Here is a 56,288-nt window from a genome sequence, read left to right on the forward strand (position 1 = left end):
GTCCTGCGGCCTGCGCAGCGCGGTGGCGAACAGCCAGTAGATGGGGAACACGCACACCAGCGCCGTCCCGGCGAGCAGCAGGTGGCTGCCCGCCTGGCGGAGACGATCAATCATCATGAACGGCAACCTTTTCCGAGATCCAGACCAGCACGGCCGCCAGCGCGCCGAACCCGACGAACAACAGCACACCCGCCGCCGCGCTCAGGCCGGCGTCGAAGCTGTGGAACGCGTAGTCCCAGAGCAGGTAGTAGATGTTGGTCGTGGCCTGCGACGGCCCGCCCTGGGTCATCGAGTCGATGAGCGGGAACGACAGCGTCGGGCTGAGCAGCACGGTCGTGAGCACCAGGAACAGCAGCGTCGGCGACAGCAGCGGCAGGGTGATCCAGCGCCGGATCTGTCCCGGCGTCGCGCCGTCGACCTGCGCGGCCTCGCTGTAGTCGCCACTGATGCCCGCCAGACCGGCCCACACCACCAGCACCGCGAAACCGAGCAGCTGCCAGGCGGTGATCAGCACGATCACCGCCTGCGCGGTGGACGCGTCGTAGACCCAGTTGCGGCCGGAATCGACCAGCTGATCGACGAATCCGGACCCGGGATGCAGCAGCCAGCGCCACACCGCCGCCGCCGCGACCGGCGCGACGAGGAACGGCGCGAAGACCAGCGCCTGATAGACGGTGCGGGCCCGGCCCTGCACCTTCCGGCTGGCCAGCGCGATCAGCACCGGCAGCACCACCGTGAACGGCAGCAGGCCCAGGATCAGCGTCGCGGTCCGGCCCAGCGAGCCCCAGAACGTCGGAAGATCCAGCAGCCGGGAGTAATTGGCGGTGCCGACCGCCTTCATCGGAGCGGTCGGCAGCAGGTTCCACGACACCGTGGACAGCTGCACCGCCTGCACCAGCGGCTGGTAGGTGAACACCACCAGCAGCACCACCGCGGGCGCCAGATACAGATAGGGCGCGATCAGGCGCAGCGCCTTGCGCCGGGTGAACCGGCGCGGACCCGCCGCAGGGGCGATGATCGCCGACTGCGCCGGGTCCTGCCTGTCGTCGATGACGAACATGTCACCGCGTCCGCGCGGCGATCGCCGCGAGCTGCTCGAGCACCTCGGCCTCCGGCCGGTCGTAGACCGCGGTGGCCGGGGTCGCCTCGATCGCGGTGGCCAGCACCGTCGTGCCGACCACATCGATCCGGCTGAAGCCGAATCCGGTGAATCCGCGGTGCCTGCCCGCCGGGGGCATCGGATCGATCCGGTACGACAGCGCGGGCCCGATCCACACCGGGATGCCCGCGACCGACGCGGCGGCCGTCAGATGGTTGTGCCCGCACAGGATCATCCGGACATCGGACCCCTCGAGCACCTCCGCCAGCCGGTCGGCGTCCTCGAGCTTGAGGAAGTCGGCGGTGGCGACGGGGGAGGGCAGCGGCGGATGGTGCAGCACCAGCACGGTGCCCCGGGGGGCGGGCGTGCGGAGCTGAACGCTCAGCCAGGCCAGCTGCTCGAGCTCGAGCCTGCCCTCGTGCCGCATCGGCGTGGTGCTGTCCAGCGCGATGATGCGCAGGCCGGCGACCTCGACGGTGCGATCGTGCGGCAGCGAGGTGTCCACCGAGCCGGGAGCCAGATCCAGCAGCTCCTCGCCGAAGGCGGCGCGTTCGTCGTGATTGCCCATGACGTACACGATCTCGGCGCCGATCTCGGCCGCGACCGGCTCGACGGCCGCCCGCAGCCGCCGGTACGCCTCGGGTGACCCGTTGTCGGACAGGTCACCCGAGAGCACCAGGGCGTCGACGTGCTGCCCGGCCTCGCGCAGGTGGGTGAGCACCCGGGTGAGGTTCGCGTCGGTGTCGACGACACCGTGGACGAGCTCACCGGCCGGGCGCAGGTGGGTATCGGTGAGCTGGACGATGGTCAGATCGCTCATGCGACCGGCAGGAGTTTGGTGCCCTCTGCCTGCGCAGCGGTCAGCGTGGACTGCGGGTCCTTGCCCTGGAACACGACGGCCTCGACGGCGTCCATCATGCCGTCGCGCATCTGCAGGTAGTTGTTGCCGGGCATGGAGACCCAGGGCTCCATGCTGCCCAGCTGGGCGACGTTCGGCTTCAGCAGCGGGTTCTTGGCGGCCCAGTCCTTGAGACCGTCGGGCTGGTCGAGCAGTCCGGTGCGCAGCGGCAGGTAGCCGATGTTCTGCGAGATCTTGATGTAGGACTCCTCGCTGGTGAGGAACTTGATCAGCTCCCAGGAGGCGCGCTGCTTGGCCGGATCGTTGGACAGGATGTGCAGGCCCGCACCGGAATTCGTGGGCACGGTGGGCTTGCCTGCGAAGGACGGCATCGGCGCCGACTGCAGGTCCCACTTGTCCTTGGCGCCGGTGACGAAGGTGCCCTGGATGGCGCTGGTCTCGAGGATCATGCCGATCTCGCCGCGCGCGAACGCCTCGTAGCCCTGCTTCTGGTTCAGCTTGGGCATGCTGCCCGTGGTCACCAGGTCCTGCGCCATCTTGGTCACCTCGACGACCGGGGCGGCCGCGTAGGTGAGGGTGCGGCGATCCTCGGAGATGACCCGGCCGCCGTTGGACCGCACCAGCGACTGGAAGCACCAGTCCTTGGCGGTCTTGGTGAGGCAGTCGATGTACACGCCGCCCTTCCCGGTGCGGTCGACGATCTGCTTCGACGCGGTCGCGACGTCGGCCCAGGTGGCGGGCGGCTTGGCCGGATCCAGCCCGGCCTCGGTGAACAGCGACGCGTTCAGGTACAGCACGGGGGTGGAGAAGACGAAGGGCACGCCGTAGGTGTGGCCGTCCCAGTCGTCGAGTACGCGGGCGCGCGGGGCGTAGGCGTGCTTGCCGTCGAAGTTGCGGGCCACCTCCTGCTTGCCGACCAGGGTGTCGAGCGGCTTGGCCTGCAGCTGGTGCACGGTGAAGTCCAGGTCGGAGAAGCCGAGCTGGGCCACGTCGGGCGGGGTGCCCGCGACCATCTGGTTCTGGATGCTGGAGATGGTGTCGGTGGCCGGGTTCGGGCTGTTGCCCTGCGGCTTCTGCGCGGTGACCTTGATGTTGGGGTACTTCTTGCCGAAGTCGGCGATCAGCGCGTTGAACGTGTCGGTCCAGGCGCCGGCGAGCCCGTAGTTGTAGGACTCGAACACGATCGAGACCTGCTGGTCGGGCGTCAGCTCCGGAATCTGCGCGGTCGTCGTGGTGTCCGAGGACACGGTGCCGCCCAGACCGCAGCCGCTCAGGGCGACGGCGGTGGTGAACACCACGCCCAGGATGGGCAGGGTGCGTTTCATGGTGGTTCTCCTCATCAACGGTTCGTGCGGTGACTCAGGGGACGGGCACGGCAGCCGCGTCCTGGTTGGGGATCGACTCCGGTTGCGGCGCTTGCCAGGTCAGGCGCAGGCCGGTGTCGGGATCGAACAGGTGGATGTCGGCGGGGTCGACCCGCACGGCGATGTCCTCGCCGACGCGCACCCCGGCCGGGCGCGGCGCGCGCACGCACAGGCTGGTCGTGCCCGCGTCGAGGTGCACCAGCTCCTCGCTGCCGAGGTTCTCGACCATCCGCACCCGGCCGCGCACCGCGCCCGCCGTGGCGTCGATGCGCAGGCGCTCGGGGCGGATGCCGGCGATCACGGCGGTGGCGGTGTCGAGTTCGTCGGTGATGCCGAGCGCGGCGTCGACACCGTCGGCCGTCACCCGCAGGGCACCGCCGCGCGATGAGACGACCGCGGGGAACAGGTTCATCGGCGGTGATCCGAGGAATCCGGCGACGAAGGTGGAGCGAGGCTGGTCGTAGAGCTCGGCGGGAGTGCCGCACTGTTCGACCCGGCCCTCGTTGAGCAGCGCGATGCGCGAGGCCATCGTCATCGCCTCGACCTGGTCGTGGGTGACGTAGAGGAACGTCGCGCCCAGTCGCTGGTGCAGGGCGATCAGTTCGGCGCGGGTCGCGCTGCGCAGCTTGGCGTCCAGGTTCGACAGCGGCTCGTCCATCAGGAACGCGCCGGGGTCGCGCACCATCGCGCGGGCCAGGGCCACGCGCTGGCGCTGGCCGCCGGAGAGCGCGACCGGTTTGCGGTCGAGCAGCGCGGACAACTCCAGGGTGGCCGACACCTCGGCGACCCGCTGGGCGATCTCGGCGCGCGGCGTGCGCCGGGCCCGCAGCGGGAACCCGATGTTCTTGGCGACCGACAGGTGCGGGTAGAGCGCGTAGCTCTGGAACACCATCGCCAGGTCGCGACGCTGCGGCGCCGCGTCGGTGACATCGTTGCCGCCGACCAGGATCCGGCCCTCGCTCGGCTCCTCCAGCCCGGCGATCATCCGCAGCAGGGTGGACTTGCCGCAGCCGCTGGGACCGAGCAGGACCATGAATTCGCCGTCGGCGATGTCGAGGCTCACCTCGCGCACCGCGTAGTCGGTGTCGAACTTCTTCGACACCGCTTCGATCTGCAGTCGTGCCACGTCTCTCCTTCAGGCCGGCGCGGTGCCGGCGGTGATCCACTGCGACACGCCGGCCGCGATCGCGGGCGCGTCCTTGAGCCAGGTGAAGTGGTCCAGGTGCGCGACCGCGGAGTTCTCGTCGAGGTGCCACTGGGTGACCGCGGCGGACGGCATCCGCGAGACCAGGAAGTCGACATTGGACTTGGGGCCGAGCACGTCCTGCGACAGCGAGATCGCCAGCACCGGCAGGGTCATGTTCGCCAGCAGCGTGTTGTAGCGGCGCTTGCTGCCGCTGGGGCGGTAGTAGCTGGTGAGCGAGTGGATCGACCAGTCGACCATCACCCCGCCCGGCATCGGCGCCGGGATCAGCACGCCACCGGGCCAGTGCCCCTTCACCCGCGAGACCAGGCCGATCCACTGGATCTGGCTCAGCGCCTCGAACCAGCGGCGCGGGCCGAACGCCCACCAGAACACGGTGCCGGTGCCGATCACGGTGACCCCGGCGACGCGCTCGGGTTCGGCGGCGGCGAACAGCAGCGCGAGCTGACCGCCCAGGCTGTGCCCGAACAGGTGCAGCGGCGCCTGCGGGAACCGCCCGTTGACCGCGGAAACGATGGCGGGCAGGTCGATTTCGAGCATTTCGCGGTAGCCGAAGTCGGTGTGGTCACCGAGCGCGGGCTCGGCCTCGCCGTGCGCGCGCAGATCGCAGGTCGCCACCGAGAGGCCGGTGGCGTGCAGGGCCTTGGCCAGCGACTGGTAGTTGCGCGCCTTCATCGCCATGGCGGGCAGGATCAGCACCACCGGCGCGGTGGGGTCGTCGGCGGCCAGCCAGCGCACGGTGAAGCGGACCCCGTCGGCGGTCTCGATCGTGGTGGCGTCGGGCGTGGTCGTGGTCATGACGCGTCCGTTCCGGCGATGTGCACATCGCACACGTAGTCGAAGGTGAATTCGGCGGTGAGCACGTCGTTGTCGTCGAGCAGCTCGGCGCGGCCGGACAGCTCGAACCGGGTGGACTCGGTCGCGGCCAGGACAGCGGCCAGGCCGTCGGCGTCGACGGTGGCGACGGCGCGGATGCGGCCACGGGCGGGTTTGCGGTAGGCGGCGGTGCCGCCGCGCAGGACCAGCCGGTCGACGGTGAACAGCCGGTGCGCCGCCGCGCCGACGAAGGCCGCGGCGCCCGCGATGTCGGCGGCGGTGAACAGCGCGCCGGCGTGCACGGTGCCCATGTGGTTGCACATCACCGGTTCGGCCGGGATCTCGACGACCGACCGGGCGGGGGAGATCTCGGTGATCCTGGTGCCGACGTGCGCGCCGAACGGCACCAGGGCCTGCGAGGCGTCGCGCAGGTAGCCGTAGTCGACGGCGTCGAAGTCGAGGGCGGGGTAGGCGGCGCCGAATCCGGCGATGCTGCGGGTGGTCATGGAGGTGTCCTCTCAGCGCGGTCCGCGCAGGACGCGCCGCGCGATCGACCCGCGCAGCACCTCCGACGGACCCTCGTAGATGCGGAAGGCCCTGGCTTCCACCAGGAATCGGGCCACCAGGTGGTCCTCGCAGACACCGAGACCGCCGTGCAGCTGCACCGCGCGGTCGAGCACCCGCCAGACCGCCTCGGAGACGAAGGTCTTGGTGATCGAGGCCTCGTGCCGGGCCTGCGCGGAGGCGGCGCCGTGCTCGTCGATGGTGGCGGCGGTGGACCGGATCAGGCTGCGGGAGGCGGCGATGTCGATCTCGTTGTCGGCGATGAGGCCCTGGGCCAGACCGTGGTCGGCGATCGGCACCCCGAACGAGTACCGGCCGCTGATGTGCTCGGCGGTGAGCTGCTGGGCGCGCACGGCCAGGCCGAGCCAGTTCATGCAGAACACCAGCCGCGAGGGCGCCAGCCGGACCGCGGCCAGGTCCAGGCCGCGGCCGACCGCGCCCAGGATCGCGGACTCCGGGACCTCGCAGTCGGCGAACTCGATCTCGCAGTGCCCGCCCGGCGCGCTGGTGTGGTCCAGCGTGGGCATCCGGCGGCCGATCTTCAGGCCGGGATTGTCCTGGTCGACCAGGAACATGGTCGGGCCGTCGGTGGTGGCGGCGACACAGATGGTGAACGCCGCGCCCTGCGCGCCGGTGGTGAAGTGCTTGCGGCCGTTGATGACCCAGCCGGAATCGGTCTCCTCGGCGACGGTCGCCAGCATCCGCGGGTCCGAGCCTGCGCCCGGCGCCGGCTCGGTCATGGCGATGGCGGAGCGGACCTCGCCGGAGGCCAGCGGGGCCAGGTACCGTTCGCGCTGTTCGGGGTTCGCGACCTCGGCGAGCAGGTGGATGTTGCCGTCGTCGGGCGCCCAGGCGTTGACCGCGAGCGGGCCGAGCAGGCTGGCGCCCGCCGCCTCGAGCACCTCGGCCTGGGCCCTGGTGTCCAGGCCGAGGCCGCCGTAGGCGGGATCGGAGAGCGGGCCGAAGACGCCGGCCTCCTTGGCCTTCTTCTGCAGGTCGAGGCGCAGGGCGTCGTCGGTGACCCGGCCACCGACGACGACCTCGCGTTCCACCGGGATGACGTGGTCTTGCACGAACTGCCTGGTCTTGGCGACCAGTTCCACCACTGGAGTCATGCCGTCAGTGTCGGGCGGCCCACCGGTGCGGCGGCGGGGCGATAGTGAATGTCGATCGGTCCAATCGACTCGCCGCGCCCCTCGGGCGACCGTGCCGGATCTCACGCACGGTGAGACTCGACAACCATGCGGGCGAGGGGATGGCCATGACCGACGTGAGCGTGCGGGTGATCGAGCGCACCGACGAAGCCGACGCGGTATTCGCCCTGGTGCTGGCCGCGGTCGACGGCGGGGAACTGCCCGCGTGGGCGCCGGGCGCGCACATCGACGTGGCGGCGGGGGCGGCCGGTGTCCGCCAGTACTCGCTGTGCGGTGACCCCGCCGAACGGGACCGGTGGCGGATCGCGATCCTGCACGAACCGAACGGCCGCGGCGGTTCGGCGCACCTGTTCCGGACGGCGGTGCCCGGCACCACCCTGTCGGTCTCGGCGCCCCGCAACAACTTCGAGCTGGCCGAGGCCACCGAGTACACCTTCGTCGCCGGTGGCATCGGGATCACCCCGATCCTGCCGATGATCGCCGCCGCCGAGCGCGCCGGTGCGCGCTGGACGCTGCACTACGGCGCGCGCTCGCGCACCCACATGGCCTTCGCCGAGGCGCTCACCGCGCGGTATCCGGCGGTGCGGCTGCTGCCCCAGGACGAGTCCGGCCTGCTGCCGGTGGCCGACATCGTGGCCGAGCGGCCCGGCGCGACCGTGTACTGCTGCGGCCCGGAGCCGCTGCTCGCCGCGGTCGAGGCCGAGGGGCAACGACAGAGCGTCACGGTACGGACGGAACGCTTCGTCCCCCGCGCGGTCGAGTCCACCGGCCCCGACCGGGCCTTCGAGATCCAGCTGGCCCAGTCCGGGCGGACGCTGCGGGTCGCCGCCGACCGCTCCATCGTCGACGTCCTGGAATCGGCGGGCGTCGCGGTCATCACCTCGTGCCGCGAAGGAACCTGCGGCAGCTGCGAGACTCCCGTCCTCGACGGCGAAGTGGAGCACCGCGACTCCCTGCTCACCGCCGAAGAACGCGAAAGCGGCAAGACGATGATGCTGTGCGTCTCCCGCGCCGCCTCCGACGTGCTGGTCCTCGACCTCTGAGTTCACGTCCTCGGCCGATCCCGCGTTTGTCGTCCGGTCGGCGGAACGCTCTGCGCGTTCAGTAGATTCGACCGATGACCGCGATCTCCACCGCCCTCTATTGCGGGACGCACTGGGACGAGCAGGGCCGGTGGTTCTACGAGCTGATCCGCGAGGACGGCGGCACCGAGCTGCTGCCCGGGATCGGGACCCGGTTGGCCTTCCGGCTCACCGGCGGCGGTCGGTTCTGTCTCGGATACCACGGGTTCGGCGCCGGGCGCCGGGGGCGGCAGGCGTGTCCGAGCCGGGCTCGGGTGGACAGCGGCAAGCAGTGTGCGCAGTGCCGGATCACCGAGGGCTGGTCGGTGGTGCACAGTCATCGGGGGCCGCTCACGGACCTGCCCGAGCAGGTGCGCGGGTATGTCGCGCAACCCCATCACCTCTACATCGCCTACTTCGGTGACGGGATGACCAAAGTGGGGACCGCGTCGGCGGTGCGGCGGCAGCGGCGGCTCTTCGAGCAGGGCGCGCTGGTGGCTCGCTTCATCACCGACTCCCCGGACGGCCTGCACGTGCGCGAGCTGGAGCGGGTCGTCTCGGAGCGGGCGGGGCTGCGGCAGGCGGTCGCCGGTGTCACCAAAACCCGCATCCTCACCAAACCGCTGCGCCCGTGGTCGGCGCTGGAAGCCGCCGTCGCCGACGCGGCCGCGCACGCGGCGAGCACCCTGCCCGACGACATCACCCGCACCGACACCGCGTGGTCCGGTGGCCGGGACTTCTACGCCACGATCCTCGCGCGCGGCCGCTACGCGGACGCCGTCGAGTTCACCGAGGACTCGGGCGAATACGTCCTCGACGCCGTCACCGCCCACGGCCACACCATCGCCTGCGCCGACGACGCGGGGGACGGCGAACTGGTCCTGGTCAACGACTCCCGGCTCATCGGCCGCCGCATCGAACTCGACCCCACCATCACCGCCGTGACCGCACCGGCCCAGACCAGCCTGTTCTGACCGGGGCGGTCGTTCAGCGCACGCGAACGGGGAGTTCGAGGAGGCCGCGGATGAGGGTGCTGGTCTGCCAGTGGCCGGTGGCGGCGGCATCGGCCAGCCGCAGGTCCGGGAAGCGGCGGAGCAGGGCGGTGTAGGCGATCTCGGCTTCGAGGCGGGCCAGGGGCGCGCCGACACAGAAGTGGATGCCGTGGCCGAAGGCCAGGTGGCCGGTGGGTTGGCCGTCGACGGCGAGGGTGTCGGCATCGGCGAAGCGGGCGGGGTCGCGATTGGCGGCGGCCAGCGCCACATAGACGAGTTCGCCGGCCGGAATCTCGGTGCCGCCCAGGGTGATCGGTTCGGCGGTGTAGCGGACGGTGGCCATGTCGACCGGGCCGTCGAAGCGCAGGAACTCCTCGATCGCGGCGGGCACCCCCGCCGGGTCGGCGCACAGGGCCCGCCACTGCTCGGGGCGGCGCAGCAGGGCGTTGACGCCGTTGCCGATGAGATTGACGGTGGTCTCGTGGCCGGCGACCAGGAGCAGGAACGCCATCGACACCAGTTCGCGATCGGTGAGGCGGTCGCCGTCGTCGTCGGCCAGGACCAGCTGCGAGAGCAGGTCGTCGGCGGGCTCGGTCTGCTTGGCACGCACCAGGTTCGCCAGGTAGGCGACCATCGCCGCCGAGGCCGCCGGGCGTTCGTCGTCCTCGCCTTCGCCGGCGACGGTGACCAGCGCCCTGGTCCAGGTCTGGAAGTCGTCGCGGTCGGCGTAGGGGACCCCGAGCAGCTCGCAGATCACCGTGACCGGCAGCGGATTGGCGAACTCGTCCATCAGATCGACCTGGTCGCGCTCGGCCATCGCGTCCAGCAGCGACGCGGTGATCTGCTCGATCCGTGGCCGCAGCGCGGCGACCCGCTTGGCGGTGAACGCCTTGTTGACCAGTTTGCGCAGCCGCGTGTGCGCGGGCGGATCGGTGCTCAGCATATGGCTCAGCAGCGCGACCACATTCGGATCACTCGGGGTCGACCCCCGCTTGGCGTGCACGATCCCGTCGATGTGGGCGATGTCCTTGCGCAACCGCGGATCGGCCAGGGCCACCCGGGCCTCGGCGTAGCCGATCACCACCCAGCGCACGACGTCGTCGGGGAAGCGGACCCGATGGACCGGGCCGTCGGCGCGCCAGCGCCGGTAGTGCGCGTGCGGGTCGGCGAAGAAGTCGGCCTCGATGGACTCGACGCGGGCGGCAGCGGTGGTGTCGGCCATCTGCCCGACGGTACGCGCGGCCCGACGACGGCGCATCGGCCGCGCGTGATCCCGATCAGCCGATCGGAGCTCGAAATGGAATGTCGTGTGGCAAGACGGAATTCACCGGGCGCTGATCGAATGGCGGAGGAATCGTCCGCAGGGAGGAAAACCATGACCACCACCGAAATCGACGCGACCGCCGAACGGCGGGTCGCCGAATTGACCGCGGTATTCGAGCGCGGGCTGCAGGAGAAACTGGGCGTCGGCGATTCGCTGGGAATTCGGCTGGAGAGCGCGTCGAAGGGTCGTACCCGGTACTACCTGGACCCGAATCCGGCGACCATCAACGCGATGTTCACGGTGCACGGCGGCGTGCTGGCCACGCTGATGGACACCGCCATGGGCAGCGCGGTGTTCACCGAACTCGGTGACGGCGTCGCCTACACCACGCTCGAGCTGAAGGTGAACTTCATCCGCGCGGTGACCCTCGACGGCAGCAGGCTGACCTGCGACGCCACCGCCGTGCACGTCGGCAGGCGCACCGCGACCGCCGAAGGCCGCATCACCGACGCGGCGGGCAAGCTGATCGCCCACGGCACCACCACGATTCTCGTGCTGGCCCAGGGCAACTGAGCCGACGACACCGGCCCCCGCTCCGTGGCCATCGGGAGCGGGGGCCGGTGACGTCGTGGGTCAGGCCAGGGTGCGGCAGCCCTCGACGAAGGCGATGAGCTCGTCGACCGGCTCGGTGCGGGCGTCGACCGCGCGGTCGATCACCTTCACCAGGTGTTCGTAGGCGGCGGTGTGGTCGTAGTCGGCGACATCGGCGATCCGCAGCGCCCACCGCCAGTAGCCGCGCAGCGTATCCGACAGCGGCATCCGGAAATTCGCGACGACATCGCGGATCGGCGCCACCACCGCGTCGCCGTCGTGGCGCAGATACCGGGTCACCATGTCGGCCATGAAGCTGAAATGCCGCGCCTCGTCGCGCGCCAAGCGGGTGAGCACCGCGGCCAGCACCGGGTCGGCGACCACGTCGCGCAGCTGCTGGTAGTACATCTGCGTCGCCTTCTCCTGCACCAGGGCGTAGGCGAAGAACTGGACCGGATGGTCATAGGGCAGATCGAACGGCTTGTGGCCCTCGATCGCCAGGTCCGACCGCAGGGTGTCGCGGTCGGCGATGCCCGCCGCCTCCTGATAGCGGGCCAGCGCCCTGGCGTGGGTGTCCTCCTCGAGCGCCCAGCGCACGGTGAAGTGGTACAGCTCCCGATTGTGTTCGAAGGTCGGCAGATCCACGGTGTCGTCGACCGGGAAATGCCGGTGGTAGACGTCGAAGTAGCCGGGCAGATGGTCCTCGATCAGCGTGACGAACTGGACCGCGGAGCGCTGTCCCTCGGTGAGCCTGCCCGCGTCGGCGGCGGCCCAGTCGAAGGCGGTCTCCACATCCCAGGCCCGGGTCGCCGGGGAGGCGGCCAGAAAGCCGTCCACCGCGGCGACCAGGTCCCGCACGGGCAACAGTCCCGGTGTGGTGCTCATGTCCTACCTGGCATTCCGGCAGACCAGCGCGTAGTGCTTGGTGGTGTAACCCCAGCCCGCGTTGGCGATCTCGAGATAATGGCGCAGCTTGGCGGCCAGGCCGGGGCCGTGCGCGTCGATGCGCTCGGCGGCGGCGTCGACATTGCCGATCCAGTCCTCGATGGTGCGCCGGTAGTGGTCGGTCAGATCGTCGACCGAGATCACCGAGAAGCCGGCGTTCTCGGCGGCGGCGATCAGTTCCGACAGCGGCCGCAGCTCGCCGAAGCCGAAGATGTCCTCGCGGACGAAGCCGGTGCCGTCGCGATCGTCGAAAGCGCTGCGGGTGGCCACATTACGGAAGCAGCTCTCCGACACGTACAGCGTGCCGCCGCGCCGCAGCACGCCCCGCGCGCGGCGGAACACCTCGTCGGGGTCGGGCATGTGCACGATCGATCCCAGCAGCGTCACGGCGTCGAAGCCACGGGCGGGCAGGTCCAGCTGCTCGAAGTGCCCGACCCGGGTGCTCACCAGATCGGCGACGCCGCGCGCCGCCGCCTGCTCGGCGATGTAGTCGTGCTGACGCGGCGCCGGGCTGATCCCGAGCGTCCGGCAGCCCAGCTCGCTCGCCATGTACAGGATCAGCGAACCCCAGCCGCAGCCAACATCGAGCAGCTGCTCACCGCCGCGCAGCCCGAGCCGCTCGGCGACGAAACGCAACTTGTTGCGCTGCGCCAGTTCCAGTGTGTCACTGTCGGATGCGTACAGCGCCGAGCTGTACTTGCGCAGCGGATCGAGGAACTGCCCGAAGATGTCCGGGTCGAGATCGTAGTGCTGATTGGTATCGGCGACGACGATCATGCTGCATCCTCCTGCGCATGACCGCGGGGCACTACGTGGTTACGCGTGCTGCCGCCTCCGTGCCCTGACGCGATCATGCGGACGCCTCGGCCACGGACCGTTCGACGACCGCGGTGACCTCGGCCAGGGTCGACATCCCGAAGACGTCGGCGTCCTCGAGTTCGATGTCGAAGGTGCGCTCGATGCGGGCGATCATTCGCAGCACCCGCACCGAGTCCACGCCCGCCATGGCGCGCAGGTCGGCGTCGGGGGTGAGGTCGGCGGCGCTCAGGCCGGTCTCGGCGATCGCGATCTCGGTGACCGTGCGCAGGATGGTGTCGGCAGAGGTGGTGGTCATGGCCGGGCTCCGTTCGGGGAGAGGGTGTTCGACGTGGACAGGGCGTGGTCGAGCAGGGTGACTTCGTCGTCGTCGAGGGTGAGCTGGTCGCGGACGGCGTGCAGGTTGAACGGCTGGTAGGTGGCCGTCGACGTCGCGCACACCGCGTCGTTCGCGTCGAGGATCTCGGCGTGCGCGGGGATCGGCCCGTCGGCCCGCTCGGGCGGCAGCGTCGCCACACAGCGGTATTCGCGGTCGATCAGCAGGGGCGTGAGGAAACGGGTGCGCTGGGAGACGGTGAAGGCGGGGACGTGGCGGGCCAGCACTATCAGATTGCCCATCACCTCGTCGCACACGACGCCGATCAGGCCGCCGTGCACCACCCCGGGATAGGACTCGAACGCGCGCCCGAGCCGGAACGTGGCCACCAGCGCGCCGTCCGCGCGCGGGGTGAAGGTCAGGCGCAACCCGGTCGCGTTGTGCGGGGAACAGCCGAAGCAGTGGTAGTCGGGGATCACCGACCACGGCACCTCGACCGCGCCGGGCCGCTCGCCGCCGGTCATCAGGCGATGGCGTCGGCGAGGGCGCGGCGCACCTTCGCGTTGCTGGACAGGTCGAGGCCGGTGATGCCGGCGAAGGTCCGGCGCACCTTGTCGTGCAGCACCTCCAGCTCGCCCTCGGCGGCGACCTGTTCGAGGAACAGCTCGAAACCGGTGTCGATGGTCTCGTGGTCGCCGAGCTCGGCGATCCCCGCCTTGAAGGTGCTCACCGGGTGCTTGATCTTGGCCTCGGAGCTGTAGACGTAGAGCGTCTCGAGCACCGAGGGCAGCTCCTCGGGCCGCTTCTTCAGCCGCTCGGTGGTGTAGTGGATGAACTCGCGCGCGTGCCCGGCCTCGTCGCGACTGGCGTTGAGCAGCAGCGTCTTCAGCACCGGCTCGGCCACCCAGCTCGATACCGCGCGGTACACGTGGTTGACGGTGAGCTCGGAGATGATGTTGGTGGCCAGCGTCGCCGAGGGCGTGCTGCCCGGCGCGTACGGCTCACGCATCGCGTCGACCGCGCGGTCCTCGACGTCCTCACCGATGGCGCCCAGCCAGGAGCGGAAGGCGTAGTGGTGCTGCACTTCCTGGTAGCCCCACACCACCGCGAAGGTGGAGAAGTCGTAGTCGTCGACGAACTCGTTCAGGAAACCGTGCACGGCCGCGATGACATTGGACTCGCCCATCGCCGCGCTCTTGGCGAGGGTGATGTACTCCGGGCGGACCAGGGTCGGGTCGACGGCGGCCAGGTCGAGGTCGCTCAGTTTCCAGTGCAGACGTTCGTAGTGGCGGAAGATGTCGAAGCTGTGCACTAGGCACTCCCATTCGATCGCAGGGGTGAGCGGCGCGGCGTCATCGGCGGCCGATCAGGTCGCGGGCGGCCAGCCGCTGGAGCTTGCCGCTGCTGGTCCGGGGGATGCTGCGCGGCGCGACGAGATGCACCTGCACGGCGGAGAGCCCGAGCTGGGCGGTGACGGCGGCGGCGATGGCCGTGGCGAGCGCGTTGGCCTCGGCGCCGGTGCGTTCGGTCTCGGCGATCAGGGCGATCACGTCGTCACCGTCGGGGTCGACGGCCGCGGTGCAGCGGCCCTTGTGGATGCCGTCGAGATCGCGCACGGCGGCCTCGACGTCCTGGGCGTAGTAGTTCACGCCGCGCACGGTGATCATGTCCTTGCAGCGTCCGGTGACGAACAGTTCGCCGTCGCGGCGGTAGCCGAGATCGCCGGTGCGCAACCAGCCGTCGGCGAAGCGGTCGGCGACCGCGTCCGGATCGACGGTGAGATAGCCGCCGGTGACCGGCGCGCCCTGGATCAGGATCTCGCCGACGCGGCCGTCGGGCAGGTCGGCGCCGGTGCCGAGATCGACGATCCGGATCGCGATCCCCTCGACCGCGGAGCCGACCGAGGCGACCGCCCGCGCGCCGTCCCCGGTGCGCGAGACCGGTTCGGCGACAGCGGCATCGGCGAGCCGGGCGCGGTCGACCCACTCGAAGCGCGGGGCGCGCAGCAGCGGCGGGAACGCGACGGCGAGGGTGGCCTCGGCCATGCCGTACACCCCGAACATCGTCGACGGCGCGAAGCCGGCGGGCGCGAACCGCTCGCAGAACGCGCTGACCACCGATTCCGCGATCGGTTCGGCGCCGTTGAACGCGATCCGCCAGTGGCTCAGGTCGTAGTCGGTGACCTGCTCGGGGGCGATGGCGCCGAGCAGTGCCTCGTAGCCGAAGTTCGGCATGGCGGTGATCGTGGTCGCGGTCGAGGCGAACTCGCTCAGCCAGCGCGCCGGGTCCTTGACGAACGCCAATGGCGACCATACGTGGGCGGGAATCCCGCGCAGCACCGCCGACAAGGTGCCGAACAGGCCCATGTCGTGGAACAGCGGTAGCCAGAAGCCACCCTGGTCGTCGAGGCTCAGGTCGATGCCGGTGCGGATCGCGGCCAACCCGCTCACCACATTGGCGTGGGTGAGCAGCACGCCCTTGGGGAGCGCGGTGCTGCCGGAGGTGAACTGCACGATCGCCAGGTCGTCGGGGCCGTGGTCGGGCAGCGCGTCCGGGTCGGCGACGACCTCGGTGACCAGATCGGTGGTGTCGACGAACTCGACGCCGATGTCGCCGATCAACGGGATCATCGAGGCGAACCGCGGCGACACCAGCACGGTGCGCATCCCGGCGGCCGCGGTGATCGCCGCGAGCTTGGCCGGGTAGGCGGCCGTGGCACGGGCGCCTGCGGGTAGCGGCAGTGGTGTGGCCGCCCCACCCGCCGCGGCGATACCGAAGAGCGAGACCAGGAATTCCGGCGCGTTGGGGCACAGCACGCCGACCGGCTCGCCGTGCCCGATCCCGCGCCGGACCAGTGCCGTCGCCGCGGTCTGCGCGCGCAGCAGCAGCTCGGCGTAGTCGACCCGTTCCGACACCGACCAGAATGTCGCGGGCACCCGCGGATGCGCGGCGGCGACGCCGGCCAGCAGCGTGGTGAGCGTTTCGCCCGAACGCGAGGAATTCATGCCGGAAACGACAACAGTGCCATATGAAATCGCGTTGAACGAATACCGAAATACGCGCGCCGATAATCACCGTCGATCGGCCAATTGCGCTGCCCGATAAAGATATTCGGCTATCGCCCGATCGGAGCAGGCAATAGCGCACGAATTCGCGGCGGCCCGGCGGTGACGATGAGCGGCGAAATCCCCGCACACAGACGCGTAGGAGCTGCCGGTGACTTCCGATCATGTCGCGGTCGACGACCCGACCCCGGTGCAGATCGCGGTGCTGGAGAGCGTCGCCCCGCACTGCCGCCACGACCCGTATCGCAGTTATACGACGCTGCGGGCCGCGGGTCCGTTCGTCCCCGGCCCGCACGAGGTCCACTTCGTCCCCCGGCACGCCGAGGCCCAGGCCATCCTGAGCGACCCGCGCTGGAGTCACGCGGAGGAGCCGCAGCTGCTGCACGGTGACAGCGAGGTGGAACTGCCCGGCTCCTTCCTGTGGATGGAGCCGCCGGACCACACCCGGCTGCGCGGCCTGGTCGGCAAGGCGTTCACCGCGCGCACCGTGGCGGGGCTGCACGAGCGGGCCGAGCGCCTGGTCGACGGGCTGCTGACCGCGATGCTGGCCGAGGGTGAGACCGACGCCCTGGAAGCGCTGGCCTATCCGGTGCCGCTGACGCTGATCTGCGAATTGCTCGGCGTCCCCGCCGAATCGCACGCCCACATCCGCGAGATCTCCGCGCACATCGCCCGCGGCCTCGACCCGGACACCCTGCTCAGCCCGGCCGAACTGGCCGCCCGCACCTCCGCCGTGCACGCGTTCACCGACTTCTTCGGCGACCTGATCGCCCAGCGCCGCCGCGACCCGCGCGACGACCTGATCACCGCCCTCGTGCAGGCCGAGGACGCCGGGGTGCGGCTGACCCGCACCGAACTGATCGGCACCCTGCTGATCCTCGTGGTGGCCGGGCACGAGACCACCGTGAACCTGATCGGCAACGGCCTGCTCGCCCTGATCCGCCACCCCGACCAGTTCCAGCGGCTGCGCGCGGACCCGGCGCTGTGCGGGCCCGCGGTCGACGAGATCCTGCGCTACGACCCGCCCGTGCACCTGACCACCCGGACCGCGCGGCACGAGATCGAGCTCGCCGGACGGACTTTCGCGCCCGGTGACGCGGTGATCGTGCTGATCGGGTCGGCGGCGCGCGATCCCGAGGCCTTCCCGGACGCCGACCGGTTCGACGTCGGCCGCTACCGGCCCGGTCAGCGGCCCGAGCGTCATCTCTCGTTCGGTCTCGGCCTGCACTACTGCCTCGGCGCGCCGCTGGCCCGCCTGGAGATGCAGGCCGTGCTGCGCGCCGTGTCCACCCGGGTCGAGCGGATGCGTCTGCTGGCCGAACCGCCGTACCGCCCGAACGTGGTCGTGCGCGGCATGTCCGAACTGCGAATCAGCCTGGAGGGCCGATGAGTACCGCTGTCCCCGCCGACCTCACCTTCGACGCGTTCGCCCCCGAGCACCGCGCCGATCCGTACTCCGCCTACCACCGCGTGCGGGAGGCGACCCCGCTGTTCCCCTTTGCCCTCGGCGATGTCCCGCTGACACTGGTGACCCGCTACGAGGAATGCGCCGAGGTGCTCACCGGCACCGACTGGGGCCACGGCTACGCGGCGGGGATCAGCCCGTTCCGTGACACCGCCGCCGCCATCCCCGGCTCGTTCGTCCGGATGGACCCGCCCGAGCACGGCCGCTACCGCAAGCTCGTGGCGAAAGCGTTCACCCCCGCGACGATCGGCGAGCTGGCACCGCTGGCGGGCCGCGTGGTCGACGGGCTGGTCGACGCCGCCCTCGACCGCGGTGAGCTCGACGTGCTCGACGATCTGGCGGTGCCGCTGGCCGTGGCCATGGTCGCGGTGCGCCTGCTCGGCGCCGACGCCGCCGACGGACCCAGCTTCCGCGCCTGGCAGCTGGCGATCGCGCGGGGCAGCGATCCCGACTCGCTGCTCGGCCCCGACGACATCAGCGCGCGCACCGACGCCGCGATCGCCTGCATGGGGTACTTCGCGCGGCTCATCGCCGAGAAGAAGCAGCAGCCGGGCCCCGACCTGCTCAGCGAACTGGTCACGGCGAGCCAGGACGGCGGTTTCCCCACCGAGCCCGAGGTGATCGGGATGTCGCTGCTGCTGCTCGTCGCGGGCATGGAGACCTCGATCAACCTGATCGGCAACGGCCTGCTCGCCCTGCTGCGCCACCCCGGCCAGCTGGCGCTGCTGCGCGCGCACCCCGAGCTGATCGGTCCCGCGATCGACGAGATGCTGCGCTACGACGCGCCGACCCAGTTCACGATCCGGGTCGCGCTCGACGACACCGAGGTGGGCGGGCACACCTTCCGCCGCGGCGACGGTGTCGTCGTGCTCACCGGCTCGGCCAACCGCGACGAGCGGGTCTACCGCGACGCCGACACCTTCGACATCACCCGGTTCACCGGAAACCGGCCGCCGCGTAAGCATCTCGGCTTCAGCCTGGGCATCCACTACTGTGTCGGCGCGCCGCTGGCCCGGCTCGAGGCCGAAGCCGCGATCCTCACCCTGCTGGACCGCGCGCCCGAGCTGGCCCTGGCCGACGCGCCGATCGTGTACCGCCCCAGCCTGATCCACCGCGGCATCCTGCACCTGCCGGTGACGCTGTGACCGCGCGCCGCGGGCACGCGATCGTCATCGGCGCCGGGGTCGCGGGACTCCTGGCGGCGCGGGTGCTGGCCGACACCTACGAGCGGGTCACCCTGGTCGAACGCGACGAGCTGGACGCGAAAGCGACCGTGCGCCGCGGTGTTCCGCAGGCCTGGCACCTGCACGGGCTGCTCGACCGCGGCCGGCGCGTCATGGAGGAGCTCTACCCCGGCTTCACCGAACAGGCGGTCTCGGACGGCGCGACCGTCGCCGAGGTGCTGGTCGGCACCCGGTGGTACGTCGGCGGTGCCCGGCTCGCGGCGGGCTCGACCGGACTCACCTCGGTGATCGCGACCCGTTCCCTGCTCGAGACCGTGCTGCGCAGGCGGACGCTGCGGCTGCGCGGCATCGAACTGCTGACCCGCACCACGGTGCAGGGCCTGGTCGGCGATGCCCGGCGGGTGCGCGCGGTGACCGTCCTCGGACCGGCGGGGGAGCAGACCCTGGCCGCGGACCTGGTCGTCGACGCGGGCGGTCGCGGATCGCGGATCACGCAGTGGCTCACCGCGATCGGTGCCGAGACACCCGAGGAGGAACGGCTCGACATCGACCTGGGCTACGCGTCGCGCTTCTTCCGGCACCGGCCCGGCCAGCTCGGCGGACAGGCCTCGGTCATCGTCTCGACCGGCGCCAACGGGCGCGGCGGCGGCGCGGTCCGGGTGGAGGGCGATCGGTGGCACGTCACCCTGGCCGGGATGCTCGGTGACCATCCGCCCGTCGACGACGCGGGGTTCCGGGAGTACGCGGCCTCGCTGTCGGCCCCCGACATCCACACCATCGTCCTCGGTTCCGAGCCGCTCGGCGAGGCGGTGCCCTACCGGTTCCGGACCGCGGTGCGGCGCCGTTTCGACCGCCAGAGCGCCCCGCCCGACGGGCTGCTCGTGCTCGGCGACGCGCTGTGCGCCTTCAATCCCCTCTACGCCCAGGGCATGACGGTCGCCGCGCTGCAGGCCGCGGCGCTGCGCGAGTGCCTCGCCGCCGGGGAGGCCGACCTGCCCGCGCGGTACTACGCGGCCGCCGCTGGTTCGGTCGAGGTGGCCTGGCAGCTGGCCGCCGGCTCGGATCTGCGGCATCCCGGCGTCGAGGGCAGGCGCACGGTCCGGACCCGGCTCACCAATGTCTTCGTCAGCCGGGTGCAGCACGTCGCGCACCACGATCCGCGCGTGGCCAGGACCTTCCTGCGGGTCGCCCACCTGGTCGACCCGCCCGCCGCGCTCACCGCGCCGGGCACGCTGCGCCGCATCCTCCTTCCCTGACCACCCACCGGAGAACCAGGAGACCCACCCATGACCTCCACGACTTCCCCGATCGACGCCCAGGCGGTCCAGACCGCGCTGGTCCAGCTGTTCGGGCCGGACGGCCGCGCCGATCCGTACGCCCCCGCCCGCGTCCTGCGCGAGGCGGGCCCTATCCACCAGACCCCGCTCGGCCACCATGTGCTGACCCGCTACGAGGACTGCGCGGCCGTGCTGTCCACCACCGCGTGGAGCCACGCCGAGGAAGCGGCGATGATGCACCCGACGGTGTCGCCGGAGAACGCCGCCGAGGAATTGCCCACCTCGTTCCTGTGGATGGAGCCGCCGGACCACACCCGCCTGCGCAACCTGGTCACCAAGGGCTTCACCCCGCGCATGGTGACCCGGCTGCGGCCGCGGATCGAGCAGCTGTGCGAGCAGCTCGTCGACGACGCCCTGGCCGCGGGCGAATTCGACCTCGTGGAGAAGATCGCCTACCCGCTGCCGCTGGTCATCGCCTGCGAGCTGATCGGGGTGCCCGAGGAGGCCTACGACCAGGTGCACCGGTGGTCGCAGGATCTGGCGCGCGGCTTCGACCACGACTACACGCTGCCCGAGGAATGCCTGACCGCCCGCAGCGCCGCCTCGCGCGGGTTCATGGGCTACTTCCGCGAGCTGCTCAACGAACGCCGCGCCGACCCGCGCGACGATCTGCTCAGCGTGCTGTCGCAGGTCGAGGACCGCGGTGACGTGCTCACCGAGCAGGAGCTGCTGGCCACCTGCATCACCACCTTCGTCGCCGGGCACGAGACCACCGCCAATCTGATCGGCACCGGCATGCTGCGCCTGCTGCGCAACCCCGATCAGATCCAGCTGCTGCGCGACCGGCCCGAACTGCTGCCCGTCGCCCCCGACGAACTGCTGCGCCTCGACCCGTCGGTGCAGATCACCACGCGCGCCGCGACCCGCCCGATCACCGTCGCGGGCCACGAGTTCGAGCAGGGCGAAGGCGTGGTGGTGCTGATCAATTCGGCCAACCACGATCCGGCCGCCTACGCCGACCCCGACCGGGTCGACATGACCCGCTTCTCCGACCCGATGAACCCGGCCAAGAAGCACCTCGGGTTCAGCCTGGGCATCCACTACTGCCTCGGTGCCCCGCTGGCGCTGCTCGAGATGGAGATCCTGCTCGACGTGCTGCTGCGCAAGGTCCGGACGCTCGAATTGCGGTCGGAGAACCCGCCGTTCAAGCCGAACGTCGTCATCCGCGGTCTGGAATCGCTGACGGTCGCGGTCACCCCGGCCTGATCCACCGCCCGGTCACCGCCCCGCCGGTCCGTCCGGCGGGGCGGTGTGCCGTCAGGGCTGTGCCGTCGGGATGTCCAGTGCCGCGAGGAAGGCCGTCGCCGCCGGGCTGCGACCGGTCCGGTTCCACACGACGTACTCGACGCGGGACGGCGCGTCGGTGACCTCGACGACGCACACGCCGGTGAGCTGCGGGGCGTGCGCGGCGGGCATCATCGCCACACACAGATCCGCGCCGACCAGGCGCGCGATGTAGTCCGCGGTGGTCACCTCGAAGGCGACGTCGCGGGTCAGGCCCGCCGCCGCGAACGCCAGATCCGATTGGCTCCGGCCCGCCGTGCCCGCGGGCAGGTCGACGAACACCTCGGTCGCGAGCCTGCGCAGGTCGACGGCCGGTCCGCCGGCGAGCGGGTGCCCCGGCGCGACCACCGCGACCAGCTTGCCGCGCGCGAGTTCGTGGACCGCGACCCCGCGCGGCCGGGTCGTGGTCGGCAGGCCGAGGAAGGCGATGTCGAGGACGCCCTGCTCGACCTGTGCGGCCAGATCCTCGCTGGCGCCGACCCGCAGGCTGATCCGCACGTGCGGGTAGGCGGCCCGGAACTCGCCCAGCGCGGCGGGCAGGTCGACCGCGGCGACGGTCGGGATCAGCCCCACCGCGAGCCTGCCCCGCACCTCGCCGACCGCCGCCGCCACCTCGGCCGCCGCCCGCTCGGCGGCGTCGAGACACTGGCGGGCCGCGGGCAGGAAGGCCGCGCCCGCCTGGGTCAGCCGGACCCGGCGGCTGGTCCGTTCGAACAGCTTGGCGCCCAGTTCGCGCTCCAGCCGGGCGATCTGGTGGCTCAGCGCCGATTGCACGACCAGGCACTGCTCGGCGGCCCGGGTGAAGCTGTTGGTCTCGGCCACGGCGAGGACGTAGCGCAGTTGCTGGAGCTCCATGCAATCATCGTGAATCACGATCGGTGCGGTGACAAACATGTATTGGATTCATTGATTGTCGCGCGGTTCGATGGAATCCGTGAAAGATTCGGTGGCTCAGCGGAATTCCGGCGGATTCGGTACGGGAAGGATTTCGCGCACCGCGATCACCGCGCTCGCGCCCGCGGCCTGGGGCACGACCTATGTGGTGACCACCGAACTCCTGCCGCCCGGTCACCCTCTCTTCGCCGGGGTGCTGCGGGCCCTGCCCGCCGGGCTGATCGCGCTCGCGCTCACCCGGACCCTGCCGCACGGCGCGTGGTGGGCGAAGGTCGCGGTGCTCGGGGTGCTCCTCATCGGGGTGCCGTTCCCGCTGCTGTTCGTGGCCGCCGAGCACCTGCCCGGCGGGGTCGCGGCGACCCTGGCGGCGGCGCAACCGCTGCTCGTCGCGGTGCTGGCGCTGCCGGTGCTGGGGGAGCGACCGTCGGTGCGGCGGCTGGGGTGGGGCGTGATCGGGGTCGCCGGGGTGGGGCTGGTGGTGCTCGGACCGCAGGCGGCGCTGGACGTCGCCGGGGTCGCGGCCGGGCTGGCGAGCGCGGCCGCGATGGCGCTGGGGCTCACGCTCACCAAACGCTGGGGCAGGCCACCCGGAGTCGGGCCGACCGCCTTCGCCGGGTGGCAGCTCACGGCGGGCGGACTGCTCCTACTCCCGGTGACGGCTCTGGTCGAAGGCGCCCCACCGGCCATCGACGGGCCCGGGGCGCTCGGCTACCTCTGGCTGGGCCTGTGCGGCGGACTGCTCGCCTATGTCGTCTGGTTCCGTGGCCTCGGGACGCTGCCGGTCACCTCGGTCGCGGTCCTGCTGTTGCTGTCGCCATTGGTCGCGGCCGTCCTCGGCGCCGCTCTGCTCGGCCAATGGCTCGGCCCGATCCAGCTCGTCGGCTTCGGTCTCGCGCTGGCGGCGATCGTGGCGGGCCAGCTCCCCGACAAGCCGATCACGACCGTGAAACCTCCTTCGCCCGAGAACAGTTCGTCACCGGTGTGCGGTTCGGTGACGAGCGGATGAGCCGAACCGCTGCCTCGGCCGCGGCACCGGCGTGGTCCTCGCCGGTGCCGCATCGTGGTGTGGCGGCTCGTGGTCGATGTCAGTGCACGGCCGGGGAATCGACGTCGGTGAGGAACCGGCGGAGGTGATCGGTCACCAGGTCCGGCTGCTCGAGGGAGCTGGAGTGGCCGCAGGCGGGGAGGACGTGGTGGTGGGCGTGCGGGATCAGGGTGGCGATGCGGTCGGAGCGGGCGGGTGGGGTGGCAGTGTCGTCGGCGCCGACGAGCACGAGGGTAGGGGCGGTGATCGACGGGAGTTCGGGGGCGATCGTGGGGCGGGCGGTGACGCCGTGGACGGCGTCGCGGAGCGCGACGCGCTGGGTGGCGGCCAGACGGCGCGACCACTCACGGACGGTGGCCCGGCCCGTAGCGGAGGCGAGGAAGGCGGGGCCGAACAGGTGCGGGGCGACGCGGCCGAGGACGGGGCGGTGGCCGAACCAGCGCAGGGCCCAGGCCAGGCGGTGGTATTCGGCGATCTTCGCGGGATCTTCGGCGTCGGCGCTGGTGTCGAGCAGGGTGAGCGAGCGCAGGAGCTCGGGGTGGCGGGCGGCGAGGCGGAGGCCGACGAACCCGCCCATGGACAGGCCGACCCAGTGCACCGGGCCGGTGTCGAGGGCGCTGAGCAGGCCGACGGCGTCGGCGGTGAGGGTGTCCATGTCGTAGCCGTCGGCGGTGGGCGGGGTGCTGCCCTGGCCGCGCCAGTCGAGGGTGACGCAGCGGTAGTCGCGCTGCAGGGCTGCCAGCTGGGCGCGGAACATCCAGCCGCCGAACAGCAATCCGTGGCCGAAGACGACCGTGGGCGCGTCGGGCCTCCCGGCCGGGGTGCCGGTGTCGGTGTAGGCGAGGGGCACACGGTCGACGACGACGAAGGGCATCGGGATCACGGCCTCTCGGTCATGGTGTGGCGACGCGCACGTTGCGCATCGTGACCAGCGCTGTCGCGCACAGGGTTTCGCCGGTGTCCTCGACGGAGAACACCTCGGCCGCGGCGATCGTGAGCAGGGCGCCGGGCTTGATCACCCGGCCGCGCGCGATCACCGTCGCGCCCTTGGCCGGGGCGAGGATCTTCACCGTGTAGTCGACGGTCATATTGATCCAGCCGACCGGCAGCAGCGTGCCCGCCGCCGACCCCGCCGCGAAATCGGCGAGCGAGCCGAGCACGCCACCCTGGAAATAGCCGTCGTGCTGGGTGAGTTCGCGACGGTGCGGCTGCACGATCTCGACCTCGCCGGGTTCGATCCGCCCGAAATGGAAACCCAGATGGGCGGCGGCGGGCATGGACAGCACCGCGTCGGGGACCAGCTGGGCGAAATCGGGGTTCGGGGCCTGGGTCGTCATCGGGTCGGGCTCCTCTGCTCGGGGGTGTGCGGCCACGCCTCGAATCCCGCTGCCGCGTACCGCGCACGGGCCGCCGTGCGCATGATCTTGCCACTGCTCGTCTTGGCCAGCTGGTCCGGCAGCGTCAGCACCAGGTCGCCGACGGCGAGTTCGTGCTCCCGGATCACCGCCGCGCGGATCGCCCCGATGACCTCGGCGGGATCGGCGTCGAGCCGGTCGCGGCGCAGCTCCTGCACGACCACCAGCCGCTCGCCCGCGGCACCGGGGTAGGCGAAGGCCGCCGATCCGCCGTGCCGCAGCGCGGGATGCGCGGACTGCACGGTGTCCTCGATGTCGTGCGGATAGTGGTTGCGGCCCCGGATGATCACCATGTCCTTGGTCCGGCCGACGACGTACAGTTCACCGTCCACCATCAGCCCGACATCGCCGGTGCGCAGCCAGCCGGTGCGCGGATCGTCGGCGGCGCGCGCCCGCAACAGCTCCTCGGTCGCCTCGGGCCGCTGCCAATAGCCCTGCGCCACATGGTCACCGGCCACCCAGATCTCCCCGGTCCGGCCCGCCGGACACGGCCGCAGCGTGGCGGTGTCGACGATGCGGACGCGTTCCCCGGGCAGGACCCGGCCGGAACTGACCAGCGTGCGCGCCTTGCCCGGCCGGGCGGGCTGATAGCGGCCCGCGCCGAGCGCCTCGGTGTCCACAGTCAGCGTGCGCGGGCCGCGGCCCTTGTCGCTGCCGCTGACCAGCAGGGTCGCCTCGGCCAAGCCGTAGCACGGGTAGAGCGAGGTGGCCCGGAAGCCGTGCGGGGCGAAGGTCTCGGCGAAGCGGGCCAGCGTGGTCGGCCGGATCGGTTCGGCGCCGTTGAACGCGACCTGCCAGCTGGTGAGATCGAGCTCGGGCAGCGGCTCGGCCGCCGCTCGGGCGACGCACGCGTCGAAGGCGAAGTTCGGGCCGCCGCTGGAATGCGCGCGGTACTCGCTGATCGCCGTCAGCCACAGCAGTGGCCTGCGGACGAAGGCGGCAGGCGACATCAGCACGCTGGTCGCGCCCACCCAGAGTGGTTGCAGCACATTGCCGATCAGGCCCTGGTCGTGGAACAGCGGCGCCCAGCCGACCACCGTCGATCCGCTGTCGTGCCCGAAGGCGTGCTTGATCATCTCCTGGTTGGCGGCCAGATTGCGGTGCGAGACCATGACGCCCTTGGGCGCCGAGGTGGAGCCGGAGGTGTACTGCAGGAACGCCACCGCGCCGGGCTCGATCGGCTCGGCGGGGAACTCGGCGCGCGCCATGGTGTCGACGGTCAGCCAGTACGCCTGCGGCAGCAGCGGGGTCAGCGCGGTGCGCAGCGGCTCGAGCGCTCCGGTGACGGTGAGGACGGCGGCGGGCGCGCAGTCCCGCACGATGGAGCCGGTCGCGTGCTGGACGTGCGCGCGGCGCGGCGGATGCACCGGGACCGCGATCACCCGAGCGTACAGGCAGCCGAAATAGGCGGCGAGGAAGTCGAGTCCGGGCGGGAAGACCAGCAGCGCCCGTTCGCCCGGCGCGCACACCGCGCGCAGCCGGGCGGCGACCGTCATGGCCCTGGCGTGCAGCTCGGCATAGGTGAGGTGGTCGGCCTCGGCACCGGTGTCGTCGAGGAAGCGGTAGGCGACGCGGTCCGGGGTGGCGTGCGCGCGCTCGCGCAGGACCTCGGGCAGCAGGGGCGTGCTCATCCGCGCGCTCCGAACGACACGGGCAGGCTGTCGAGTCCGCGGAGCAGGAAACTGTGCTCCTGCCAGGCGAAGTCGCCCTCCGGTGCGGACAGGCGCGGGTGCCTGCGCAGCAGCGCGTCCAGGGCGATCCTGGTCTGGAGCTCGGCGAGTGCGCCGCCGAGGCAGCCGTGCATGCCGTGCCCGAAGGCCAGATGATCGCCGGGCGTGCGGGTGATGTCGAATTCGTCGGGGCGCGGGAAGATCTCGGGGTCCCGGTTCGCCGCGCCCAGGCACACCAGGACGTGATCGCCGGCGCGGATCGTCTCGCCGCCGATCGCCACGTCCCGGGTCGCCAGCCGCTTGGTCAGCTGCAACGGCGCGTCGTAGCGCAGCGCCTCCGCGACCGCGGCGCCCAGCCGGTCGGGCGACCGGCGCACCATCGCGGCCTGGTCGGGGTGGCGCAGCAGGGCCAGGGTGGCGGTGCCGATGAGCGACTTGGTGGTCTCGGTGCCCGCGACGAAACACATGATGCAGACGAAGATCAGCTCCTCGTCGGTGAGGTGGTCACCGTTGGCGGTGCGCGCCGCGAGCAAGCGGCTGATCAGGTCGTCACCGGGCGCGGCGCGACGTTCGGCGAGCACCTCGGCCAGCGCGTCGGCGAACAACTCGACCACCGTGCGCACCCGGGTCAGGTCCTCGGCTTTCATCAGGCCGGGCTCGAGCAGGAAGCGGATGTCGTGCGTCCAGCCACCGACCCAGGCGTGCAGGGCGGGCGGCAGCGCCATCCACTCGCACAGCACCGCGACCGGGAGCGGTCCGGCCAGCTCGGCGATCACGTCGGCCTCGCCCGCGGCGACCGCGGGGCGCAGCAGCCGGTCGGCGATTGCGGCCACCAGGGGTTCGAGGGTCGCGATGGTGCGCGCCGTGAACACCTTGTTCACCAGCCCGCGCAGCCGGGCGTGCTCGGGATTGTCGGTGAACACCAGGGAGGTCCGGCCGAGCCGTTCGATCCGCGCGACCTCCGGCTGACCGAGCCTGCGGGCCTGCTCGGTCACCAATCGCGGGATCAGGCCCGCGCTGAAGGACTTGTCGTGCAGGACGGTGCGCGCGTCGGCGTGACGGGTCAGCACCCACATGCCGAGTGTCTTGTGGACCGGTCGTGCTTCCCGCAACGCCCGGTACACCGGGTACGGATCGCGCCGGAACTCGGCGCTGAACGGGTTGAACCGGATCGCCGGGCGGGCCGCGGACAGCGTCATCCTCGGCTCCGGCGCTGGAAGAAGGTGTCGGGGTAGGGGCGGGCGACGATGCGCAGCAGGCCCAGCTTGCCCATCCGGAAGCCCAGCGCCGACAGCTTCAGATACCGCTCGTACCGGGCGACGGTCTCCGCGCCGACCAGCGTGACGGCCTCGGCCCGATGCTCGCGCAAGCGCCGCGCCCACTGCTCGCAGGTCCAGGCGTAGTCGAGCCGATCGTCGGTGAGGGAGGTGATCTCGAAGATCCCGTCGGCGGCCGCGGTGATCTCGGCGAGGGTCGGCAGGTCGGCGTCGGGGAAGATCTCCTGCTGCATGAACGTGCTGGCCTGCTCGCGGCGCATATTGCCGTAGGCGATCGTCTGCAGCGACAGGGTGCCGTCGGCGGTGAGCCAGTCCCGGCAGCGGGTGAAGAACTCCCGGTACACCGCGATCTTCGCGGCGGGGGTGTCGTCGGGGCGCGCGAAGTGCTCGAACGCGCCGATCGAGATGATGCCGTCGAAGGTCGACTCCGGCCGGTAGTGCACCCAGCTCTCGGTGCGCACCTCGACACCGGGCAGGGCCAGCGACCGGACATGCTCGGCCTGTTCGTCGCTGAGCGTCAGGCCGACCAGCCGCGGAACACCGTGGGTGCGGCTGCCGCGCGCGAGGACCGCGCCCCAGCCGCAGCCGATGTCGAGCACCGACTCCGCCTGGTCGGCGCCGACCGCGCTCAGGTGGTGGCGGAGCTTGCGGTCCTGCGCGGATCCGATCGTGTCGCCGGGGGATTCGGGCATCGCGCAGGAGTAACTGAGCGACTCGTCGAGCCACAGGCGGTAGAAGGCGTTGCCGATGTCGTAGTGGTGCCGGATGGCCGCGGCCGCCGCGTCGGCGCGCGCGGCGTCGGCCACCTCGGTCACGGGCGGCCCGCGTTCGCGGTCAGCTGCTCGTGCAGGTGGCCGGCGACCGCGTCCAGGGTCGGGTTCTCGTAGAGGTCGTCGGGCGACAGGTCGACGCCGAACTTCTCCTCCACCTCGATGAGCAGGGCGACCGCCAGCGCGGAATCGACACCGAGCCGGTCGAAGTCGGCGAGCGGGTCGATGGTGGCGGCCGGGACCTCGAGCAGCTGCGCGAGATACTCCTGGCACCACGTGACGATGGCTTCTCTACTGGTGTCCACGACGGCTCCTCATGCGCGTTTGGCGGCCAGGCGGTCGCCCGTCGGGATCTTCAGATCCCAGGCCAGACCGAAGGTTTCGAGCGTCCAGATCAGCCAGTAGCCGGGATCGAGCCGGTACCAGTGCAATCCGAACGAGGGTGACTCGGGGAAGGCGTGATGATTGTTGTGCCAGGACTCGCCGAGGGTGATCAGCGCGAACACCCCGCCGTTGCGGCTGTTCTCCCTGGACCGGTACGGCCGGGTGCCGACCATGTGCAGGAACGAGTTGATCGCCCAGACGATGTGCTCGAGCAGGAAGATCCGCACGAAACCACCCCACAGCAGACCGCTGACGGCACCGGTCCAGCTCAGCGTGAGCAGTCCACCCAGCACGGTCGGGAGCAGCAGGCCCAGCCCCACCCACCAGTAGTAGAGCCGCGCCACCCGCACCAGCGACCGGTCCTTGATCAGGTCGGGCGCGTAGTGGACGATGTTCGGGTACTCGTGGCGGCGCATCCACAGGAAGTGCGAGTGCGCCAGCCCGCGCAGCGCCCCGCGCAAGCCGTCACCGGAGAGGTTGGGGGAGTGCGGATCTCCCTCGCGGTCGCTGTACTCGTGGTGGCGCCGGTGCAGCGCGACCCACGACACCACCGGACCCTGACCGGCCATCGACCCGAACACCGCCAGCACGGCCGCGACCGTGGGCGTGGTGCGGAAGGTGCGGTGGGTGAACAGGCGGTGATAGCCGACGGTGATGCCGAGTCCGGTCAGCAGCCACATCCCGAACAGCAGCGCGAGCTCCATGCCGCCGAACGGGCGCACGAACAGGAAGCCCAGCGCGGCAACGGTGCCCACGATCGGCGCGACATCGAAGAGCAGGAAGTGCCTGCGCTGCAAGCGGTGGATGTAGGGGTTGCTGATCGTCTTCTTCCGCGGCGAGGTGTCTTCTCGCGTCATAGTCGGACCGTAACAACGGGCGAAGCCCACGGGCCGGTGTCGCCGTGGGCTTCGATCGTGGGATCGGACTTGCGGATAGCGGGGTCAGCGGGCGCCCGCGCGCAGCACCACCTTGCCGTTGCGGCCGGGGGTCTCGGACTCGACCGCCGCCTCGCCCGCCCGGTCGAGCGGGAACTCGGCCTGCACGTCCAGCCGCAGGGTGCCCGCGGCGGCCAGGCCGACGAGTTCGGTGATCAGGCGCACGTAGTCGGCGCGATCGATCTCGCTGCCGCGCTGCTGGCCCCAGAAGCCTTTCACCACGGCCTGTTTGAAGATGACCGCGCCGGTGTCGATGATCAGCGGCTGACCCGACAGCGCGCCGAAGGAGATCAGCTCACCCCGCGGCGCCAGCAGCGACATCAGCGCGCCCGCGGCCGGTCCGCTGACCTGGTCCACCGCCCGCACGATCGGTTCGCCGTTGGTGACCTCGGCCGCGCGGGCCGCCCAGCCCTCGGTCTCGGTGTCGATCACCGGGCCGTAGCCGAACTGCTCCAGCGCCCGCACCGAGTCCGGCCCGCGCACCAGGCTGAGCACCCGCACGCCGCGCTGCTGGGCGAACAGGTTGAGCAGGCGGCCGACCGCGCCGTTGGCGGCGTTGACGGTGATCCACTGGCCGGGCTGTACGTGCAGATCGTCGAGCAGCATCAGCGCGCTCAGCGGCATGGCCAGCAGCTGGCAGGCGGTCTCGTCGGGGACCTCGGGCGGGATCGGGACGACCTGGTCGGCCCGGACGACGACGAAATCGGCCCAGGCCGCGCGCGCACCCGCGGCGGCGACCCGCGTGCCCACCGCCACCCCACCCGCGCCGGGACCCACCGCGTCGACGACGCCGACCGCCTCGGTGCCGGGGATCGCGGGCAGCGGCGGCCGGTAGCCGTAGACACCGCGAATGATCGCCAGGTCGTGGTTGTGGATCGGGGACAGCGTCATCGCGATCCGCGCCTCGCCCGGTCCCGGCTCCGGCGGCGGTACCTCCTGCGCGGTGAGCACGTCCTTCGGGTCGCCGAACCGGTCGATCACAACTGCCTGCATGTCCGCCTCCGTGGTGGTTGCGAGTGCCTGCACGAGCCTGGTCGTGTCCCATTGTGGCACCGCGGTCGCGGCGAGCCGGTCAGGCCACGGGCGTCTCGTGCACGGTCAGCCAGCGCGGCTGCCCGGTCGGGTCGCCGGTGGTCAGGACCGCCGTGACCCGGCGGGCGGTGGCGGCGTCGCCGAGCAGATGGCGTTCGAGGAAGCGGATCACCACCGTGTGGCCGTCGTCGAGCAGGCATTCGAGCTCGGTGATCGCGATCCGCAGGCCGGGCTGCGCGTCGCGGGCCCCGCGCAGGCCGGTGAGCAGGTCGTCCCTGGCGAGGACCGCGCCCGTGGTGGTGACCATCGTGAAATCCGGGTGCTGGGCGGCCGCGAAACGGTCGAAGACCTCGACCGGAGCGGCGCTGCCCAGCCAGCGGGCGAGGTCGGCGTGCAGGGCTTCGACGGCGGCCGCCAGTGCGGGCCCGGCCGGGGTGGGGTGCGACACGCCCGCAGTCTAGGTGGGCCGCGTGACAGGTCCGGTGCGGGAAGTCAATACGCCGCAGGGTGGATCGGGTGCGGCGCAGGTCGCGTGCGGAAATAGCCCGCTCGGTGGACGAGGCCGACCCGCCCGGACGCCTACGCTCACCCCATGGCTGAGGCACTCGGAACGCGTTCGCCCGCAGTATCTTCCGGTCGACGGATCGCCGAGGTCGACATCCTGCGCGGGTTCGCCCTGTTCGGCATCCTGATCACCAACCTGATCGTGGCGACCACGCTGTGGTCGGCGACCGGACCCCGCGACAAACCCGTGTCGCTGTTCGACGGCACCGCCGACCAGCTGGTGCGCGCCACCGTCGACGCGCTGTTCACCGGCCGGTTCTATCTGCTGTTCGCGTTCCTGTTCGGGTACTCGTTCACCCTGCAGATCGCGGCCGCCGAACGCGCGGGCGCCGCGCCGGCCCGGCGATTGCTGCGCCGGTGCGCCGCGCTCATGGCGATCGGGCTCGTGCACGTGTACCTGCTGTGGATCGGCGACATCCTCACCCTGTACGCGTTCCTGTGCCTGCATCTGATCCTGCTGCGGAAACTGCGGCCGCGGACCGCCGTCATCACCGGGGTGGTGCTCTACACGGTGTGGTCGGTGTGGAGCTTCCTGCCCGGTGAGACGAGCATTCTCGCCCTCGGTGAGTTCTTCGACCTGCCGAAACTCGCCGCCGACTACACCGGCAGCTTCGCGAGCACGTTCGCGGCGCAGACCGCGCTCGCGCCGGTGTTCCTGCTGCTGATCTGGTTCGCCCAGGGCGTCCCGAGCCTGGCCATGTTCCTGCTCGGGATGGCGGCGGGCAAGCGGAACCTGTTCGAGGATCCGGACACGCTGCGTCGCTGGTCGGGCCGCGCGCTGGTGCTCGGGTTCGGCCTCGGCCTGCCGATCTCGGCGCTGACCTTCGCCGATGTCATGGGCTGGTGGAACGCCCCCGCCCTGATCCACGGGCTGCAATATCTCGTCGGCCCCGCCATGACCTTCGCCTACGTCGCCGTCGTGGTGCGGCTCGCCCAGTCGGCCCGCACCGGTCGCTTCGCCGGTTTCCTGGCGCCGGCGGGCCGGATGGCGGCGTCGAACTACATCGGCCAGTCGATCGTGCTCATGGTCGTCTACACCGGCTACGGCTTCGCCCTCGCCGACGACATCCCGCCGCTGGGCGTCGTCGGCATCGGCCTGCTCACCTTCGCCGCCCAGCTGGCGCTGAGCTCGTGGTGGCTGCGCGGTCACCCCTACGGACCGGTCGAATGGGTGCTGCGCGCGGCGACCTACCTGACGATCCCGGCGTGGCGCCGGCCCACCGAAACGCCTGCGGCGCAAGCCGGGTGATCACGGGGTGCCGTGGTCCGTCGCGGGAGTGCCCTGGACGGCCGGGCGATGGAATTCGGCGCGCCAGCGGTGGCGACCGGGGGTGTCGGGGCGGGGGAGGCGTTCGACGCGGATCGGGGTGAGGTCGGACGTCGCTATCGCGTTCATGTCGGCGGGGGTGAGGGGCCAGGGCGGGCCGGGGGCCGGAGTGGTGGCGATGTCGGCGATGACCAGGAGGGTGGCGTCGGGGGCGAGGAAGCCGCGGATGGCGGCGATCGAGGCTTCCCGGACGGCGGGGGGCAGGGATTGGATGGTGATCGACTCGATCACCAGGTCGAAGGCGGCGAGCCAGGCGGCGGGCGGGTGCAGCAGGTCGGCGACCTTGTAGGTGACCGGGGACTGCGGGAAGCGGGTGCGGGCGCCGCGGATGGCGGTGGGGGAGATGTCGAACGCGGTGGTCCGGATGCCCTGGGCGGCAACGAATTCGGCGTCGACGCCGTATCCGCAGCCGATGACGAGGGCGCGGCCGCCCAGGGGCGTCGAGGTGGTGGTGACCCAGTCGACCAGCAGTGGATTGGGTTCGTCGCGGTCCCACGGAACGACCGAGGTCCCCGCCGCGGCCTCGGCGTAGAGCGGTTCGAACCAGCCGGTCGGATCGTCGGCCGCCAGCGCCTGGGCGGCGAGACGACGGTCGGCGGACGGCTGCGCGTCGGTCATGGTTCCAGTCTCCACCACCGCGCGCGAGACCGCCGCACGACATTCGGCGAGCCCCGGGAAAGGATTCGGTGAATCAGGGAATCAGCACGACTTTTCCTGTGGTCGACCGGTTTTCGAGGGATTCGTGCGCTCTGGCGGCCGCCGCGAGGGGGAACTCGGTGATCGCGGGCCGGAACAGACCGTCGGCCGCGGCGGTCAGCGCCCGCTGCGACAGCGGCAGCAGGTCACCGCCCGCGCGTTCCAGCATCGCCGGACCGAGCACGGATCGGGAGGTGATCCCCCGGGCGGCCAGTGTGTCCGGATCGACGGCGGTCGGCGCGCCGCTGGACCAGCCGAAGATCAGGTGTCTGCCGCCGGGGCCCAGCAGTTCGACGGCGGCGGTACCGATGTCACCACCGACGCCGTCGAACACGTCGGTCGCGGTCCGACCACCCAGCTGGGCCCGCACCTTCGCCTGCCAGTCCGCGGCCGTGTAGTCGACCGCGATATCGGCGCCGTTCGCCGCGACGTCACGCACCTTGTCCGGGCCGCCCGCCAGGCCGACCACGGTCGCGCCCGCCGCCGCGGCGTACTGCACGAGCAGGGTGCCGATGCCGCCTGCCGCGGCGGGGATCACCGCCACGCTCTCGGCGTCCAGTTCGGTGAACAGCAGGATGCCCAGCGTCGTGCGCCCGGTCCCGAGCATCGCCACCGCCGTGCTGGGATCGACGCCGTCGGGAATGGTCAGCAGGCGGTCGGCGTCGGCCGTCGCGAACTCCGCGTAGCCGCCGGGGGCGGCGCCCAGGTGAGCGACCACGGGCGTGCCGAGCAGACCCGGGTCGACACCGGCACCGACCCGGTCGACGGTGCCCGCGACCTCGCGACCCGGCACCGTCGGCAGCGACGGGACGGGGAACGGGCCGGGTTCACCGCGGCGCAGCGCGGTGTCGACCAGGTGGACCCCACTGGCCGCCACCGCGATGCGCACCTGACCGGGCGCCGGCTCCGGATCGGGGACGGACTCGTAGCGGAGGTTGGTGGCCGGACCGAATTCGTGCAAACGGATTGCGTGCATGCCACCACTGTTCAACCTGAACAGCGCTCGAGGTCAAGTCAGCGTTTCGGCACGGTGCGCGGCAGGCCGAACCAGGGCAGGACGGTGTTCTCGAAGCGGGTCAGCGCGCTGATCCGGTCACCGGCGAGGCCGAGGACGTACAGGCCGGTGGCCTGACTGTGGCCCGACGGCGACCGCAGATAGGCGCCGAAGGCGGGCTGGCCGTTCGCCCGGGTCGGGACCAGGTCGTAGCGGCGGCCCGCGCCGAACAGCGCGCCGAGGAACTCTCCGGCTGCCTCGGCACCCTCGTACTCGAACGGCAGCGGCGGCATCGACAGGAACACGTCGTCGGTGAGCAGCGCGACCACCGCGTCGATATCGGCGGCCTCGTAGGCGCGGACGAACCGCGCGACCACCGCGTTCTCGGCCGGCGAGCCCGCGACCGGGGTGTCCGGTCGGCGCGGCACGCCAGCACGCGCCCGTTTGAGCGCGCTCTTGACCGCCTCGACCGTGGTGTCGAGCAGATCGGCGACCTCCCGGGCAGGGAAACCGAGCACATCGCGCAGCACCAGCACGGCCAGCTGACGCGGCGGCAGGACCTGCAGCGCGGTCACGAACGCCAGCGACATCGACTCGGCCTGCTCGACGCGGACCTCGGGGCCCGGCGGGGGCGCGGCGTCGCAGAGCGCGTCCGGGAACGGCTCGAGCCAGACGACCTCGCCGTGCCGGGTCGGTGCCGGCGGCCGGACACCGGGAATGTCCCACTCCTTCGCCTCGCGCCGGGCGGCCGTACGCAGCACGCTCAGGCAGCGATTGGTGGCGATCCGGTAGAGCCAGGTGCGCAGCGAGGCGCGACCGTCGAAGCCGCCGAGTCCGCGCCAGGCCGCGAGCAGGATGTCCTGGAGGGCGTCCTCGGCATCCTGGTACGAGCCGAGCATGCGATAGCAGTGCACGAGCAGTTCGCGGCGGTGTGGTTCGGTCAGCGCGCGGAACGCCGCGCCGTCGCCCGCTCGCGCCCGCGCGAGCAGATCTGCCTGCACCGGTCCCGCCTCTCGTGTGGTGGTCATCCTGTACCGACGTCGGTGCCCGCCGGAAAGGGGCGCGCCCCTTTCCGCGCTCTCGTGGCGTCTGCCTCAGTGGTAGCCGACAACACAGGAGAACGTCATGGGACACATCGTGGTCAGCGAGAATCTCTCCCTCGACGGCGTCGTGCGGGACCCCACCGGCGAGGAGGGCTTCGCGCGCGGCGGCTGGTTCGAGCGGATGGACGACGCGACCAGACGGGCATGGGCGGAGATCGAAGACGAGGAGGCGCGGAGCGCGTCCGCGCTGCTGCTCGGGCGGCGCAGCTACGAGTGGTTCGCGCGGCGCTGGGCGAGCAGGCCCGGCGACTGGGCGGACCGGCTGCGCGCGTTGCCGAAGTACGTCGTCGGGTCGACCGTCGACGACCTCGGCTGGGGTGTCGTGACCCGATTGCACGGCGATCCGGTCCGCGCGGTGGCGCGGCTGCGGGCGACCGTCGACGGCGACATCGTGGTGTACGCGAGCCGCCTGCTCGTGCACACGCTGATCGACCACGACCTCGTCGACGAACTGCGCCTCACGACCTTTCCGTGCGTCCTCGGCGCGGGTGAGCGGCTGTTCGGCGCGACCGGCGCGCCGAAAACCCTGCGCCTGGCCGACGTCCGGACCGTCGGCGCGGAGCTGACGATCGGGACGTATCGGTGCGCGCGGTAGTCAGCTGTCCGCGGCGGCGCGGCGGTCGACGCGGGCGGCGAAACCGTCACAGAGGGCGTCGAGGCCGAGGAACAGCAGGTCCTCGGAGGTCAGATCGCTCACCCCGGCGCCGTTCAGTTCGGCGAGCGCGGGGGGCACGGGGAACGACGGGGTGCCGTCGAGGAGGTCGCGCAGGCCGTTTGCGTCGTCGGTGGCGGTGCGCTTCTCCGCCAGCAGCGCGCCGCCGACCACCGGCAGGCTCGCACCGGAGATGTAGTTCCAGACGGTGAACGCCATGGTGGTGGCCTCGCGGGCCGAGACGTCGAGCGCGCGCAGGCCCTCGACCAGCCAGGCGAGGCTGGTCAGGCCCTGCGGGCCGAAGCTGTAGCGGGGGACCGCGAAGGTCAGCAGGACCCAGGGATGCTGCTGGTAGAGCTGCCAATCGATCTCGGCGGCGATGCGCACCCGGTCGCGCCAGGTCCAGCCCCGGCCGGTCGGGTCCGGGTACGGGTGGCGGGCGGCGACCTCGTCGGTCATGGCCGCGATCAGTTCGTCCTTGTTCGCCACGTGGCGATACAGCGACATGGTGCCGACGTCGAGGCGATCGGCGATGCGGCGCATCGACACCGCGTCGAGTCCGTCGGCGTCGGCGAGGGTGATCGCGGCGTCGACGATCGCGGTGCGTGTGAGCTTCGCGTCAGTCATCCCATGACTCGCTTTCCGTTTTCCTTTTCGGTGCGTACACTGTACCCGTTCCCCGCGTACGGTGTACGCAAACCCCTGGAAGGATGTCGGAATGACGAAGCTGGACCCGGCGGTGCCCACCGCGGTCGCCGGTGGACGCCGCGCATGGCTCGGCTTGGGCGTGCTGCTGCTGCCGGTGCTGCTGGTGTCGATGGACATCTCGGTGCTGTTCCTCGCCATGCCGACACTCACCGCCGACCTGGATCCCAGTGCCTCCCAGCAACTCTGGATCCTCGACATCTACGGGTTCATGCTGGCCGGTCTGCTCATCACGATGGGCAACCTCGGCGACCGGATCGGCCGCCGCAACATCCTGCTCGTCGGCGCCACCATCTTCGGTCTCGCCTCGGTGCTCGCCGCGTTCGCGCCCAGCGCCCCCGTCCTCATCGCCGCGCGCGTGCTGATGGGCATCGGCGGCGCGACCCTGCTGCCGTCGAGCCTCGCGCTGATCTCCAGCCTGTTCCCCGACGCCAGGCAGCGCGCGACCGCGATCGGCATCTGGACGGCGTTCTTCGCCGGCGGCTCGGCCGTCGGTCCGATCATCGGCGGGCTGCTGCTGCATCACTTCTGGTGGGGCTCGGTGTTCCTGATCAACATCCCGGTGCTGGCGATCCTGCTGGTGTTCGGGCCGATGCTGCTGCCCGAACACCGCTCGACCGCGCTCGGTCCGCTCGATCTGCCCAGCGTGGTGCTCTCGATCGGTGGCATCCTGCCGGTCGTCTACGGGATCAAGCACCTCGCCGCCGAGGGTTTCGATCTCGCGTCGCTGGGGATCGCGGCGATCGGCGTGCTGGTCCTGGTGGCCTTCGTCCGCAGGCAGCGCAGGCTGAGCGAGCCGCTGCTCGACCTGAGCCTGTTCACCCGGCCGCTGTTCCGGGTCGCGATCGGCGCGAGCCTGGTCGGCATGATGTCGCTGGCCGCGATGAGCTACCTGACCAGCATCTACCTGCAATCGGTCACCGGGCGGGACCCGCTGCAGGCGGCGCTGCTCGGCATTCCGATGGCGATCGCGGTATTCGTGTTCTCGATGAGCGGCGCCCGGGTCGGGCGCGCGCTCGGTGTCCGGGCGACCTTCACCCTGGCGCTGGCGATGTCGGCGGTCGGCAACCTGATGCTGCTCGGCGTCGGTGTCGACGGCGGACTGCCCTGGTACGTCCTCGGTTCGGTGATCGCCGGTATCGGCTACGGCATCTCGTTCACGCTGGTCTCGGATGTGGCGGTCTCGGCCGTTCCCGCCGAGCGGGCGGGGTCGGCGGTCGGCATCTCCGAGACCAGCTTCGAGCTCGGCAACGCGCTCGGCCTGGCCCTGCTCGGTTCGGTCGCGGCGCTGGTGTTCCGGTCGGGGGGTGACTTCGGCGACACTCTCGGGGAGACCATCGCCCAGGCGCACGGTGACGCGGGCCTGATCGACGCGGCGCGCGAATCCTTCGTCAGCGGTATGCATGTCGCGACCGCGGGTGGTGCGCTGCTGCTGATCGCGATGGCGGCGCTGGCCTGGCGGTCGGCGCGCGCCGCCCGCTGACCGACGACCGGCCGCCGGGGTGACCGGCGACACCGGCCGCCCTCACCGGGCGGATGTCCAGGTCCGTTGCATAGGATCGGCGGATGCGAAACGAGGGTGCGGCGGGCCTGGCGACATTGCTCGCCCTGGCCGACTCGCGCCTGCCGATCGGCGGGCACGTGCACTCCGGCGGCGTCGAGGAGGCGGTGTCGTCAGGGCTGTTGCGCGACAACGCGAGTGTCGAGCTGTACCTGCGCAGGCGGATCGCCACGTCCGGGCTCGTCGCCGCCTCGCTCGCGGCCGCCGTCTGCGGGGCGACGCTGACTCCCGAACGCGCCGAGCTGGAGGCCGACGCCAGGACGCCGTCGCCCGCCGCGCGGGCGGCCTCACGGGCGCAGGGGCGTGGCCTGTTGCGCCTGGCCAAACAGTTGTGGCCGGAACAGGACTGGGCCAGGGCCGGGGTGCGGCCGCATCTGTCGACGGTGTTCGGGATGGTCGGCGCCGCCTGCGGCGCGAGCCCCGAACAGCTCGCCGGCGTCGTCGTCTACACCACGCTCACCGGCGCGGCCACCGCCGCGCAGCGCCTGCTCGCCCTCGATCCCGCCGCCATCGCCGCGGGCACGATGCGGCTGGCCCCGCTCTGCGACCGGATCGCCGCCGAGGCGGCCACCGGCCCGGCCGCGCTGTCCGACCCGCTCCAGGACGCGCTGGCCGAACGTCACCTGGATCGCGATATGCCGCTGTTCGCTTCGTAGCCGCCCGACATCCCCGTCCCCCGAGAAGGAGTTCCCATGCCGCCCCATCTGATCGACGGCGAACCGCACGATCACAGCCACGACCGCCCCAAGCGGCACCGCGCGCCGGGCGAGGCGGTGCGGATCGGCATCGGCGGCCCCGTCGGCTCCGGCAAGACCGCGCTGGTCGCGGCACTGTGCAGGCAGCTGCGTGACGAACTGTCCCTCGCGGTGCTGACCAACGACATCTACACCACCGAGGACGCCGACTTCCTGCGCCGCCACGCGGTGCTGCCCGACGAGCGGATCACCGCCGTGCAGACCGGCGGCTGCCCGCACACCGCCATCCGCGACGACATCACCGCCAACCTCGATGCCATCGACGACCTGGTCGCGGCCAATCCGCCGCTGGACCTGATCCTGGTGGAATCCGGCGGCGACAATCTCACCGCGACGTTCTCCTCCGGCCTGATCGACGCGCAGATCTTCGTCGTCGACGTGGCGGGCGGCGACAAGGTGCCGCGCAAGGGCGGCCCCGGCGTCACCTTCTCCGACCTGCTGGTGGTGAACAAGACCGACCTGGCTCCGCTGGTCGGCGCCGATCTGGGCGTGATGGAACGCGACGCCGCCAAGGTGCGCGAGGGCCGCCCCACCGCCCTGGTGTCGCTGACCGACGATCCCGCCGCCACGCCGGTGCTGGCGTGGGTGCGCGAGCAGCTGCGCGCGGCCGCCGAACAGGACACGGCCACCGGCGTTGCGCACTGAGCTGAGCATCGTGGCCGCCCCGGGCAGGCTGCCCCGCATCGACGCGGTCGGCGGGCTGGCCGGGCGGTACACCGGCGCGGACACCGTGCACCTGATCGGCACCGCCGCGACCCCGCTCGGTGGCGACGAGCTCGATATCCGCATCGTCGTGCTGCCGGGCGCGCGGTTGATCGTCCGGTCGGTGGCGGCGACGATCGCGCTGCCCAGCGCGCGCACGCCGATGTCGGTGGGGCACTGGAGCTTCGAGGTCGGCGCGGGCGCGGAACTGGACTTCGATCCGGAACCGACGATCGTCGCCGGTGGCGCGCGCCATCACACGACGACGACCGTGCGGGTGGCCGCCGACGCGCGGTTGCGGCTTCGCGAGCGGGTGCAGCTGGGACGCAGCGGCGAGGACGACGGCGAGTGGCGCGGTGATCTGATCGCCGATCTCGACGACCTCCCGCTGATCCGGCATCGCCTCGCGCTCGGCGCGGGCACGGCCACCGACGACCGGTTGAGCGCGGCGCGCGCGCTCGACAGCGAACTGCGCTACCCGGACGACCGGCCCGCCTGGTCCGGCGGTCTCGACGCCGTCCGGTTGCCGCTGGCCGCGGGGGGATCGCTGGCGACCCGGACCGGTGCCCGCCTGCGCGCGGGCAGTCCGGTCGGCGCGGAGGATCCGGTCCCGGTCTAGAACGACGAAGGGAAGCCGGGGCGAACCCCGGCTCCCCTCGCACACGAGCGACGATCAGGCGCTGACCAGCACCGCGTCGTCGGCGATCGCTTCCGGCGCGGCCGCGCGCGGCGGCGCGAGGAAACCGCCCGCCGCGCCCACCGCCGCGCCGACACCGGCGCCGACGACCGTGAACGGCACCGACACCGCCATGTAGGCGGCCATCCCGCCGAGGATCGGACCGGCGACCAGACCGATCGGGACGAACGGGATACCGGCGACGAGCCCGGCCACCGCACCGCCCGTGCTCGCCATCATGGCGAACGGGGTGGCCACCATCGACCCGACCGCCGCGCCACGGGCGGCGGAGCCCAGGGTCTCCGAGGCGATCCGGTCCGAGCGGCTGCGCTCGAGGCCGACCGAGTCGAGGAAGGTCGCGAGGTTGGCCTCGGTGTTGGCCGCCGCGTCGTTGATCTGGATCGACGTGTCGACCGGGACGAAGTCCGGCACCGGGACCAGCTGGTCACCGAAGCGGAACTGTCCCGGCGGCGGCAGGATCGGCGGCACCGGCGCGACCGCGGTCGGCGCGTGCAGCGTGCCCACCGGGGACAGGTAGTCGGTCTCCGGGCCCGACCGCGACCACGCCAGCGAACTGCGCGTGTTCTCCGGCATCTGCTGGCCCACGTACGGGGTGGCGTTGGGCGCCACCGCGTCGAACTCCGGCCCGGCCGGATGTTCGGTCTGGGTCACCGCCGTCTGCGCGGGATCGGCGTTCGCGGTGCCCGTGCCGATCAGGGCCATGACCAGGGGGACCGCTCCAGCCGCGACGACCGAACCCACCTTCTGTCGCTGCGGGCTCGGCGCCCTGTGTTTCCCCGTCGCCATAGATCACCTTTCGTCCGGGGGATTGGTCACACATATGACGTCCGGCATTCGGACCCGGCTCGGCGACGGATGGGTCCGAAACGATGGCAACCCGGAATACGCCGAAGGCCGGGCGGTGCGGACACCACCCGGCCTTCGGAACGAACGGACCTAGCCGACTTCGCGCTGCTCGCGCACCTGTGCGGGCTTGCTGTTGCCGACCGGCGGCGCGCCCAGCGCGGCCGCGAGCTCGTTGGCGTCGGCCCGGTCGGACTTGACCTCCTCGATCGCCAACCGGGCGAAGACCCACTGCTCGGTGGCGGCCATCTGGCCGCGGTTGCGGCCGAGGAAGGAGACGAACCAGCCGATCACCGTGACGATCCGGCTGCGGTAGCCGACCAGGTAGTACAGGTGCAGCGCCAGCCAGGCCAGCCAGGCGAGGAAGCCGCTGAACTCGATCTTGCCGATCTGGCAGACGGCGTCGAAACGCGAGATCGTCGCCATCGAGCCCTTGTTGAAGTACTTGAACGGCGCGCGCTCCTCGGGGGCCTGCCCCTTGAGCCCGGCCTTGATCGCCTTGGCCGCGTAGGTCGAGCCCTGGATCGCGCCCTGCGCCTGACCGGGCACGCCGGGCACCGACATGAGGTCGCCGACCACGAAGATGTTCGGGTGGCCCTTGACCGTGAGGTCGGGCTCCACGATGACGCGCCCGGCCCGGTCGACCTCGGTGCCCTCGGAGCGCTCGGCGATCATCTTGCCCAGCGGGCTGGCCTGCACACCGGCCGACCACACCTTGCAGGCGGATTCGATCCGGCGGGTGCTGCCGTCGGCGTCCTTGACGACGACGCCGTGCGCGTCGACATCGGTCACCATGGCGTTGAGCTGGATCTCCACGCCCATCTTCTCGAGCCGCTTGGCCGCCTTGGCGCCCAGCTTGGGACCCATCGGGCCGAGCACAGCGCCCGCGCCCTCGAGCAGGATGACGCGCGCGTCGCGCGGGTCGATGGTGCGGAAGGTGCCGTCGAGGGTGCGGTCGGCGAGCTCGGCGATCTGGCCCGCCAGCTCCACGCCGGTCGGGCCGGCGCCGACGACGATGAAGGTGAGCAGCCGGTCGCGCTCCTCCTGCGTGGTCGCGAGCTCGGCCTGCTCGAAGGCGCCCAGGATGCGGGCACGCAGCTCGAGGGCGTCGTCGATGGTCTTCATGCCGGGCGCGAAGGTGGCGAAGTGGTCGTTGCCGAAGTACGACTGCTGCGCGCCGGTGGCGACGATGAGGCTGTCGAAGGGGGTGACGGTGTCGCGGTTGAGTAGTCGCGAGGTGACCGTGTTGTTGACCAGGTCGATGTCGTGGACGTCGCCGAGCAGCACCTGCGCGTTCTTCTGCTTGCGCAGCACCAGCCGGGTGGCGGGCGCGATCTCGCCGGTCGAGAGGATGCCGGTGGCCACCTGGTACAGCAGCGGCTGGAACAGGTGGGTGGAGGTCTTGGAGATCAGGGTGATGTCGACATCGGCCTTGCGCAGGTGCCTGGTGCCGAACAAGCCGCCGAATCCGGAACCGATCACCACCACACGGTGCCGCTGGTTCCCGACAGACTGAGTGCTCATCGTCCTGCTCCTCGACAGACTGGGGTGGGCCCCGCAATGGTGGTGACAGGGTTAACCGTAGTCGGCTCCGGAGGCAGCGTCGCCACGAGATCCCGGTTCCGATCTTGCTGTGGTGCGTTCGCTCGCCGGGAGCCGCGTGCCGCGGTGAGCGACACCGTGGCACGCGGACCGGTCGGACAAGATCGAGAATACGGGACCGGGAAGGTCAGCGACCGGCAAGCAGCAGTTCGGCGACCTTGGTGTCGGTCTCCGAGCCCTCGGTGTATCCGCCGTCGCTGCCGAGGGCGTTCATGATGGCCAGGGTGTAGCGCTCACCGTTGCCCGCGACGCCGACCGAGTTGACCACCCAGCCGTCGGCCTCGGCCGACCAGCCGTTCTTCAGGCCGGGCCGCATCCGCGCGCCCGCACCCCACACGCCCCAGTGCTGGTTGGAGTCGACCGAGCGCATCCGGTCCAGCAGGTAGGCGAGGTCGTCGGGGTGCATGGTGTCGAGGATGGTGTTCATCAGCCGGTCCAGGTCGGCGGCGGTGCACTTCTGGAACGACCAGTCGGGGAACATCGCCGACGCGGTCGGCTGCGGGATCAGGCTGACCATGCCGTAGGCGCGGAACGCGTTGTTGTAGGCCATCCGGTCGAAGCCGATGTACTTGTTCCACAGCACGTCGGCGGCGTGATCGTTGGAGGTGGCCAGCATGGACTCCATGTTGGTCCGGTCCTCGGGGGACAGGCCGATGGCGCCGACCCTGGCCCGGTTGAGCAGGTCGGCGGCGATGGCCAGCTTGATCGTCGAGGCGGTCCACACCTGGTTCTCGGCGTGCTCGTTGGCGTAGATGCCGCCGGTCTGGCGGTCGCGCAGCACGTACCCGGTGACGCCGGGACGCCCGGCTAGATAGGCGTTCACCCGCGCGATCCGCGAACTCATATCGCTGTCGAAGCCGGGCTGCGACACCTGCGTGAGCGCAGGCGGCACGGCATGGGCCGACGGGGCCAGCACGGGGACGCCCGGAGTGAGGACGGCCGCGGCGGCGAGGAGACAGGCGGTTGCTGCGACCCGGGGAACGACGCGGGTGGCGGGGGAACGGTCACGCACGAGGGACCACATTCGCACACCTGACGCCGTTGTGCACTACTTGAGGTGCGCACCCGAGTGTGTTACAGCGCCGTTGCGCCGCTTCGGTTTTCCGCTCAGTGATGCGCGGCGTGCGGGGTCGCGATGGTGCAGCCGTTGAGCCGATGGCAGTGCTCGAACGCTTCGCCGTGCTGATTCAGCGGCCAGGTGTGCAGCACCTGGTCCGGCCCGTAGCGCCGGGAATTGATCAGCTCCCAGCGGTCGCCCGCACGACGGACGATGAAACCGCCACCGGGAACCAGGGGAATCACCTGCGCGATCATGAACCGGACCAGCCTTTCGCCTGCGGCCGAACTGTCCCACCCGAAGGTCGACGATCCCACGGCGGGTAACCAGGGTGGCGCAGGCGCGGCCGGGAACGCGTTGCGGTGTGGCCTATTTCACTTGCCCTGCGCGGTGGTGACGGCGGGGCCGCACGATTGCGGGTCGGTCGCTGGGCGTATAAACGACGGATGCCGTTGCACCTCCATCGCGCCGAACGCGCCGACGCGCTGGCCGACGGACTGGGGCGGGTGCTCGGTGACGCACCGGCCGACCCGTTCACCACCGAGGTGGTCGCGGTCCCGGCGAAGGGGGTGGAGCGCTGGCTGGCCCAGCGGCTCTCCGGCGTGCTCGGCGTGGCGGGCGCCGGAGACGGCGTGGCCGCCAATATCGCCTTCCCCGCGCCGACGGCGCTGGTGGCGGAGGTGCTGTCCGCGGCGAGCGGGGTCGCGCCCGCCGACGATCCGTGGGTGGGGCAGCGACTGGTGTGGACCCTGCTCGGGGTGATCGACGAGGTCGCAGGCGAGCCGTGGGCGGCGGTGCTCGCCCGGCACCTCGGCCTGCCCGGCACGGGGCATCGGGTGGGCAGGCGCTACGCGACGGCCGCGCACCTGGCCGCCCTGTTCGACTCCTACGCCGCGCAACGTCCGCAGCTGATCCTCGACTGGGCCGCGGGCGCCGACACCGACGGCGCCGGCGGCCCGGTGCCCGACGACCTCGCCTGGCAGCCGCGGCTGTGGCGGGCCCTGCGCGCGGCCGTCGGCTCGCCGAGCCCGGCCGAACGGCTCGCCGCGGCCTGCGCGCGGCTGCGGGCCGACCCCGACACGGTCGACCTGCCCGCGCGGATCTCCGTCTTCGGCCTCACCCGGCTGCCCGCCGACCAGCTCGCGGTCCTCGTCGCCCTGGCCGAGCACCGCGACGTCCACCTCTGGCTGGCCCATCCGAGTCCCGCGATGTGGACGGCCTTGGCGGCGGCGGGTGGTGCTTCCCCGGACGGTGACCCGTCTCGGCACGAGACCGCGCGAGCCGACGGGGACGCGGTCACGCGAGCCGACTGGGACGCGACGGCTGCCGAACGGTCGGGCGCCGGTGCCGTCGGAGCCGCTCCGGTCGCGGGCGCACCGGTGCTCACGCGCGCCGCCGACGACACCGCCGATCTCGTCCGCCACCCTCTCCTGTCCGGCCTGGCACGGGACGTCCGGGAACTCCAGCAGCGGCTGAACCCGGTGCTGCACAGCACGATCCACCTCCCCGGCGAAACCGCCGACACCGCCCTGCTCGGCACCGTGCAAGCCGCGATCCGCGCCGACCGGGTCCCCGTATCGGGCGCGACGGCGGACGGCACCGTCGAGCTGCACGCCTGCCACGGCCCCGCCCGTCAGGTCGAGGTGCTGCGCGACCTGCTGCTGACCGCCTTCGCCGCCGACCCGGACCTGCAACCGCGCGACGTGCTGATCATGTGCCCGGACGTGGAGGCCTACGCACCGCTGGTCCGCGCCGCGTTCGGCCATCGTGGCGCCGGCGCCGTCGACCTGCCCGTCGAGGGCGAGCACCCGGCGCACCAGCTGCGGGTGCGTCTGGCCGACCGTGGCCGGGCGGTCACCAACCCGATGCTCGCGGTGGTCATCGAGCTGCTCGAGCTCGCCGACGGTCGCGTCACGGTGACGCAGGTGCTGGACCTGGCGGCGAGCGAGACCGTCCGCAGGCGCTGTGGTTTCGATGACGACGACATCGAGCGGCTGCGCGAGTGGGCCGCCGAGTCCGGTGCCCGGTGGGGGATCGGGCAGCGCCAGCGCGAGGCGTTCGGCCTGGCCGACTTCGCGCAGAACACCCTCAACGCCGCGGTCGACCGGATCCTGCTCGGGGTCACCGCCGACGAGTCCGGCGACGACTGGCTGGATCTGGCCCTGCCGCTCGACGACGTCGACTCCAACGACGTCGACCTGGCGGGTCGCTTCGCCGAGTTCGTCGACCGGCTCGCGGTCTGCCTGCGCGATCTGCGCGGCCCCCGGCCGGCCGCCGAATGGACGACGGTCCTGTTGCGCGCGGTCGACCTGCTCACCGACGTTCCCGACGCGCACTCCTGGATCCGCACCGAGGCGCGCCGCGAGATCGTCGCCGCCACCGAGCACGCGGGCGAGACGCCGCTGCGGCTGGCCGATGTCGCGGTGCTGCTGACCGGTCGCCTGGCGGGTGGGCCCGGCCGGGCGAACTTCCGCACCGGTGAGCTCACGGTGTGCACGCTGGTCCCGATGCGGTCGGTGCCGCACCGGGTGGTGATCCTGCTCGGCCTCGACGACGACGTCTTCCCGCGCCCCGGCACCGTCGACGGGGACGACCTGCTGGCCCGCGACCCACTCGTCGGCGAACGCGATGCCCGCAGCGAGGACCGTCAGCTGCTGCTCGACGCGATCATGGCGGCGGGCGAGCGGCTGCTCATCCTGCACACCGGCGCCGATCCGGTGACCGGCGCCGCGCGCCCGCCCGCAGTGCCGGTAGCCGAGCTGCTCGACGTCCTCGCCGCGCACGTCGGTCCGGACGCGCTGGACGCGGTGCACGTCCGCCATCCGCTGCAAGCCTTCGATCGCCGCAATTTCGCGCCCGAGCGGCCGCTCAGTTTCGACACCGTCGCGCTGGCGGGTGCCCGCGCCGCCGCCCGGCCCGCGCGGCCGCGTCCGCCGCTGCTGACCGAGCCGCTGCCGCCGGTCCCGCAGGCCGATGTGGCGCTGGCGGAGCTGATCGCGTTCGCCGAGCATCCGGTGCGCGCGTTCCTGTGGCAGCGGCTCGGGCTGCGGGTGCCCGAGGAAGCCGAGGACATCGCCGAGCAACTGCCTATCGAACTCGACGGACTGGCGAAATGGGATCTGGGCGAGCGGATGCTGTCGGCGCGGCTCACCGGCGCCGACCCCGCGGGCCTGCGGGCGGCCGAGTGGCGGCGCGGCACCCTGCCGCCCTTCGCGTTCGGCGGCGCGGTCCTCGACGAGGTGGAGGGCACCGTCGACACCCTCGTGCGCACCGCCGAGCCCGACTACGAGGCGAGCCCGCGCGCGGTCGACATCGCCCTCGACCTCGGCAACGGCCGTACCCTGGCAGGCACCGTGCCCGAGGTCCGCGGCGAGACCCTGGTGCGCATCACCTACTCCCGGCTGGCGCCGAAACACCGCCTGGCCGCGTGGGTTTCGCTGCTCGCGCTGGCCGCGACCGAGGACCGGTCGTGGCGCGCGATCAGCACCGGCCGCGGTCAGTTCCGCAGCAGGCCGGTCGCCCGGTCGGTGATCGTGGCGCCCGAGGCCCCCGCCGCCCTGGCGGTCCTGCGCGACCTGGTTCGGCTGCGCGACGAGGGGCTGTGCGAACCGCTCCCGGTCGCGCCCGCCGCCACCGCCGCCTACGCCGAACGCCGCTTCCGGGGCGACGGTGTCGCCGATGCCCTGCTCGCCGCCGAGCACGCCTTCGACGGCGGCCCCAACGGACCCGACAAGTTCGGCGACCACACCGACCGCTACCTGCGCTACGTGTGGGGCCGCGCGCCGCGCTTCGACCGCTTCGCCGCCGCCCCCGCCCGGGCGGGCGAACCCGAGAGCACGCGGTTCGGCGCGATCGCGCGTCGCTGGTGGGCGCCGCTGCTGGCAGCCGAGGGTCAGGGGCAACCGTGACGGGAACGATGTCGGCGCCCGCCGCCTTCGACGCGGCCGGGCCGTTGCCGGTGGGGACCACGGTGCTCGAGGCGAGCGCGGGGACCGGGAAGACCCACGCCATCGTCGGTCTCGCGGTGCGCTACGTCGCCGAGGCCGGCGTCGGCATCACCGAGCTACTGCTGGTGACCTTCAGCCGCGCCGCCACCCAGGAACTGCGGGAACGCACCAGGGACCGCTTCGTGACGGTCGCGGCCGCGCTCGCCGATCCGGGCGTCGCGCGGGCCCACCCCGATGAGCTGGTGCGCGGGCTGGCCGACACCGATCCGGCGACGCTGCGGCTGCGCAGGCACCGATTGCTCACCGCCCTGGCCGATTTCGACGCGGGCACCATCGCCACCACCCATTCGTTCTGCCAGCGGATGCTCGACGAACTGGGCCTGGCGGGCGAACACGATCCGGGCGCGCGGCTGGTGGAATCGGTCGACGACCTGGTCGCCACCGTCGCCGACGACCTCTACCTGGCCCGCTACGCCCGCGACCGCGCGCCGTTCACGCTGCGCGAGGCGCACACCCTCGCGCTGGCCGCCGTGCACGACCGCCACGCCGACCTCGCGCCGCGCACCGACGGTGCCGCGGGCGAGCGGGTGGCCTTCGCGACGGCGGTGCGTGCGGAGACCGAGCGCCGCAAACGCCGTGCGGGACTGCGTGATTTCGACGATCTGCTGGTGCTGCTGCACGAGGTGCTCGCCGATCCGGAGCACGGGCCGCGAGCCTGCGCGCGGATCCGGCAGCGGTACCGGGTGGCGCTGGTCGACGAGTTCCAGGACACCGACCCGCTGCAATGGGACATCCTGCGCCTGGCCTTCCACGAACACGCCACCCTGGTCCTGGTCGGCGACCCGAAGCAGGCCATCTACGCCTTCCGCGGCGCGGAGGTGCTCAGCTACCTGGACGCGGTCGCGCTGGCCGAACGGCGCAGCGAACTGACCCGCAACTGGCGCAGCGACGCCGGACTGCTGCGCGCGCTGGACCACCTGTGCGGCGGTGCGGAACTGGGGCACCCGGAGATCAGCGTCTATCCCGTGACACCGACCCGCCCGGCGACCCGCCTGCACGGCGACCCGGCGGTGATCACTCCGCTGCGGCTGCGGGTGCTGCCGCGGACCGGCGCCGGTCCGCGCAACCGGTCGGGGTTTCCCTCGGTCGGCAGGCAGCGGGCGAAGGTGGCCGACGACCTGGCCGCCGACATCGTCACACTGCTCGAGTCCGGTGCCACCATCGAGGCCAAACCGGAACGGGGCGTGGATCATTCGCTCACCGAGGTGGGCGACGGCCGGGTGGGCAGGCCGATCGGGCCCGGTGACATCGCGGTGCTGGTGCGCACCCGCACTCAGATCGATGTGGTGCGGGCCGCGCTGGACCGGGTCGGGGTCGCGTCCGTGCTGGCCGGTGGCACCAGCGTTTTCGCCACCGTGGCCGCCACCGACTGGCTGTGGGTGCTGCGCGCGCTGGAGCAACCGCATCGCGGCGACCGGGTCCGGCTGGCCGCCTGCACGCCGATCCTGGGCGTCACCGTGGCCGAGATCGACGCGGGCGGAGCCGATCTCGTCGGCCGGGTGTCCACCCAGCTGCGGGAGGCGGCGCGGCTGTTCGCCCGCGCGGGGTTCGCGGCCGTCTTCGACAAGCTCGCCACCGAGACCGATCTCGCGCCGCGGCTGCTCGCGGTGGAGAACGGCGAACGCGAACTCACCGATCTGCGCCACCTCGCGCAACTGCTCGACGAGGTGGCCCTCGCCGAAGGGCTCGGGCTGACCGCGCTGACCCGCTGGCTGGCCGATCGGGTCCGGGATCCGGAGGCGGGCAGCGTCAGCGGCCGCAGCAGGCGGCTCGACCGGGACGCCGCCGCTGTGCAGATCGCCACCGTGCACGCCAGCAAGGGGCTCGAATTCCCGCTCGTGTACCTGCCTTTCGCGTGGGACAGCGCCAAGAACCCGTACCCGGCGACGCTGCTGTTCCACGACGACAACGGCACCAGGGTGCTCGACATCGGCGGCAAGGAGGCGCCCGGCTACGGCGAGCGCCAATTGCGCTGCGAGGCCGAGGAATCGGGGGAGGAGCTGCGGCTGCTCTATGTCGCGCTGACCCGGGCCATGTGCCAGGTGGTCGCCTGGTGGGCGCCCGCCGTCACCACCGCGGCCGCGCCGCTGCACCGGATGATCCTGGGGCGGCGCCCTGGTTCGGCCCAGGTGCCGCGCCGCGCCGACATCCCCGCGGATACCGCGGCGGTGCAACGCCTCACGGAGTGGGCGGCGCCCGCGGCCGAGGTGATCTCGGTGACCGCGGTGCACCGGCCCGACGACGTCGAGCCGCGCCGGGTCAGGACCGAGCTGCCGAGCGGTGAGCTGGCCGTCGCGGGATTCACCCGGGTCCTCGACCAGCAGTGGCGGCGGACATCGTATTCCGCGCTCACCGCGGGCGCGCACGATCTCGCGGGGGTCGGCGAGGAGGAGCCCGAGGACGGGCCGGGGCCCGACGACGAACCGGCCGAGGCGCCGCTCGACGCCCCCGCCGGCGGCACCGGTGCGCCGTCACTGATGAACGCGCTGCCCTACGGCGCGGAGTTCGGCACCCTCGTGCACGGCATCCTGGAAGCCGTCGACACCTCGGCGCCGGATCTCGCCGCCGAGGTCGCCGCCCGCTGCGCGGAGGCGGTCGAGCACACCATGGCCGAACTCGACGTCGACCTGCTGGCCACCGCGCTGCTCGAAGTTCTGCGCACCCCTGCCGATTTCGGTTCGCTCGCCGCGATAGCGACCCGGGATCGACTGTGCGAGCTGGAATTCGAACTGCCACTCGGTGGGGGCGACACCCCCGGTGCGCGGTCTGCGGGGATGCACGGCATCGCTGACCTGCTGCGCCGCCATCTACCCGGAAACGATGTGCTGGCCGGGTACGCCGACCATCTGTCGGCGCTGCCCGACACGGTGCTGCGCGGCTACCTCACCGGCAGCATCGACGCCGTGCTGCGGGTGCCCGACGACGCGGGCGGGCACCGCTATCTGATCGTCGACTACAAGACGAACCGGCTCGGCACCGGTGATCTCACCGTCGAGCACTACCGGCGCGAGCACATGGTCACGGAGATGATCCGCTCGCACTACCCACTCCAGGCGCTGCTGTACGCGGTGGCGCTGCACCGCTACCTGCGCTGGCGGCTGCCCGGGTACGACCCGGCCCGGCATCTCGGTGGCGCGCGGTATCTGTTCGTGCGCGGCATGATCGGTGCCGCCACTCCGGCGGGCCACGGTGTGTTCGACTGGCAGCCGCCCGCGGAACTCGTTGTCGCGCTGTCGGATCTGCTCGCGGGAGAACCGCGATGAGGGCTCGCGGGCGGTGCCCGCGTCGTCTGGTCGCTGTGGCGCCGGCTCGGCGATGGGCGACGCCACCCGTGGACCGGGTGCGCTCGGGGGAGGTCGTCCGATGACGTCGATTCAGGTGGCGCAGCGGGGCACCGGGCTGCTGCGGGTGTTCAACGAGGCCGGGGTGCTGTCCGCCGCGGATGTGCATGTCGCGGTGCGGCTGGGGCGGATGGGCCGGGAGGACAGCGAGGACGTGCTGTTCGCGGCGGCGCTGGCCGTGCGCGCGGTGCGGTCGGGCTCGGTGTGCCTGGAACTGGCCCGCATGCGCGAGATCGGCATCGACGCCGACGAAAGCCGCAACACCGCAGCGGGAATCGATCCGGCGACGCTGCCCTGGCCCGACACCGATCGGGTGCTCGCCGCGCTGCGCCGCAGTCCGCTCATCCGCGGTGGGCAGGCCGGACCGCTGCGCCCGTTGCGCCTGGTCGAAGCCGACGCCGAGGGCGGCGCGCTGCTCTACCTCGACCGGTACTACCAGCAGGAACAGACGCTGCGGCGGGTACTCACCGAACGCAGCGCCGACCACCCGGAGATCGACTCCGTCCTCGTGCGCGCCGAACTGGACCGCCTGTTCGCCGACCCCCTCGGCGCCGGGCCCGACCGGCAGCGACTGGCCGCCGCGCTCGCCGCCACCCACTGGACCACCGTCGTCGCGGGCGGCCCCGGCACGGGCAAGACCCACACCATCGCCCGCATCCTCGCGCTGCTCACCGCGCACCGCCGCGCCACCCCGAAACTCCCCGCCCTGCGGATCGCCTTGGCCGCGCCCACCGGCAAGGCCGCCGCGCGCCTCCAGGAAGCGGTCCGCGAACAAGCCGCCGAACTCGGGCTCCCCGAACTCACCGCCGCCACCCTGCACCGTCTGCTCGGCTGGCAGCGCGGCCGCACCACGCGATTCCGCCACCACGAACACAACCGGCTGCCCTACGACGTGGTCGTCGTCGACGAGACGTCGATGGTCTCCCTGACGATGATGAGCCACCTGTTCTCGGCCCTGCGCCCCGACACCCGCCTCGTCCTGGTCGGCGACCCGGACCAGCTCGCCTCCGTCGATGCCGGCGCGGTGCTGGCGGATCTGGTCGCGGGGCCGATCAGCGGTGCGCCGAACCCCGCCCTGCCGGAGCTGCTGCGATCCGATTCGGCCCCCGGGGGAGAGGACGCGGCGGAGGTCGCCGATCATGCTGGGACGCAACCGGATCCGGAGTCGCTGAGCGCGCTGGAACAGCGCCGTCTGCGGGGCGGCATCGTGCGGTTGACGCGCGGTCGGCGCTTCGGCGGCCGGATCGCGGACCTGGCCGTCGCGGTGCGCGCGGGGGACGCGGATGCCGCGCTGGCCATCCTGCGGGCGGGCGACGCGGACGTGTCGCTGTGCGCGCCCGACGAGACCGCGGCGGTGCGGGCCGACGTGACCAGCGCGGCACTGGCCGTCACCGCGGCCGCGAACGCCGGCGACGCGGTGGGCGCGCTGACCGCACTGGAATCGCATCGCCTGCTCTGCGCGCATCGGCAGGGGCCGTTCGGGGTGGAGCGGTGGGATCGGATGGCCGCCGAATGGGCGGCGGCCGGGGGCGCGGGACCCGAAGGGCCGCAGGCGGTCTGGTATCCCGGGCAGCCGCTGCTGGTCACCGCGAACGATCACGAGGCCCGCATCTACAACGGTGACACCGGCGTCATCGTCCGGCGGCCCGACGGATCGCTGCGGGCGGCGCTGCAGCGCGGCAGCGAGCCCTATCTCGTCCATCCGACCCAGTTCCCGGCCGTGGTCACGGTGTTCGCGATGACGATCCACCGCAGTCAGGGCAGCCAGTACGACACCGTCTCGGTCGTCCTGCCCGAACCGGAATCCACGCTGCTCACCAGGGAACTGCTCTACACCGCGATCACCCGCGCCCGCACCCATGTGCGCATCATCGGCACCGAGGAATCCATTCGCGCCGCCATCGGACGACGGGTGCTCCGGGCCAGCGGACTGTCCCGGAGCACCCAGCCGTAGCGTCAGCGCGCCGAGCTGCGGGACAGGTTCCACGACCACCAGTGGTCGTCGTCGAGATCCGCGCGGATCGGGTCCTCGATGTCGGCGCGCAGCCCGGCGGGCAGTTCGGTCAGCGCGGGCAGGATGTCCGGGGACAGGGTGCTCAGATACTCGGAGTCGAGCCGCTTGCCGTCCTCCCAGCGGGCGATATTGCGTTCGGCGACAAACTGTTCCGGGTCCAGGACGGCGAGCGCGATGAGGGTGGCCAGCGCGGTGCCGACCGCGGCGCGCGGCACCCAGCGCCAGCGCAACCGGGCGATCGCGACCAGCACGAGCACATAGACCAGGCCGACCCACAGCTCACACACCTCCACCAGCAGGCGCAGCACCGTGAAGCCGTAGGCCTGCTGATAGGTCCACATCCGCGCGAGCGCCGAGCCGACGATCACCAGCGCCAGCACGCTCACCGCGCTGAGCAGGATCCGCAGCCAGCGCCGGTCGGCGGCCGTCTCCTGCGATGCCCAGTGCAGGACCGCCAGGATCACCGCCAGGGTCAGGATGCTCACCGCCGAGAGCTGCCAGAAGCCGCTGCGCGCGTACTCGGCGTAGGTGAGACCGGCGGTGCGCTGCACGTAGTCGTCACCACCGAACAGCGCGACGAACTGGGCACCGAGGAACGCGGCGAACAGCACGGTCAGCGCGCCGACCGGCAGCACCCATTCACTGCGCGACCACAACCGGACCGGGCGCGTCTCGGTGCCCGGCGCGAGCGGTCCGGCGAGCAGGTACAGCCCGCCGAGCGCGCCCATCCCGATCACCGCGAACAGTACGATCCACTGCCACGCCGTGGCCGCGTCGATCGACGGCACCAGCCCGCTGAGCAATTCGGCGAAGGTCGCGTCCGCGCCGCCCAGCAGCGGCACGAACACCACCAGCAGCGCGGCCGTCACCGCGACCGAAGCACCGTAGCGCCGCAGACCGGACAGCTCCGCCGGCCGCGTGCCCCGCAACCCCGAGAACGCCCACGGCACCGCCTCGAACGAGGCCAGCGGCACCGCCACCATGTCGTGCGCGATCCCGCGACCGGTCCTGCGCCCCAGCACCGCCAGCGAGCCCGCGACACCTGCCGCCAGCACACACAGCACGAACAACCATCCCGCCGCCCGGAACGTCCCGACCCCGAGCAGCGCGAGCGCCGCGGCAGTCCACCACAGCCGATGCCGGGCGACCACGGGCTCGAACGCCGCAGAGGTCCCGGCCGGCGCCACCGTCGCGGCGATCGGGGCCGCACGGGACGCTTCCGGGGAAGCCGCCGAGGGCTTGGTCGCGCCGACCGGCTCCGAGGCGCTCGTGCTCGGCGGTGTCGGCGCGCTCGACGACGCCTCACCCGCCGCCTGCCCGGCTGCTACCGCGGAATCGATGCTCGCGGTCGGGATCGCAACGGATGGGTCTGGGTGGTCTGTCGCGGTCGCGGTCGGGGTCGCATCGGATGGGTCCGGGTGGTCTGTCGCGGTCGAGGTCGCACCGGATAGCTGTGGGTGACCTGTCGGGATCGGCGTCGTGCCGGCCGGCTCCGGGTCGGCCGGGGTCGGCTGCACGCCCGTGCGGCCCGAGGTCGGCACTCCCGGTGTGACCTCGATGGCCGAACGACCGGGTGCTGCCGGGGCGGCGGACTTGTCACCCGGCGCGGGGGTGCCGGTCGCGGCCGGAGCGGATTCACCGTTCGCCGGATCGGGCGGGCCCGGCTGTGCGGGAGCGGCCGGGGACGACTCCGAGACCGCGGGGGCGGTGTCCGCGTTCGCCGGGGCTGGATCGCTCGGGGAATCCGCTATGGAGGTAGGCGAATTCGGTGTGGCGGCCGAATCGTTCTGTGTCGCGGCATCGGGAACCGGGCTCGGCGCGGTCGAGGTGCGGGTGCGGGCACGGTGGTCGACGATGCCCAGCGCACCCGCGACGACACCACCGGCGAGGAGCCAGCCGAGGCCGGGGCGGTCGAGGGGAATGACTGTCGCGCCGACGATTCCGGCGACGGCGGCGGCGGGCAGGACGCCCGCCGGGCGGGCGACGTGGAACCGGCGCCGGTAGACCGGTGGTGGGGGCGGTGGCAGCGCGGGAGCCTTCGGCATCGGCGGCATGACGGCCGCCGCCTGCCAGCCCGCGGTCCACGGCGGCGGGTCGCCCTTCGGTGGCGCCGAGGCGCCGGGACCCGGCGCGGGTCCGCTCTTCGTCGCCGTCGCGCCGGCCGCGGGTCCGGTCTTCGTCGCCGTGGCGGCGGCCGCGGGCTGGTCCGGTGTTCGCGGGGTGGCGGATTCGTCGGTCATGTCCCCTCCGATGGGTGTGCGGGATCGTCCCGGGACGTGGCGTCCGGGATGGTGGGTCGGGATGTGGTCGGGTCAGTCCGTGGGCAGGACGACGCGGATACGGGAGCCGGGGTCGGCGACGGCGATGGTGCCGCCGTGCAGGTCGATCACCCAGCGGGCGATGGCCAGGCCGAGGCCGGTGCCGCCGCCGTCGGTGCGCCCGCCGCGGGTGAACCGATCGAAGACGGTGGCGCGGTCGGCTTCCGGGATGCCGGGACCGTCGTCCTGGATCTCGAGCACGGTCGCGCCGGGCACGGCCAGCGCGGACACGCGGACCTCGCCGCCCGCGGGCCCGTGCCTGGCCGCGTTGTCGAGCAGGTTGAACAGCACCTGGTGCAGGCGGGCCCGGTCGGCGCGCACGGTCGCCTCGGCGGGCACGATCGAGGTGGTGAAGCGGACACCGCGGCCGAGCGCGGCCGTCATCACCTCGGCTTCGGCGATCACCTCCGCCAGCAGCGGTGCCAGCGGCAGGTTCTCCCGATCGAGGGTGAACGCGCCCGCCTCGATGCTGGACAGGTCGAGCAGTTCGGAGACGAGCAGGCCGAGGCGTTCGGTCTGGGCCAGCGCGGTGCGCAGCGTCGCCGGAT

At 72.0% G+C, this 56,288-nt stretch carries 52 protein-coding genes (2 of these 52 only partly in view); 17 read left to right on the forward strand and 35 right to left on the reverse strand.

What is annotated here, in order from left to right; translation table 11 throughout:
* The 8 genes in view from AB0H54_RS13200 to AB0H54_RS13235 are tightly spaced (at most 34 nt apart) and all read right to left on the reverse strand, a layout consistent with a single transcriptional unit that may run on beyond the window.
* Positions 1–117 carry the 5' portion of a carbohydrate ABC transporter permease gene (locus AB0H54_RS13200; protein ID WP_355275798.1) on the reverse strand. 696 nt of this gene lie to the left of the window's left edge, so only the first 117 of its 813 coding nucleotides appear in the window; its start codon is at positions 115–117; the stop codon falls past the left edge of the window.
* Positions 107–1,060 (reverse strand): sugar ABC transporter permease, encoded by a 954-nt coding sequence (locus AB0H54_RS13205; protein ID WP_357345322.1) that lies wholly within the window; start codon positions 1,058–1,060, stop codon positions 107–109. The genes AB0H54_RS13200 and AB0H54_RS13205 overlap by 11 nt, the downstream gene beginning before the upstream one ends.
* A gap of 1 nt (position 1,061) precedes the next feature.
* Positions 1,062–1,919, reverse strand: a complete 858-nt coding sequence (locus AB0H54_RS13210) for a metallophosphoesterase (protein ID WP_357345324.1) — start codon at positions 1,917–1,919, stop codon at positions 1,062–1,064.
* Positions 1,916–3,283 (reverse strand): ABC transporter substrate-binding protein, encoded by a 1,368-nt coding sequence (locus tag AB0H54_RS13215; RefSeq protein ID WP_357345326.1) that lies wholly within the window; start codon positions 3,281–3,283, stop codon positions 1,916–1,918. Before AB0H54_RS13215 ends, AB0H54_RS13210 begins: the two co-directional genes overlap by 4 nt.
* A gap of 34 nt (positions 3,284–3,317) precedes the next feature.
* Positions 3,318–4,448, reverse strand: a complete 1,131-nt coding sequence (locus AB0H54_RS13220) for an ABC transporter ATP-binding protein (RefSeq protein WP_357345328.1) — start codon at positions 4,446–4,448, stop codon at positions 3,318–3,320.
* Positions 4,449–4,457: 9 nt separating this feature from the next.
* Entirely contained in the window at positions 4,458–5,324 is an 867-nt protein-coding gene (locus AB0H54_RS13225; protein WP_357345330.1) for an alpha/beta fold hydrolase, read from the reverse strand.
* The gene (locus AB0H54_RS13230) at positions 5,321–5,848 is read right to left on the reverse strand and encodes a YiiD C-terminal domain-containing protein (RefSeq protein ID WP_357345332.1); all 528 of its coding nucleotides are present in this window, start codon (positions 5,846–5,848) and stop codon (positions 5,321–5,323) included. Before AB0H54_RS13230 ends, AB0H54_RS13225 begins: the two co-directional genes overlap by 4 nt.
* 12 nt (positions 5,849–5,860) lie before the next feature.
* The gene (locus AB0H54_RS13235; protein ID WP_357345334.1) at positions 5,861–7,021 is read right to left on the reverse strand and encodes an acyl-CoA dehydrogenase family protein; all 1,161 of its coding nucleotides are present in this window, start codon (positions 7,019–7,021) and stop codon (positions 5,861–5,863) included.
* A gap of 146 nt (positions 7,022–7,167) precedes the next feature.
* On the opposite strand from AB0H54_RS13235, the gene AB0H54_RS13240 reads away from it, so the two are divergent.
* Together AB0H54_RS13240 and AB0H54_RS13245 are read left to right on the forward strand one after the other, a co-directional pair.
* Positions 7,168–8,103, forward strand: coding sequence for a PDR/VanB family oxidoreductase (locus tag AB0H54_RS13240; RefSeq protein ID WP_357345336.1), 936 nt, complete (start codon positions 7,168–7,170; stop codon positions 8,101–8,103).
* A gap of 74 nt (positions 8,104–8,177) precedes the next feature.
* Positions 8,178–9,095, forward strand: a complete 918-nt coding sequence (locus AB0H54_RS13245) for a hypothetical protein (RefSeq protein ID WP_357345338.1) — start codon at positions 8,178–8,180, stop codon at positions 9,093–9,095.
* Between the two features lie 13 nt (positions 9,096–9,108).
* Here AB0H54_RS13245 and AB0H54_RS13250 read toward each other — a convergent pair whose 3' ends face one another.
* Entirely contained in the window at positions 9,109–10,335 is a 1,227-nt protein-coding gene (locus AB0H54_RS13250; protein ID WP_357345340.1) for a cytochrome P450, read from the reverse strand.
* 153 nt (positions 10,336–10,488) lie between these two features.
* Between AB0H54_RS13250 and AB0H54_RS13255 the strand changes: the two genes are divergently transcribed.
* Positions 10,489–10,950: a PaaI family thioesterase gene (locus tag AB0H54_RS13255; RefSeq protein ID WP_355275778.1), complete on the forward strand. Its 462-nt coding sequence runs from the start codon at positions 10,489–10,491 to the stop codon at positions 10,948–10,950.
* A 60-nt stretch (positions 10,951–11,010) separates the two neighbouring features.
* Here the strand turns inward: AB0H54_RS13255 and AB0H54_RS13260 are convergent, their stop codons facing one another.
* The 6 genes from AB0H54_RS13260 to AB0H54_RS13285 all read right to left on the reverse strand — a co-directional run bounded on the left by AB0H54_RS13260 (position 11,011) and on the right by AB0H54_RS13285 (position 16,050).
* Entirely contained in the window at positions 11,011–11,853 is an 843-nt protein-coding gene (locus AB0H54_RS13260; RefSeq protein ID WP_357345342.1) for an acyl-ACP desaturase, read from the reverse strand.
* A gap of 3 nt (positions 11,854–11,856) precedes the next feature.
* Positions 11,857–12,690 carry a class I SAM-dependent methyltransferase gene (locus tag AB0H54_RS13265; RefSeq protein WP_357345344.1) on the reverse strand — a complete coding sequence of 278 codons (834 nt, stop codon included), beginning with the start codon at positions 12,688–12,690 and terminating at the stop codon, positions 11,857–11,859.
* Between the two features lie 73 nt (positions 12,691–12,763).
* Complete coding sequence (locus AB0H54_RS13270; RefSeq protein WP_355275772.1) at positions 12,764–13,027, reverse strand: acyl carrier protein; 264 nt, start codon at positions 13,025–13,027, stop codon at positions 12,764–12,766.
* Complete coding sequence (locus AB0H54_RS13275; protein ID WP_357345346.1) at positions 13,024–13,569, reverse strand: PaaI family thioesterase; 546 nt, start codon at positions 13,567–13,569, stop codon at positions 13,024–13,026. Before AB0H54_RS13275 ends, AB0H54_RS13270 begins: the two co-directional genes overlap by 4 nt.
* Positions 13,569–14,357, reverse strand: coding sequence for a ferritin-like domain-containing protein (locus AB0H54_RS13280; protein ID WP_355275769.1), 789 nt, complete (start codon positions 14,355–14,357; stop codon positions 13,569–13,571). The genes AB0H54_RS13275 and AB0H54_RS13280 overlap by 1 nt, the downstream gene beginning before the upstream one ends.
* A 40-nt stretch (positions 14,358–14,397) precedes the next feature.
* On the reverse strand, positions 14,398–16,050 hold the full coding sequence (locus tag AB0H54_RS13285) for an AMP-binding protein (RefSeq protein ID WP_357345349.1): 1,653 nt from the start codon (positions 16,048–16,050) through the stop codon (positions 14,398–14,400).
* Between the two features lie 211 nt (positions 16,051–16,261).
* Here AB0H54_RS13285 and AB0H54_RS13290 point away from each other — a divergent pair, with 211 nt between their 5' ends.
* Genes AB0H54_RS13290 through AB0H54_RS13305 form a run of 4 tightly spaced genes read left to right on the forward strand, consistent with a single transcriptional unit; the run spans position 16,262 to position 21,302 of the window.
* The gene (locus AB0H54_RS13290; protein ID WP_357345351.1) at positions 16,262–17,500 is read left to right on the forward strand and encodes a cytochrome P450; all 1,239 of its coding nucleotides are present in this window, start codon (positions 16,262–16,264) and stop codon (positions 17,498–17,500) included.
* Entirely contained in the window at positions 17,497–18,720 is a 1,224-nt protein-coding gene (locus tag AB0H54_RS13295; protein WP_357345352.1) for a cytochrome P450, read from the forward strand. Before AB0H54_RS13290 ends, AB0H54_RS13295 begins: the two co-directional genes overlap by 4 nt.
* The gene (locus AB0H54_RS13300; RefSeq protein WP_357345354.1) at positions 18,717–20,015 is read left to right on the forward strand and encodes an FAD-dependent monooxygenase; all 1,299 of its coding nucleotides are present in this window, start codon (positions 18,717–18,719) and stop codon (positions 20,013–20,015) included. The genes AB0H54_RS13295 and AB0H54_RS13300 overlap by 4 nt, the downstream gene beginning before the upstream one ends.
* 30 nt (positions 20,016–20,045) lie before the next feature.
* Positions 20,046–21,302: a cytochrome P450 gene (locus AB0H54_RS13305; RefSeq protein ID WP_357345356.1), complete on the forward strand. Its 1,257-nt coding sequence runs from the start codon at positions 20,046–20,048 to the stop codon at positions 21,300–21,302.
* Between the two features lie 51 nt (positions 21,303–21,353).
* Here AB0H54_RS13305 and AB0H54_RS13310 read toward each other — a convergent pair whose 3' ends face one another.
* Positions 21,354–22,235 carry a LysR family transcriptional regulator gene (locus AB0H54_RS13310; protein WP_357345358.1) on the reverse strand — a complete coding sequence of 294 codons (882 nt, stop codon included), beginning with the start codon at positions 22,233–22,235 and terminating at the stop codon, positions 21,354–21,356.
* Between the two features lie 79 nt (positions 22,236–22,314).
* On the opposite strand from AB0H54_RS13310, the gene AB0H54_RS13315 reads away from it, so the two are divergent.
* Positions 22,315–23,280 carry an EamA family transporter gene (locus AB0H54_RS13315; RefSeq protein WP_357345360.1) on the forward strand — a complete coding sequence of 322 codons (966 nt, stop codon included), beginning with the start codon at positions 22,315–22,317 and terminating at the stop codon, positions 23,278–23,280.
* A 79-nt stretch (positions 23,281–23,359) separates the two neighbouring features.
* Here AB0H54_RS13315 and AB0H54_RS13320 read toward each other — a convergent pair whose 3' ends face one another.
* From AB0H54_RS13320 to AB0H54_RS13360, 9 genes are all read right to left on the reverse strand, one after another.
* Positions 23,360–24,193: an alpha/beta fold hydrolase gene (locus tag AB0H54_RS13320; protein ID WP_357345743.1), complete on the reverse strand. Its 834-nt coding sequence runs from the start codon at positions 24,191–24,193 to the stop codon at positions 23,360–23,362.
* A gap of 19 nt (positions 24,194–24,212) precedes the next feature.
* Positions 24,213–24,656, reverse strand: coding sequence for a PaaI family thioesterase (locus AB0H54_RS13325; RefSeq protein ID WP_357345362.1), 444 nt, complete (start codon positions 24,654–24,656; stop codon positions 24,213–24,215).
* Complete coding sequence (locus tag AB0H54_RS13330; protein ID WP_357345364.1) at positions 24,653–26,365, reverse strand: fatty acyl-AMP ligase; 1,713 nt, start codon at positions 26,363–26,365, stop codon at positions 24,653–24,655. The genes AB0H54_RS13325 and AB0H54_RS13330 overlap by 4 nt, the downstream gene beginning before the upstream one ends.
* The gene (locus tag AB0H54_RS13335) at positions 26,362–27,603 is read right to left on the reverse strand and encodes a cytochrome P450 (RefSeq protein WP_357345366.1); all 1,242 of its coding nucleotides are present in this window, start codon (positions 27,601–27,603) and stop codon (positions 26,362–26,364) included. Before AB0H54_RS13335 ends, AB0H54_RS13330 begins: the two co-directional genes overlap by 4 nt.
* Positions 27,600–28,496: a class I SAM-dependent methyltransferase gene (locus AB0H54_RS13340; protein ID WP_357345368.1), complete on the reverse strand. Its 897-nt coding sequence runs from the start codon at positions 28,494–28,496 to the stop codon at positions 27,600–27,602. The genes AB0H54_RS13335 and AB0H54_RS13340 overlap by 4 nt, the downstream gene beginning before the upstream one ends.
* A complete protein-coding gene (locus AB0H54_RS13345) occupies positions 28,493–28,756 on the reverse strand; it encodes an acyl carrier protein (RefSeq protein WP_355275747.1) in 264 nt (87 codons plus the stop codon). The genes AB0H54_RS13340 and AB0H54_RS13345 overlap by 4 nt, the downstream gene beginning before the upstream one ends.
* Before the next feature lie 9 nt (positions 28,757–28,765).
* The gene (locus AB0H54_RS13350) at positions 28,766–29,692 is read right to left on the reverse strand and encodes an acyl-CoA desaturase (RefSeq protein ID WP_357345370.1); all 927 of its coding nucleotides are present in this window, start codon (positions 29,690–29,692) and stop codon (positions 28,766–28,768) included.
* 84 nt (positions 29,693–29,776) lie between these two features.
* Positions 29,777–30,763, reverse strand: coding sequence for a zinc-binding dehydrogenase (locus AB0H54_RS13355; RefSeq protein WP_357345372.1), 987 nt, complete (start codon positions 30,761–30,763; stop codon positions 29,777–29,779).
* A gap of 79 nt (positions 30,764–30,842) precedes the next feature.
* Complete coding sequence (locus AB0H54_RS13360) at positions 30,843–31,250, reverse strand: hypothetical protein (protein WP_357345374.1); 408 nt, start codon at positions 31,248–31,250, stop codon at positions 30,843–30,845.
* A gap of 144 nt (positions 31,251–31,394) precedes the next feature.
* Between AB0H54_RS13360 and AB0H54_RS13365 the strand changes: the two genes are divergently transcribed.
* The gene (locus tag AB0H54_RS13365) at positions 31,395–32,615 is read left to right on the forward strand and encodes a DUF418 domain-containing protein (RefSeq protein ID WP_357345376.1); all 1,221 of its coding nucleotides are present in this window, start codon (positions 31,395–31,397) and stop codon (positions 32,613–32,615) included.
* On the opposite strand, the gene AB0H54_RS13370 is transcribed toward AB0H54_RS13365, so the two are convergent.
* The 3 genes from AB0H54_RS13370 to AB0H54_RS13380 all read right to left on the reverse strand — a co-directional run bounded on the left by AB0H54_RS13370 (position 32,616) and on the right by AB0H54_RS13380 (position 35,411).
* The gene (locus tag AB0H54_RS13370; RefSeq protein WP_357345378.1) at positions 32,616–33,311 is read right to left on the reverse strand and encodes a methyltransferase domain-containing protein; all 696 of its coding nucleotides are present in this window, start codon (positions 33,309–33,311) and stop codon (positions 32,616–32,618) included.
* Between the two features lie 73 nt (positions 33,312–33,384).
* Positions 33,385–34,365 (reverse strand): zinc-binding dehydrogenase, encoded by a 981-nt coding sequence (locus AB0H54_RS13375; protein WP_357345380.1) that lies wholly within the window; start codon positions 34,363–34,365, stop codon positions 33,385–33,387.
* 38 nt (positions 34,366–34,403) lie between these two features.
* Positions 34,404–35,411, reverse strand: coding sequence for a sigma-70 family RNA polymerase sigma factor (locus AB0H54_RS13380; protein WP_357345382.1), 1,008 nt, complete (start codon positions 35,409–35,411; stop codon positions 34,404–34,406).
* Between the two features lie 97 nt (positions 35,412–35,508).
* Here AB0H54_RS13380 and AB0H54_RS13385 point away from each other — a divergent pair, with 97 nt between their 5' ends.
* Positions 35,509–36,081: a dihydrofolate reductase family protein gene (locus tag AB0H54_RS13385; RefSeq protein WP_357345384.1), complete on the forward strand. Its 573-nt coding sequence runs from the start codon at positions 35,509–35,511 to the stop codon at positions 36,079–36,081.
* Here AB0H54_RS13385 and AB0H54_RS13390 read toward each other — a convergent pair whose 3' ends face one another.
* The gene (locus AB0H54_RS13390) at positions 36,082–36,765 is read right to left on the reverse strand and encodes a TetR/AcrR family transcriptional regulator (RefSeq protein WP_357345386.1); all 684 of its coding nucleotides are present in this window, start codon (positions 36,763–36,765) and stop codon (positions 36,082–36,084) included.
* 91 nt (positions 36,766–36,856) lie between these two features.
* On the opposite strand from AB0H54_RS13390, the gene AB0H54_RS13395 reads away from it, so the two are divergent.
* The 4 genes from AB0H54_RS13395 to AB0H54_RS13410 all read left to right on the forward strand — a co-directional run bounded on the left by AB0H54_RS13395 (position 36,857) and on the right by AB0H54_RS13410 (position 40,480).
* Positions 36,857–38,326: an MFS transporter gene (locus AB0H54_RS13395; protein ID WP_357345388.1), complete on the forward strand. Its 1,470-nt coding sequence runs from the start codon at positions 36,857–36,859 to the stop codon at positions 38,324–38,326.
* Between the two features lie 83 nt (positions 38,327–38,409).
* A complete protein-coding gene (locus tag AB0H54_RS13400; protein WP_355275726.1) occupies positions 38,410–39,060 on the forward strand; it encodes an urease accessory UreF family protein in 651 nt (216 codons plus the stop codon).
* Between the two features lie 36 nt (positions 39,061–39,096).
* Positions 39,097–39,804, forward strand: a complete 708-nt coding sequence (ureG, locus tag AB0H54_RS13405; RefSeq protein WP_355275724.1) for an urease accessory protein UreG — start codon at positions 39,097–39,099, stop codon at positions 39,802–39,804.
* A complete protein-coding gene (locus AB0H54_RS13410) occupies positions 39,794–40,480 on the forward strand; it encodes an urease accessory protein UreD (RefSeq protein ID WP_357345390.1) in 687 nt (228 codons plus the stop codon). Before ureG ends, AB0H54_RS13410 begins: the two co-directional genes overlap by 11 nt.
* Before the next feature lie 54 nt (positions 40,481–40,534).
* On the opposite strand, the gene AB0H54_RS13415 is transcribed toward AB0H54_RS13410, so the two are convergent.
* From AB0H54_RS13415 to AB0H54_RS13430, 4 genes are all read right to left on the reverse strand, one after another.
* A complete protein-coding gene (locus AB0H54_RS13415; RefSeq protein ID WP_355275721.1) occupies positions 40,535–41,344 on the reverse strand; it encodes a hypothetical protein in 810 nt (269 codons plus the stop codon).
* 150 nt (positions 41,345–41,494) lie between these two features.
* Positions 41,495–42,925: an NAD(P)/FAD-dependent oxidoreductase gene (locus AB0H54_RS13420; RefSeq protein ID WP_355275719.1), complete on the reverse strand. Its 1,431-nt coding sequence runs from the start codon at positions 42,923–42,925 to the stop codon at positions 41,495–41,497.
* A gap of 205 nt (positions 42,926–43,130) precedes the next feature.
* Positions 43,131–44,027, reverse strand: coding sequence for a tat pathway signal sequence (locus AB0H54_RS13425; RefSeq protein WP_357345393.1), 897 nt, complete (start codon positions 44,025–44,027; stop codon positions 43,131–43,133).
* An 83-nt stretch (positions 44,028–44,110) separates the two neighbouring features.
* Positions 44,111–44,377 carry a hypothetical protein gene (locus tag AB0H54_RS13430; protein ID WP_355275717.1) on the reverse strand — a complete coding sequence of 89 codons (267 nt, stop codon included), beginning with the start codon at positions 44,375–44,377 and terminating at the stop codon, positions 44,111–44,113.
* Between the two features lie 129 nt (positions 44,378–44,506).
* On the opposite strand from AB0H54_RS13430, the gene recC reads away from it, so the two are divergent.
* The 3 genes from recC (at position 44,507) to recD (ending at position 53,362) form a co-directional block, all read left to right on the forward strand.
* Positions 44,507–47,968 (forward strand): exodeoxyribonuclease V subunit gamma, encoded by a 3,462-nt coding sequence (recC, locus tag AB0H54_RS13435; protein ID WP_357345395.1) that lies wholly within the window; start codon positions 44,507–44,509, stop codon positions 47,966–47,968.
* 8 nt (positions 47,969–47,976) lie between these two features.
* Complete coding sequence (locus AB0H54_RS13440) at positions 47,977–51,330, forward strand: UvrD-helicase domain-containing protein (RefSeq protein ID WP_357345745.1); 3,354 nt, start codon at positions 47,977–47,979, stop codon at positions 51,328–51,330.
* 100 nt (positions 51,331–51,430) lie between these two features.
* Positions 51,431–53,362 (forward strand): exodeoxyribonuclease V subunit alpha, encoded by a 1,932-nt coding sequence (recD, locus tag AB0H54_RS13445; RefSeq protein ID WP_357345397.1) that lies wholly within the window; start codon positions 51,431–51,433, stop codon positions 53,360–53,362.
* Positions 53,363–53,364: 2 nt separating this feature from the next.
* On the opposite strand, the gene AB0H54_RS13450 is transcribed toward recD, so the two are convergent.
* Complete coding sequence (locus tag AB0H54_RS13450) at positions 53,365–55,662, reverse strand: DUF4153 domain-containing protein (protein WP_357345399.1); 2,298 nt, start codon at positions 55,660–55,662, stop codon at positions 53,365–53,367.
* A gap of 72 nt (positions 55,663–55,734) precedes the next feature.
* On the reverse strand, positions 55,735–56,288 hold the 3' portion of the coding sequence (locus tag AB0H54_RS13455; protein ID WP_357345401.1) for an ATP-binding protein. It continues 490 nt past the right edge of the window; the window shows 554 of its 1,044 coding nt (coding positions 491–1,044); its start codon lies off the right edge, out of view; the stop codon is at positions 55,735–55,737.

This window comes from Nocardia sp. NPDC050718 (genome assembly GCF_040654235.1).
Lineage (GTDB): Bacteria > Actinomycetota > Actinomycetes > Mycobacteriales > Mycobacteriaceae > Nocardia.

Excerpts from the sequence above, each read along its gene's own strand:
- AB0H54_RS13305 (WP_357345356.1), top strand. The coding sequence starts at position 20,046 with ATGACCTCCACGACTTCCCCGATCGACGCCCAGGCGGTCCAGACCGCG.
- AB0H54_RS13240 (WP_357345336.1), top strand. The coding sequence starts at position 7,168 with ATGACCGACGTGAGCGTGCGGGTGATCGAGCGCACCGACGAAGCCGAC.
- AB0H54_RS13260 (WP_357345342.1), bottom strand. The coding sequence starts at position 11,853 with ATGAGCACCACACCGGGACTGTTGCCCGTGCGGGACCTGGTCGCCGCG.
- AB0H54_RS13275 (WP_357345346.1), bottom strand. The coding sequence starts at position 13,569 with ATGACCGGCGGCGAGCGGCCCGGCGCGGTCGAGGTGCCGTGGTCGGTG.
- AB0H54_RS13320 (WP_357345743.1), bottom strand. The coding sequence starts at position 24,193 with ATGCCCTTCGTCGTCGTCGACCGTGTGCCCCTCGCCTACACCGACACC.
- AB0H54_RS13215 (WP_357345326.1), bottom strand. The coding sequence starts at position 3,283 with ATGAAACGCACCCTGCCCATCCTGGGCGTGGTGTTCACCACCGCCGTC.
- AB0H54_RS13295 (WP_357345352.1), top strand. The coding sequence starts at position 17,497 with ATGAGTACCGCTGTCCCCGCCGACCTCACCTTCGACGCGTTCGCCCCC.
- AB0H54_RS13270 (WP_355275772.1), bottom strand. The coding sequence starts at position 13,027 with ATGACCACCACCTCTGCCGACACCATCCTGCGCACGGTCACCGAGATC.
- AB0H54_RS13400 (WP_355275726.1), top strand. The coding sequence starts at position 38,410 with ATGCGAAACGAGGGTGCGGCGGGCCTGGCGACATTGCTCGCCCTGGCC.
- AB0H54_RS13450 (WP_357345399.1), bottom strand. The coding sequence starts at position 55,662 with ATGACCGACGAATCCGCCACCCCGCGAACACCGGACCAGCCCGCGGCC.
- AB0H54_RS13285 (WP_357345349.1), bottom strand. The coding sequence starts at position 16,050 with ATGAATTCCTCGCGTTCGGGCGAAACGCTCACCACGCTGCTGGCCGGC.
- AB0H54_RS13425 (WP_357345393.1), bottom strand. The coding sequence starts at position 44,027 with ATGTGGTCCCTCGTGCGTGACCGTTCCCCCGCCACCCGCGTCGTTCCC.
- AB0H54_RS13265 (WP_357345344.1), bottom strand. The coding sequence starts at position 12,690 with ATGATCGTCGTCGCCGATACCAATCAGCACTACGATCTCGACCCGGAC.
- AB0H54_RS13225 (WP_357345330.1), bottom strand. The coding sequence starts at position 5,324 with ATGACCACGACCACGCCCGACGCCACCACGATCGAGACCGCCGACGGG.
- AB0H54_RS13350 (WP_357345370.1), bottom strand. The coding sequence starts at position 29,692 with ATGACGCGAGAAGACACCTCGCCGCGGAAGAAGACGATCAGCAACCCC.
- AB0H54_RS13235 (WP_357345334.1), bottom strand. The coding sequence starts at position 7,021 with ATGACTCCAGTGGTGGAACTGGTCGCCAAGACCAGGCAGTTCGTGCAA.
- recC (WP_357345395.1), top strand. The coding sequence starts at position 44,507 with ATGCCGTTGCACCTCCATCGCGCCGAACGCGCCGACGCGCTGGCCGAC.
- AB0H54_RS13335 (WP_357345366.1), bottom strand. The coding sequence starts at position 27,603 with ATGACGCTGTCCGCGGCCCGCCCGGCGATCCGGTTCAACCCGTTCAGC.
- AB0H54_RS13325 (WP_357345362.1), bottom strand. The coding sequence starts at position 24,656 with ATGACGACCCAGGCCCCGAACCCCGATTTCGCCCAGCTGGTCCCCGAC.
- AB0H54_RS13245 (WP_357345338.1), top strand. The coding sequence starts at position 8,178 with ATGACCGCGATCTCCACCGCCCTCTATTGCGGGACGCACTGGGACGAG.
- recD (WP_357345397.1), top strand. The coding sequence starts at position 51,431 with ATGACGTCGATTCAGGTGGCGCAGCGGGGCACCGGGCTGCTGCGGGTG.
- AB0H54_RS13205 (WP_357345322.1), bottom strand. The coding sequence starts at position 1,060 with ATGTTCGTCATCGACGACAGGCAGGACCCGGCGCAGTCGGCGATCATC.
- AB0H54_RS13210 (WP_357345324.1), bottom strand. The coding sequence starts at position 1,919 with ATGAGCGATCTGACCATCGTCCAGCTCACCGATACCCACCTGCGCCCG.
- ureG (WP_355275724.1), top strand. The coding sequence starts at position 39,097 with ATGCCGCCCCATCTGATCGACGGCGAACCGCACGATCACAGCCACGAC.
- AB0H54_RS13420 (WP_355275719.1), bottom strand. The coding sequence starts at position 42,925 with ATGAGCACTCAGTCTGTCGGGAACCAGCGGCACCGTGTGGTGGTGATC.
- AB0H54_RS13385 (WP_357345384.1), top strand. The coding sequence starts at position 35,509 with ATGGGACACATCGTGGTCAGCGAGAATCTCTCCCTCGACGGCGTCGTG.
- AB0H54_RS13310 (WP_357345358.1), bottom strand. The coding sequence starts at position 22,235 with ATGGAGCTCCAGCAACTGCGCTACGTCCTCGCCGTGGCCGAGACCAAC.
- AB0H54_RS13415 (WP_355275721.1), bottom strand. The coding sequence starts at position 41,344 with ATGGCGACGGGGAAACACAGGGCGCCGAGCCCGCAGCGACAGAAGGTG.
- AB0H54_RS13230 (WP_357345332.1), bottom strand. The coding sequence starts at position 5,848 with ATGACCACCCGCAGCATCGCCGGATTCGGCGCCGCCTACCCCGCCCTC.
- AB0H54_RS13380 (WP_357345382.1), bottom strand. The coding sequence starts at position 35,411 with ATGACCACCACACGAGAGGCGGGACCGGTGCAGGCAGATCTGCTCGCG.
- AB0H54_RS13395 (WP_357345388.1), top strand. The coding sequence starts at position 36,857 with ATGACGAAGCTGGACCCGGCGGTGCCCACCGCGGTCGCCGGTGGACGC.
- AB0H54_RS13370 (WP_357345378.1), bottom strand. The coding sequence starts at position 33,311 with ATGACCGACGCGCAGCCGTCCGCCGACCGTCGTCTCGCCGCCCAGGCG.
- AB0H54_RS13255 (WP_355275778.1), top strand. The coding sequence starts at position 10,489 with ATGACCACCACCGAAATCGACGCGACCGCCGAACGGCGGGTCGCCGAA.
- AB0H54_RS13375 (WP_357345380.1), bottom strand. The coding sequence starts at position 34,365 with ATGCACGCAATCCGTTTGCACGAATTCGGTCCGGCCACCAACCTCCGC.
- AB0H54_RS13390 (WP_357345386.1), bottom strand. The coding sequence starts at position 36,765 with ATGACTGACGCGAAGCTCACACGCACCGCGATCGTCGACGCCGCGATC.
- AB0H54_RS13365 (WP_357345376.1), top strand. The coding sequence starts at position 31,395 with ATGGCTGAGGCACTCGGAACGCGTTCGCCCGCAGTATCTTCCGGTCGA.
- AB0H54_RS13250 (WP_357345340.1), bottom strand. The coding sequence starts at position 10,335 with ATGGCCGACACCACCGCTGCCGCCCGCGTCGAGTCCATCGAGGCCGAC.
- AB0H54_RS13330 (WP_357345364.1), bottom strand. The coding sequence starts at position 26,365 with ATGAGCACGCCCCTGCTGCCCGAGGTCCTGCGCGAGCGCGCGCACGCC.
- AB0H54_RS13440 (WP_357345745.1), top strand. The coding sequence starts at position 47,977 with ATGTCGGCGCCCGCCGCCTTCGACGCGGCCGGGCCGTTGCCGGTGGGG.
- AB0H54_RS13355 (WP_357345372.1), bottom strand. The coding sequence starts at position 30,763 with ATGCAGGCAGTTGTGATCGACCGGTTCGGCGACCCGAAGGACGTGCTC.